The 57,270-nt window shown below is 66.9% G+C and carries 55 protein-coding genes and 3 pseudogenes (2 of these 58 only partly in view); 29 read left to right on the plus strand and 29 right to left on the minus strand.

Translation table 11 applies throughout. The features are described from left to right. The 8 genes from ACIQWR_RS18765 to ACIQWR_RS18800 form a co-directional block, all read left to right on the plus strand. On the plus strand, positions 1-1,442 hold the 3' portion of the coding sequence (locus tag ACIQWR_RS18765; RefSeq protein ID WP_404010485.1) for a xanthine dehydrogenase family protein molybdopterin-binding subunit. 970 nt of this gene lie to the left of the window's left edge; 1,442 of the gene's 2,412 nt are visible here — the last part of the coding sequence; its start codon lies off the left edge, out of view; the stop codon is at positions 1,440-1,442. After that, entirely contained in the window at positions 1,439-2,290 is an 852-nt protein-coding gene (locus tag ACIQWR_RS18770) for an FAD binding domain-containing protein (RefSeq protein ID WP_404010488.1), read from the plus strand. Before ACIQWR_RS18765 ends, ACIQWR_RS18770 begins: the two co-directional genes overlap by 4 nt. Before the next feature lie 31 nt (positions 2,291-2,321). After that, positions 2,322-3,596: an MFS transporter gene (locus tag ACIQWR_RS18775; RefSeq protein WP_404010491.1), complete on the plus strand. Its 1,275-nt coding sequence runs from the start codon at positions 2,322-2,324 to the stop codon at positions 3,594-3,596. After that, positions 3,593-5,068: an ATP-binding protein gene (locus ACIQWR_RS18780; protein ID WP_404010494.1), complete on the plus strand. Its 1,476-nt coding sequence runs from the start codon at positions 3,593-3,595 to the stop codon at positions 5,066-5,068. The genes ACIQWR_RS18775 and ACIQWR_RS18780 overlap by 4 nt, the downstream gene beginning before the upstream one ends. 69 nt (positions 5,069-5,137) lie before the next feature. Then, positions 5,138-5,479, plus strand: a complete 342-nt coding sequence (locus ACIQWR_RS18785; RefSeq protein ID WP_399262357.1) for a nuclear transport factor 2 family protein — start codon at positions 5,138-5,140, stop codon at positions 5,477-5,479. A gap of 84 nt (positions 5,480-5,563) precedes the next feature. Continuing rightward, positions 5,564-6,208, plus strand: a complete 645-nt coding sequence (locus ACIQWR_RS18790) for a TMEM175 family protein (RefSeq protein WP_404010498.1) — start codon at positions 5,564-5,566, stop codon at positions 6,206-6,208. Positions 6,209-6,328: 120 nt separating this feature from the next. Beyond that, entirely contained in the window at positions 6,329-7,561 is a 1,233-nt protein-coding gene (locus tag ACIQWR_RS18795) for an IS701 family transposase (protein ID WP_404010500.1), read from the plus strand. Between the two features lie 238 nt (positions 7,562-7,799). After that, positions 7,800-9,263, plus strand: a complete 1,464-nt coding sequence (locus ACIQWR_RS18800) for a GuaB1 family IMP dehydrogenase-related protein (RefSeq protein WP_404010856.1) — start codon at positions 7,800-7,802, stop codon at positions 9,261-9,263. A 91-nt stretch (positions 9,264-9,354) separates the two neighbouring features. Here ACIQWR_RS18800 and ACIQWR_RS18805 read toward each other — a convergent pair whose 3' ends face one another. The 5 genes from ACIQWR_RS18805 to ACIQWR_RS18825 all read right to left on the minus strand — a co-directional run bounded on the left by ACIQWR_RS18805 (position 9,355) and on the right by ACIQWR_RS18825 (position 14,239). After that, complete coding sequence (locus tag ACIQWR_RS18805; protein WP_404010503.1) at positions 9,355-10,563, minus strand: sensor histidine kinase; 1,209 nt, start codon at positions 10,561-10,563, stop codon at positions 9,355-9,357. After that, entirely contained in the window at positions 10,560-12,377 is a 1,818-nt protein-coding gene (locus tag ACIQWR_RS18810; RefSeq protein ID WP_404010505.1) for a cation acetate symporter, read from the minus strand. Before ACIQWR_RS18810 ends, ACIQWR_RS18805 begins: the two co-directional genes overlap by 4 nt. A 114-nt stretch (positions 12,378-12,491) precedes the next feature. After that, positions 12,492-12,791: a hypothetical protein gene (locus ACIQWR_RS18815; RefSeq protein ID WP_354381543.1), complete on the minus strand. Its 300-nt coding sequence runs from the start codon at positions 12,789-12,791 to the stop codon at positions 12,492-12,494. Between the two features lie 171 nt (positions 12,792-12,962). After that, positions 12,963-13,151, minus strand: a complete 189-nt coding sequence (locus tag ACIQWR_RS18820) for a hypothetical protein (RefSeq protein WP_404010508.1) — start codon at positions 13,149-13,151, stop codon at positions 12,963-12,965. A 35-nt stretch (positions 13,152-13,186) separates the two neighbouring features. Then, on the minus strand, positions 13,187-14,239 hold the full coding sequence (locus tag ACIQWR_RS18825) for an NAD-dependent epimerase/dehydratase family protein (RefSeq protein WP_404010511.1): 1,053 nt from the start codon (positions 14,237-14,239) through the stop codon (positions 13,187-13,189). Positions 14,240-14,486: 247 nt separating this feature from the next. On the opposite strand from ACIQWR_RS18825, the gene ACIQWR_RS18830 reads away from it, so the two are divergent. From ACIQWR_RS18830 to ACIQWR_RS18840, 3 genes are all read left to right on the plus strand, one after another. After that, on the plus strand, positions 14,487-15,845 hold the full coding sequence (locus ACIQWR_RS18830; RefSeq protein ID WP_404010514.1) for a tetratricopeptide repeat protein: 1,359 nt from the start codon (positions 14,487-14,489) through the stop codon (positions 15,843-15,845). Then, on the plus strand, positions 15,842-16,732 hold the full coding sequence (locus tag ACIQWR_RS18835; RefSeq protein ID WP_404010517.1) for a glycosyltransferase family 2 protein: 891 nt from the start codon (positions 15,842-15,844) through the stop codon (positions 16,730-16,732). The genes ACIQWR_RS18830 and ACIQWR_RS18835 overlap by 4 nt, the downstream gene beginning before the upstream one ends. Positions 16,733-16,854: 122 nt before the next feature. Then, a complete protein-coding gene (locus ACIQWR_RS18840; RefSeq protein WP_404010520.1) occupies positions 16,855-17,286 on the plus strand; it encodes a VOC family protein in 432 nt (143 codons plus the stop codon). A 9-nt stretch (positions 17,287-17,295) separates the two neighbouring features. On the opposite strand, the gene ACIQWR_RS18845 is transcribed toward ACIQWR_RS18840, so the two are convergent. Together ACIQWR_RS18845 and ACIQWR_RS18850 are read right to left on the minus strand one after the other, a co-directional pair. Next, complete coding sequence (locus tag ACIQWR_RS18845) at positions 17,296-18,120, minus strand: LytR/AlgR family response regulator transcription factor (protein ID WP_404010523.1); 825 nt, start codon at positions 18,118-18,120, stop codon at positions 17,296-17,298. A 9-nt stretch (positions 18,121-18,129) separates the two neighbouring features. Then, the gene (locus ACIQWR_RS18850) at positions 18,130-19,224 is read right to left on the minus strand and encodes a GDSL-type esterase/lipase family protein (RefSeq protein ID WP_404010526.1); all 1,095 of its coding nucleotides are present in this window, start codon (positions 19,222-19,224) and stop codon (positions 18,130-18,132) included. A gap of 318 nt (positions 19,225-19,542) precedes the next feature. Here ACIQWR_RS18850 and ACIQWR_RS18855 point away from each other — a divergent pair, with 318 nt between their 5' ends. The 4 genes from ACIQWR_RS18855 to ACIQWR_RS18870 all read left to right on the plus strand — a co-directional run bounded on the left by ACIQWR_RS18855 (position 19,543) and on the right by ACIQWR_RS18870 (position 24,232). Next, positions 19,543-21,000 (plus strand): amino acid transporter, encoded by a 1,458-nt coding sequence (locus ACIQWR_RS18855; protein WP_404010529.1) that lies wholly within the window; start codon positions 19,543-19,545, stop codon positions 20,998-21,000. 10 nt (positions 21,001-21,010) lie between these two features. Continuing rightward, positions 21,011-21,466 (plus strand): Lrp/AsnC family transcriptional regulator, encoded by a 456-nt coding sequence (locus ACIQWR_RS18860; RefSeq protein WP_030027017.1) that lies wholly within the window; start codon positions 21,011-21,013, stop codon positions 21,464-21,466. A 215-nt stretch (positions 21,467-21,681) separates the two neighbouring features. Then, positions 21,682-22,482 (plus strand): carbon-nitrogen hydrolase family protein, encoded by an 801-nt coding sequence (locus ACIQWR_RS18865; protein WP_404010532.1) that lies wholly within the window; start codon positions 21,682-21,684, stop codon positions 22,480-22,482. Between the two features lie 37 nt (positions 22,483-22,519). Beyond that, positions 22,520-24,232 (plus strand): flavin monoamine oxidase family protein, encoded by a 1,713-nt coding sequence (locus ACIQWR_RS18870; protein ID WP_404010535.1) that lies wholly within the window; start codon positions 22,520-22,522, stop codon positions 24,230-24,232. Positions 24,233-24,315: 83 nt separating this feature from the next. Here the strand turns inward: ACIQWR_RS18870 and ACIQWR_RS18875 are convergent, their stop codons facing one another. Together ACIQWR_RS18875 and ACIQWR_RS18880 are read right to left on the minus strand one after the other, a co-directional pair. Further along, the gene (locus ACIQWR_RS18875; RefSeq protein WP_404010537.1) at positions 24,316-24,999 is read right to left on the minus strand and encodes a DUF5995 family protein; all 684 of its coding nucleotides are present in this window, start codon (positions 24,997-24,999) and stop codon (positions 24,316-24,318) included. 87 nt (positions 25,000-25,086) lie between these two features. Continuing rightward, positions 25,087-26,400 (minus strand): annotated as a pseudogene (locus ACIQWR_RS18880) (uracil-xanthine permease family protein); the annotation flags it as partial. Between the two features lie 524 nt (positions 26,401-26,924). Here ACIQWR_RS18880 and ACIQWR_RS18885 point away from each other — a divergent pair. The 14 genes from ACIQWR_RS18885 to ACIQWR_RS18950 all read left to right on the plus strand — a co-directional run bounded on the left by ACIQWR_RS18885 (position 26,925) and on the right by ACIQWR_RS18950 (position 37,342). Next, a complete protein-coding gene (locus tag ACIQWR_RS18885) occupies positions 26,925-28,310 on the plus strand; it encodes a uracil-xanthine permease family protein (protein ID WP_404010539.1) in 1,386 nt (461 codons plus the stop codon). 243 nt (positions 28,311-28,553) lie between these two features. Continuing rightward, positions 28,554-28,763, plus strand: coding sequence for a hypothetical protein (locus tag ACIQWR_RS18890; protein WP_404010542.1), 210 nt, complete (start codon positions 28,554-28,556; stop codon positions 28,761-28,763). Positions 28,764-30,281: 1,518 nt separating this feature from the next. Then, positions 30,282-31,085, plus strand: a complete 804-nt coding sequence (locus ACIQWR_RS18895) for a hypothetical protein (protein WP_404010545.1) — start codon at positions 30,282-30,284, stop codon at positions 31,083-31,085. Between the two features lie 94 nt (positions 31,086-31,179). Continuing rightward, positions 31,180-31,518, plus strand: a complete 339-nt coding sequence (locus tag ACIQWR_RS18900) for a hypothetical protein (protein WP_404010547.1) — start codon at positions 31,180-31,182, stop codon at positions 31,516-31,518. Positions 31,519-31,593: 75 nt separating this feature from the next. After that, a complete protein-coding gene (locus ACIQWR_RS18905; protein WP_404010549.1) occupies positions 31,594-31,926 on the plus strand; it encodes a hypothetical protein in 333 nt (110 codons plus the stop codon). A 239-nt stretch (positions 31,927-32,165) separates the two neighbouring features. After that, complete coding sequence (locus tag ACIQWR_RS18910) at positions 32,166-32,699, plus strand: antirestriction protein ArdA (protein ID WP_404010552.1); 534 nt, start codon at positions 32,166-32,168, stop codon at positions 32,697-32,699. 96 nt (positions 32,700-32,795) lie between these two features. Next, positions 32,796-33,038: a hypothetical protein gene (locus ACIQWR_RS18915; RefSeq protein WP_404010554.1), complete on the plus strand. Its 243-nt coding sequence runs from the start codon at positions 32,796-32,798 to the stop codon at positions 33,036-33,038. After that, positions 33,035-33,181, plus strand: coding sequence for a hypothetical protein (locus tag ACIQWR_RS18920; RefSeq protein ID WP_404010557.1), 147 nt, complete (start codon positions 33,035-33,037; stop codon positions 33,179-33,181). The genes ACIQWR_RS18915 and ACIQWR_RS18920 overlap by 4 nt, the downstream gene beginning before the upstream one ends. 441 nt (positions 33,182-33,622) lie before the next feature. Next, the gene (locus ACIQWR_RS18925; protein WP_404010560.1) at positions 33,623-33,913 is read left to right on the plus strand and encodes a hypothetical protein; all 291 of its coding nucleotides are present in this window, start codon (positions 33,623-33,625) and stop codon (positions 33,911-33,913) included. Between the two features lie 8 nt (positions 33,914-33,921). Further along, positions 33,922-34,161, plus strand: coding sequence for a hypothetical protein (locus ACIQWR_RS18930; protein ID WP_404010562.1), 240 nt, complete (start codon positions 33,922-33,924; stop codon positions 34,159-34,161). Beyond that, positions 34,161-34,502, plus strand: a complete 342-nt coding sequence (locus ACIQWR_RS18935) for a hypothetical protein (RefSeq protein WP_404010565.1) — start codon at positions 34,161-34,163, stop codon at positions 34,500-34,502. Before ACIQWR_RS18930 ends, ACIQWR_RS18935 begins: the two co-directional genes overlap by 1 nt. Before the next feature lie 55 nt (positions 34,503-34,557). Further along, the gene (locus ACIQWR_RS18940; RefSeq protein WP_404010567.1) at positions 34,558-34,764 is read left to right on the plus strand and encodes a hypothetical protein; all 207 of its coding nucleotides are present in this window, start codon (positions 34,558-34,560) and stop codon (positions 34,762-34,764) included. A 91-nt stretch (positions 34,765-34,855) separates the two neighbouring features. Continuing rightward, positions 34,856-35,617, plus strand: coding sequence for an Lsr2 family protein (locus ACIQWR_RS18945; protein WP_404010569.1), 762 nt, complete (start codon positions 34,856-34,858; stop codon positions 35,615-35,617). Between the two features lie 276 nt (positions 35,618-35,893). Then, positions 35,894-37,342 carry a hypothetical protein gene (locus ACIQWR_RS18950; RefSeq protein WP_404010571.1) on the plus strand — a complete coding sequence of 483 codons (1,449 nt, stop codon included), beginning with the start codon at positions 35,894-35,896 and terminating at the stop codon, positions 37,340-37,342. Between the two features lie 194 nt (positions 37,343-37,536). Here the strand turns inward: ACIQWR_RS18950 and ACIQWR_RS18955 are convergent, their stop codons facing one another. The 20 genes and pseudogenes from ACIQWR_RS18955 to ACIQWR_RS19050 form a co-directional block, all read right to left on the minus strand. Beyond that, positions 37,537-37,827, minus strand: coding sequence for a hypothetical protein (locus ACIQWR_RS18955; protein ID WP_404010574.1), 291 nt, complete (start codon positions 37,825-37,827; stop codon positions 37,537-37,539). Beyond that, the gene (locus tag ACIQWR_RS18960) at positions 37,817-39,127 is read right to left on the minus strand and encodes a LysM peptidoglycan-binding domain-containing protein (RefSeq protein WP_404010576.1); all 1,311 of its coding nucleotides are present in this window, start codon (positions 39,125-39,127) and stop codon (positions 37,817-37,819) included. Before ACIQWR_RS18960 ends, ACIQWR_RS18955 begins: the two co-directional genes overlap by 11 nt. An 82-nt stretch (positions 39,128-39,209) precedes the next feature. After that, positions 39,210-39,491, minus strand: coding sequence for a hypothetical protein (locus tag ACIQWR_RS18965; RefSeq protein WP_404010578.1), 282 nt, complete (start codon positions 39,489-39,491; stop codon positions 39,210-39,212). Further along, positions 39,488-40,057: a hypothetical protein gene (locus ACIQWR_RS18970; RefSeq protein ID WP_404010580.1), complete on the minus strand. Its 570-nt coding sequence runs from the start codon at positions 40,055-40,057 to the stop codon at positions 39,488-39,490. The genes ACIQWR_RS18965 and ACIQWR_RS18970 overlap by 4 nt, the downstream gene beginning before the upstream one ends. Beyond that, positions 40,058-41,167 carry a hypothetical protein gene (locus tag ACIQWR_RS18975; protein WP_404010581.1) on the minus strand — a complete coding sequence of 370 codons (1,110 nt, stop codon included), beginning with the start codon at positions 41,165-41,167 and terminating at the stop codon, positions 40,058-40,060. Positions 41,168-41,232: 65 nt separating this feature from the next. Continuing rightward, entirely contained in the window at positions 41,233-42,693 is a 1,461-nt protein-coding gene (locus tag ACIQWR_RS18980; RefSeq protein WP_404010584.1) for a poly-gamma-glutamate hydrolase family protein, read from the minus strand. Next, entirely contained in the window at positions 42,683-43,450 is a 768-nt protein-coding gene (locus ACIQWR_RS18985) for a hypothetical protein (protein WP_404010586.1), read from the minus strand. Before ACIQWR_RS18985 ends, ACIQWR_RS18980 begins: the two co-directional genes overlap by 11 nt. 9 nt (positions 43,451-43,459) lie before the next feature. Then, positions 43,460-44,530, minus strand: coding sequence for a hypothetical protein (locus ACIQWR_RS18990; protein ID WP_404010589.1), 1,071 nt, complete (start codon positions 44,528-44,530; stop codon positions 43,460-43,462). After that, on the minus strand, positions 44,531-45,904 hold the full coding sequence (locus tag ACIQWR_RS18995; protein WP_404010592.1) for a hypothetical protein: 1,374 nt from the start codon (positions 45,902-45,904) through the stop codon (positions 44,531-44,533). Positions 45,905-45,906: 2 nt separating this feature from the next. Next, positions 45,907-46,905 (minus strand): phage tail family protein, encoded by a 999-nt coding sequence (locus ACIQWR_RS19000; RefSeq protein WP_404010595.1) that lies wholly within the window; start codon positions 46,903-46,905, stop codon positions 45,907-45,909. Positions 46,906-47,229: 324 nt separating this feature from the next. Further along, positions 47,230-47,475: pseudogene (locus tag ACIQWR_RS19005) on the minus strand (transglycosylase SLT domain-containing protein); the annotation flags it as partial. A gap of 3,777 nt (positions 47,476-51,252) precedes the next feature. After that, positions 51,253-52,779, minus strand: a pseudogene (locus ACIQWR_RS19010) (tape measure protein); the annotation flags it as partial. 412 nt (positions 52,780-53,191) lie between these two features. Beyond that, positions 53,192-53,482, minus strand: coding sequence for a hypothetical protein (locus ACIQWR_RS19015; RefSeq protein WP_404010598.1), 291 nt, complete (start codon positions 53,480-53,482; stop codon positions 53,192-53,194). An 80-nt stretch (positions 53,483-53,562) separates the two neighbouring features. After that, positions 53,563-54,474 (minus strand): hypothetical protein, encoded by a 912-nt coding sequence (locus tag ACIQWR_RS19020; protein WP_404010601.1) that lies wholly within the window; start codon positions 54,472-54,474, stop codon positions 53,563-53,565. Positions 54,475-54,585: 111 nt separating this feature from the next. Then, on the minus strand, positions 54,586-54,969 hold the full coding sequence (locus tag ACIQWR_RS19025) for a hypothetical protein (protein WP_404010604.1): 384 nt from the start codon (positions 54,967-54,969) through the stop codon (positions 54,586-54,588). Continuing rightward, positions 54,969-55,298, minus strand: coding sequence for a hypothetical protein (locus ACIQWR_RS19030; protein WP_404010607.1), 330 nt, complete (start codon positions 55,296-55,298; stop codon positions 54,969-54,971). Before ACIQWR_RS19030 ends, ACIQWR_RS19025 begins: the two co-directional genes overlap by 1 nt. Further along, on the minus strand, positions 55,298-55,627 hold the full coding sequence (locus ACIQWR_RS19035) for a hypothetical protein (RefSeq protein ID WP_404010610.1): 330 nt from the start codon (positions 55,625-55,627) through the stop codon (positions 55,298-55,300). The genes ACIQWR_RS19030 and ACIQWR_RS19035 overlap by 1 nt, the downstream gene beginning before the upstream one ends. Beyond that, the gene (locus ACIQWR_RS19040) at positions 55,624-55,965 is read right to left on the minus strand and encodes a hypothetical protein (protein WP_404010613.1); all 342 of its coding nucleotides are present in this window, start codon (positions 55,963-55,965) and stop codon (positions 55,624-55,626) included. The genes ACIQWR_RS19035 and ACIQWR_RS19040 overlap by 4 nt, the downstream gene beginning before the upstream one ends. Positions 55,966-56,001: 36 nt before the next feature. Then, positions 56,002-57,111, minus strand: coding sequence for a hypothetical protein (locus ACIQWR_RS19045; RefSeq protein WP_404010616.1), 1,110 nt, complete (start codon positions 57,109-57,111; stop codon positions 56,002-56,004). A gap of 70 nt (positions 57,112-57,181) precedes the next feature. Next, on the minus strand, positions 57,182-57,270 hold the final stretch of the coding sequence (locus ACIQWR_RS19050) for a hypothetical protein (protein ID WP_404010619.1). 460 nt of this gene lie beyond the right edge of the window; 89 of the gene's 549 nt are visible here — the last part of the coding sequence; its start codon lies off the right edge, out of view; its stop codon occupies positions 57,182-57,184.

Genomic DNA, 57,270 nt, shown 5'->3' on the forward strand with positions numbered 1-57,270 from the left:
GTCGGATCACGGCGGTGCGCTGCACCAGTTACGCCAACCTCGGCGCGTACCCCTCCACCATCGGACCCGGGGTGGCCACCGCGCTGATGGGGCGCTCGATCACCGGCATGTACGCCATCGACGCCGCGTTCTGCGAGGTGTACGCCGCCTTCACCAACACCGTCCCGCTCGGCGCCCAGCGCGGGAGCGGCCGCGCCGAGGCCGCCTTCCTGATGGAACGCCTGGTGGACCGGTACGCGGGGGAGATCGGCATGGACCCGGCCGCCGTCCGGCGCCGCAACCTGGTCCCGGCCGACCGCTTCCCGTACGACAACGGCCTCGGCTGGACCTACGACTCGGGGAACTACCGGGAGAACTTCGACCGGGCCCTGGAGCTCTCCGGATACGCCGACGTGCCCGCCCGCAAGGCCGAGGCCCGCGCCCGCGGCAAGCGCCTGGGCGTCGGCCTCGCCACCTACGTCGCGATCTGCGGGGTCGGCCCCTCCACCCGGATGTCCCAGGAGGGCATGCTCGGCGGGACCTGGGAGAGCGCCAACATCCGGGTCCACCCGACCGGCGAGGTCAGCGTCACCGTCGGCTCCGCCTCCACCGGCCAGAGCCACGCCACGGTCTTCGCCCAGGTCGCCGCGGACGAGCTGGGCATCGACGTGGACACCGTCGACGTCCACGAGGGCGACACCCTCAAGGCCCCCTACGGGCAGGGCACGTACGGCAGCCGCTCCTACAGCATGGCCGCCCCCGCCATCGCCCTCACCGCCCGCAAGATCAAGCGGAAGCTGGTCAGGGCCGGAGCCGTCTTCCTGGGCATCCCCGAGGACCGGGCCGTCTACGCGAACGGCAAGGTCTTCGAAGCGGGCAACGAGGAGAACGCGAAGACCTTCGCCGAGCTCGCCATGGGCCTGTGGTACGGCTGGGGACTGCCCGCCGACATCGAACCCGCCCTCGACGAGACCACCCACTTCGACCCGCCGGACTTCAACTACCCCTTCGGCAGCCACGTCGCCGTCGTCGAGGTGGACGAACTCACCGGCGAGACCGAGGTGGTGGCCTACACCGCCGTCGACGACGCCGGCAACATCGGCAACCCTAAGGTGGTCCTCGGCCAGATCGAGGGCAGCATCGTGCACGGCCTCGGCCAGGCCCTGATGGAAGCCGCCGAATACGACGACCAGGGCGTCCTGATCACCGCCGACCTGCGCGACTACGCCCTGCCCCGCGCGGCCGACGTCCCCTTCTTCGCCCTCGACAAGACCTGCACCCCCAGTCCCCACAACCCGCTGGGAGCCAAGGGGGCCGGCGAGATCGCCACCGTGCCGCCCGCGGCCGCCGTGGTCAACGCGGTCGTCGACGCGCTCGCGGACCTCGGCGTCCGGCACATCGACATGCCCCTCACGCCGGAGAAGGTCTGGCGCCGCCTGCGCGGAGAAGGAGCGGAGCAGTGATCCCCACCGCATTCGACTACGTCCGGCCCGGCGACGTCGAGGAGGCCCTGGCCCTCCTCGCGGACACCCCGGGAGCGCGCGTCCTGGCCGGCGGCCAGAGCCTGCTGCCGGGACTGCGCACAGGGGAGGCCGTCCCCGGCGGCGGGCCGGTCCGCCTGCTGGTCGACGTACGCGCTCTCCCCGGGCTGCGCGGCGCCGTCCGCACCTCCGCGGGGGTGCGGATCGGCGCCCTCACCACCCTCGCCGAACTGGCCGCCGACCCGCTCGTGCTCAGCGAGGCCCCCGAGCTGGCCGCCGCCGCCCGCGCCAACGGGGACCCGCAGGTCCGCAACCTCGGCACCGTCGGCGGCAACCTCGCGGCGCCCGGCCGGGCCACCGACCTCCCGGTGGCCGCCCTCGCCGCCGACGCGCTGGTCGAGCTCGCCGCACCCGGCGGCCGGTCCACCCGCACCGCCGAGGAGTTCACGGCCACCGGCGCGCCACCCGGCGCGCTGATCACCGCGCTGCTGGTGCCCGCCGCGGGAGCGGCCGGCGCCTTCGAGAAGACCGCCGACCGGGCCACCCGCTACCCGGTCTGCGCGGTCGCCGTACGGATCACCCGCCACGGCCCGCGGATCGCGGTCACCGGGGCCACCGCCCGGGCGGTGCGGCTGCACGGGGTCGAGGAGCTCCTGCGCGACCGCCACGCCTACCCGACCCAGGAGGTGCTGGCGGCCTTCCGGGCCCAACCGCGGGACCTGTTCGTCCCCGGGCGCGGCACCTCGGCCGAGTACCTCGGCCACCTCGCGGGAGTACTGACGGCCCGGGCCCTGACCAGGGCACTGTCCGCATGGACCGCACTCGGCTGAGCGCGGCCGCGCAGCGACGCACCACGGGGGAGTGAGAGCAGTGGCCCACCTGCCCAAGACGACGACGGGAGTGACGGTGCACCCTGCCGGCGGGGCGGCCGCGCCCTCCAGAGGCTCCGGCTTCTGGGTGATCGGCGCGGTCCTCGTGCTCCTGATGCTCTCCTCCTCCGTGCCCTCCGCCCTCTACGTGCTCTACCAGCGGAAGTGGGACCTCTCCGCCGGCATGATCACGGTGGTCTTCGCCCTGTACGCCGTCACCGTGCTCGGCGGCCTGCTGCTCTTCGGCTCCCTCTCCGACACGCTCGGGCGCCGTCCCGTGCTCGGCGCGGGACTCGTCCTCGCGATCGTCTCCATGGCCCTCTTCGCCGGGGCGCAGGGACTGGGCTGGCTGCTCGCCGCCCGCGCCGTGCAGGGGCTCGCCGTCGGACTGGCCACCGGGGCCATGGGCGCCGGGCTCCTCGAACTGGCCCCCCGCTCCCGGCCCGCGCTCGGCGCCCAGGTCAACAGCGCCGGACCGACGGTCGGGATCGGGCTCGGCGGGCTCGGGGCCGGACTCCTCGTGCAGTACGGGCCCGCGCCCACCGCGCTCAGCTACCTGCTGCTCATCGGCGCCTTCGCGCTCGCCCTGATCGGGGTGGTGCGGATGGGGGAGAGCGCCCCCGGCGCCGCCCGGCCGGGTCGCGGCTTCTCCCTGAGCCCGCACCGGATCGGCGTACCGGCCCCGGTCCGGCGCCGCTTCGCCGTCCTCGTCCTGACCATCGTCGCCGTCTGGTCGGTCGGCGGCTTCTACCTCTCGCTCGGACCGCACCTGGCGCTCTCGCTCCTCCAGAGCACCAACTACCTCGTCGGCGGCGCCACCGTGGCCCTCCTCGCGGGCGCCGCCACCACCGCCCAGCTCTTCCTCGGTCGGACCGAGGCCCTGCGGACCGCCGTGCTCGGCCTGTGCGGACTGCTCGCCGGACTGGCGTTGGTCCTGCTCGCGCTGGGAGTGCGCTCGGCCGCCGTGTTCCTGATCGGCACCGCGGTCCTCGGGGCCGGCTGGGGCGCCGCCTTCCTCGGCTCCTTCCGCGCCCTGAGCGCCCTCGCGGAGCCGGCCCACCGGGGCGAACTGACCGCCGCGGTCTACGTGTTCGCGTACCTCGCCATGAGCGTCCCGGCCGTGCTCGCCGGGCTGCTCACCAACATCCACGGGCTGCACCGCACCTCGGTCGGCTTCATGACCGCCGTCGCCGCCGTCTGCGCGGTGGCCCTGTGGGTGACCCTGCGACTGGCCGCCCGCACCCGGGCAGAGGGGAGCACGCCGTGAACCCGTCCGAGCTGCGCACGGCGCTGGGCGCACTGGAGATCTTCGCCGCGCTCACCGAGGACCAACTCGACTGGCTGGTCTCGGTCTCCGAGCCGCGGGCGCTCGCCGACGGCGAGGTGATCTTCCGCGACGGCGAGGAGGCCACCGGCTTCCACGTGCTGCTCTCGGGCGGCCTGGTCGTGACGAAGGTCGTCGACGGCCGCGAGGAGGTGCTCACCCGGCACTCCACCGAAGAGGAGGGCGCCGCGGCCGAGGACCACGACGGCAAGCCCGCCGCCGCCCACCGGTTCACCGGCGAACTGCCCCTGCTCACCGAGGGGACGTACGTGGCCACCGCGGCGGCCAGCGGCCCCGCCACCACCGTCGTCGCCTACCCCAGGACGGTCTTCTTCGACATGCTGACCCGCTGCCACGGGGTGGCCGCGGTCCTGCTGCCCGTGCTGGCCTGGCGGATCAAGTCCTCCGAGATCCAGGCCCGCAAGCGGGCCACCGTGGAGGCGCTGGGCACCCTCGCGGCGGGCCTGGCGCACGAGCTGAACAACCCGGCGGCGGCCGTGGCCCGCGCCGCCCAGGAGCTGGCCCCCGCCCTGGACCGGCTCACCCGCACCGCGCAGTCCTGGGGAGCGGCCGCCACCGGCGCCGAGCGGGCCGTCCTGGACCGGATCGAGGACGAGCTGGACAAGCTCCCGCCACCGGCCACCACCGACCCACTGGCCCAGGCGGACGCGGAGGAGGCGATCGGCGACTGGGCCGAGGAGGCGGGGGTGGAGCGGCCGGGGCTGCTCGGCGCCGGGCTCTCGGACCTCGGGCTGGAGCTGGGCTGGCTGTTGGAACGGTTGGAGGGGATCGGCGAACCGGCGCTGCCCGCGGCCCTCGACCACCTGGCGGCCCTGCTGGAGGTCCGCGCGCTGGCGGCCGAGCTGCGCGCCGCCGGACCGCGGATCTCCCACCTGGTATCGGCCACCCGTGATTACGCCAATCTCGACCGCGCCCCCGAGCAGCGCTTCGCGGTGACGGACGGGCTGGAGAACACGCTGGTCGTGCTCAGGTCCAAGCTCCCCGGGATCAGCATCGTGCGTGCGTACGACCCCGATCTGCCCGAACTGACGGGCTATCCGAGCGAGTTGAACCAGGTGTGGACGAATCTCGTCGACAACGCGGCCGAGGCCATGGAGGGCTCCGGAGTGCTCACGCTGCGTGCCCGCGCCGAGGGCGGGTGCATGGTCGTGGAGGTCTGCGACACGGGCCGCGGCATCCCCGAGAGCTCCCTGCCCCGGATCTTCGAGCCGTTCTACACCACCAAGGACGTCGGGAAGGGCACCGGGCTCGGGCTGCACCTGAGCTACCGCATCGTCACCCAGCGCCACCGCGGCTCCATCGCGGCGCGGTCCCGGCCGGGTGAGACGCGGATGGTGGTCCGCCTCCCGCTGGCCCCGGCCCCGCACCCGCCCGCCGCCCCCGACGCGTCCTGACCGACCAGCCCCGACCTTCGAGCCCTGACCACGCGCCGCACCACCCAACCCAGTTGAAAGGGAGTCGACATGGCCACCTACGACATCGCGAAGCTGCACCCGGTCTTCGTCCGCCAGATGGACGCGTTGGCCGCGCTGGACATCGAGGCGGTGATGAGGAACTACACCGACGACGCCGTGCTCCTTCGATTCGAAGGCGCATCGGTGGGGATCGACGCGGTACGGGAGACCTTCACCGGCTACCTCTCGGTGAAGCCCACGCTGGTCGAGCTCCAGGAGTACGTCGAGACGGAGGACACGATCTTCTACCGGGCGATCATGAACCTCAACGGCGAACCGGAGCACGCGTTCGGGACGCTCGTCGTCCGCGATGGCCGGATCTGGCGCCAGACCGCCGGGTTCGGCGGCTGACTCCCGATATCTGGGTAGCGTGTGCGGGGAGGGCGGGGGCAGCGCTCTCCCCGGCACGCGGAACAGTGGGGTAAAGGGGAGGTCATGGAATCGGAAACCGGACGCGTCGAGGCGTTCAGTGACGGCGTGTTCGCCATTGTCATCACGATTCTCGTACTGGAGATCAAGGTCCCGGAGGAAACCGGATCCGCACTCTGGCACGGTTTGTGGGAACAGTGGCCGCATTACGCGGCATACGTGGTGAGTTTCCTCATCATCGGCGTCATGTGGGTCAACCACCACACCATCTTCATTCACCTCAAGAAGGTGGACAGGCCGCTCCTGTTCCTCAATCTCCTGGTGTTGATGGTGGTTTCGGTGATCCCGTGGACCACTTCTGTGCTCGCAGAGCACCTGGACGACGGGGATTCGGCCAACGCGGCCGCCATCCTCTACAGCGCGTGGACCGTCGTCTACGCCCTCGCCTATCTCAGTTTCTGGTGGTACGTCACGCGAGTGGGCCACCTCTTCCACGAACACGTCGACCGGGAGGGCGCCCGCGCCACCCGGATGCGCTTCGGGCTGGGAGCCATCGCCTACCCCTGCACCGTGGTCCTGTCCTTCTTCTCCGCACCCCTCACTCTCGTCGCACACTTCCTGATCGCGCTCTACTATGCGGCGAACCAGATCCCCATCCCCCTCGTGATAGAAGAAGAGCGGCTCGAAAACGCCAGCGACCTCATGAAGTAGCCGCAGGGCCCTACGGGCGGTTCCGCCGGTCAAGTAGGGTATTGGATCTAGCTGGTCGCGGGGGAGGCCCGGATGGCTCGCGTAGTCCTGCCGGAGGAATCCGCCAAGGATATCTCCGAATTGATCGACGTTCTGATCTCTCTGTTCTTCGAGTCCTTACCCCGGCGGGACCAGCGAAACTGGGCCCGCGTATATCTGAACGGCCTCGTGCGGACCAGCGGAAAGAAGACCATACGGAATATCGCCGGAACCGGCGCGAGTTCCGTCGAGCAGAGCCTCCAGCAGTTCATCAGCAAGTCTCCCTGGGACTGGACGCCCGTACGCCGCTCCCTCGCCCAGCACCTCGAACGCACCGCCCAGCGCCCGCTGGCCTGGGTGGTGCAGCCCATGGTCATCGAGAAGGCCGGCGACCGCTCGGTCGGAGTGGGCCGCCAGTTCGTCCCCCAGCTCGGCCGCACCGCCAACTGCCAGCAGGCCGGCGGCATTTGGCTCGCGTCCAGCGAGGCCAGCTTCCCCGTCGAATGGACCCTCACCCTCCCCGGGCCCTGGACCAGCGAACTCCTCCACCGCCGCCGCGCCGGCATCCCGGACACGGCCCGCTCGCTCACCCCCGCGCAGGACGCCGTGCAGGCCGTCCAACGGATGGCCGCCACCTGGCAGTTGCAGCGCAGGCCGGTGGTGATGGAGGTCGCCAACACCGACATCGCGCACACCATCGAATCCTTCTCCCTCCAGGACATCCCCTTCGTTCTGAAGGTCGACGGATCGCTGCCGGTGTCCTTCGGGGGCGCCGGGCGCCACAAGCCCGGACCGCACATCGCACCCGCCCGCGAGCTCATCGACTCCCTGCGCTCGCAACGCCGGGTCGTCGAATGGACCCGGCACGGCCGCGGCGAGGGCGCGGTCACCCTGCTGACCGCGGCGGCCGTCCTCGGCACGCCCCTGGAGGAGCGGGTCGCACCGGCGCCGACCCCGCTGCTGCTGGTCGGGGCCTGGACCGAGGCCGCCCTGCTGCCCTCGGAATTCTGGATCACCAACATCGGCGACCGGCCGCTCGCCCAGCTCTTCCTGCTGGCCAAGCTCACCGACCGGGTCTCCCTCGACTTCGCCGGGATCTGCGAGCCCGTCGGCATCCGGGACTTCGAGGGTCGTTCCTTCCGGGGCTGGCACCACCACGCCACCCTCGCCAGCGTCGCCCACGCCGCGACCCTGCTGGGCGCGCGCGGCCGGGCCGCCGCCGATCCGTACCCCGGACCGGTCAGGCCCCCCGGTCAGCCCCGCACCACTCCCGCGGTGCTGCCGCCCCGGCCCCTGATACCCGGCCAGGCGACCCGCCGGGAGTTCATCCGCTGACCGGCGGCCACCGCGGGGCCGCGCTCTACGCGCGTGGGTCCTTCGCCTGGGTCCTTCGCGTGGCTCCTTCGCGTGGGTCCTTTTCGTACTTCCCCGCCGGGACTAAGGTCCCGTAGGAAAGGACCAACCGTCCCACCACGTCCTGGACGATCGCCCCGGGCTGCACCAACGCCAGGACATGGGAGAATGAAGTACGTGCGTTTCCTCGGCTGCCCCGTCAGGGCAGGCGGCCCCTCCGATCGACTGGGATGTTCAGCACGTGCGTTTCCTCAATGACCTGAAGCCGCCGTACGACCTGACGTACGACGATGTGTTCATGGTGCCCAGCCGTTCCTCGGTGGGCTCCCGGCAGGCCGTCGACCTCTCGTCGCCCGACGGGACCGGCACCACCATTCCCCTCGTGGTCGCCAACATGACCGCGATCGCGGGCCGCCGGATGGCCGAGACCGTCGCCCGCCGCGGCGGCATCGTCGTCATCCCGCAGGACATCCCGATCGAGGTCGTCACCGACGTCATCTCGTGGGTGAAGACCCGCCACCACGTGCTCGACACCCCGATCACGCTGGCCCCCACGCAGACCGTCGCCGACGCGCTGTCCCTGCTGCCCAAGCGGGCGCACGGCGCCGGCGTCGTCGTCGACGCCGACAACCGCCCGATCGGCGTCGTCACCGAGCACGACCTGTCCGGTGTGGACCGCTTCACCCAGATCTCCGAGGTCATGTCGAAGGAGCTGCTGCTCATCGACGCCGACATCGACCCGCGCGAGGCCTTCAACCAGCTCGACGCCGGCCACCGCAAGCTGGCCCCCGCCGTGGACAAGGACGGCCGCCTCGTCGGCATCCTGACCCGCAAGGGCGCGCTGCGCGCGACCCTCTACACCCCCGCCACCGACGCCAACGGGAAGCTGCGCATCGCGGCCGCCGTCGGCATCAACGGCGACTTCGCCGTCAAGGCCAAGCAGCTGCTGGACGCGGGCGTGGACACCATCGTCATCGACACGGCCCACGGCCACCAGGAGTCGATGATCAACGCGATCAGGACCGTGCGCGCGCTCGACCCGCAGGTCCCGATCGTCGCGGGCAACATCGTCGCCGCCGAGGGCGTCAAGGACCTGATCGAGGCCGGCGCGGACATCATCAAGGTCGGTGTGGGCCCCGGCGCCATGTGCACCACCCGCATGATGACCGGCGTGGGCCGCCCGCAGTTCTCCGCGGTCATGGAGTGCGCGGCCGAGGCCAAGAAGCACGGCAAGCACGTCTGGGCCGACGGCGGCGTCCGTCACCCGCGCGACGTGGCCATGGCGCTGGCCGCCGGCGCGTCCAACGTGATGATCGGCTCCTGGTTCGCCGGTACGTACGAGTCCCCGGGCGACCTCCAGCAGGCGGCCGACGGCCGGCTGTACAAGGAGTCCTTCGGCATGGCCTCCGCGCGCGCCGTGCGCAACCGCACCTCCGAGGAGTCCGCCTACGACCGCGCCCGCAAGGCGCTCTTCGAAGAGGGCATCTCCACCTCCCGCATGTTCCTCGACCCGGCCCGCCCGGGCGTCGAGGACCTGATCGACTCGATCATCGCGGGCGTCCGCTCCTCCTGTACCTACGCCGGTGCCGGCTCGCTCGCCGAGTTCGAGGAGAAGGCCGTCGTCGGCATCCAGTCCGCCGCCGGCTACGCCGAGGGCAAGCCGCTGCACGCCAGCTGGAGCTAGTCCCGCATCAGGCAACGCCCGCACCACCCCGTGGCCCCCGGCCCGTCCGTTCCAGGACGGGCCGGGGGCCACGGTCGTTGCTGCCCGGGCCTCAGCGCTGCGAGCTGTGCACCCCGGCGCGGTACTTGGGGATCCGCACGGTGATCTTCATGCCCTCGCCGACCGCCGTCTCGAAGACCAGCCCGTAGTCGTCCCCGAACACCTGGCGCATCCGCTGGTCGACGTTCGGCAGGCCGATGCCCGTGCCGCAGCCGGTCGCTTCCCCGGCCAGGATCCGACGCAGCAGCGCGGGGTCCATCCCCACCCCGTTGTCCTCGATGGTCAGCACCGCCTCCGGGCCCGCGTCCCGGGCCGTGATGGTGATCCGGCACTCCCCGGAGGAGTCCTCCAGCCCGTGCTTGACCGCGTTCTCGACCAGCGGTTGCAGACACAGGAACGGCAGCGCCACCGGCAGGACTTCGGGGGCGACGCGCAGGGTCACCTTCAGCCGGTCCCCGAACCGGGCCCCGGCCAGCGCCAGGTACTGCTCGATGGACCGCAACTCGTCCGCCAGCGTGGTGAAGTCGCCGTGCCGCCGGAAGGAGTAACGGGTGAAGTCCGCGAACTCCAGGAGCAGTTCGCGCGCCCGCTCCGGATCGGTGCGGACGAAGGAGGCGATCGCCGCCAGCGAGTTGAAGATGAAGTGCGGCGAGATCTGCGCGCGCAGCGCCCGGATCTCGGCCTCCATCAACCGGGTGCGCGAACGGTCCAGTTCGGAGAGCTCCAGCTGTACGGAGACCCACCGGGCCACCTCGGTGGCGGCCCGCACCAGCACCGCCGACTCCTCGGCCCCGTACGCCACCAGCGCCCCCAGCACCCCGTCCTCCCCGGTGAGCGGGGCGACGACCTCCCACTTCAGGACGCAGCCCGGCTCGCGGCAGTCCGTGTACCCGCTGCTGCCGCGCCCCGACTCCAGCAGCCGCGCCGCCCGCTCCATCGCCCGCCGCTCGTGGTGTCCGGCCCCCGGACCGTCCCAGGCCAGCACCTTCTCCCGGTCGGTCAGGCACAGTGCCTCGGTGCCGAGCAGCGAGCGCAGCCGCCGGGCGGCCTTGCGGGCGGTGTCCTCGGTGAGCCCGGCGCGCAGCGGGGGAGCGGCCAGCGAAGCGGTGTGCAGGGTGTGGAAGGTGGCCCGCTCCACCGGTGTGCCGAGACCCGAGGCGCCGCGACCGGCCCGGCGCGCGTGCAGCCGGCCCAGCGCGTACCCCACGGCCAGGACCGCGCAGGCCACGGCCGTCGGCGCCAGGAGCGCCGCGCCCGTCACCGGGCGTCCCCGGGGCCGGCTGCGCCGTCGGGGCCGTGGGGGCGGTGGCCCTCCGGCCGGCGCACCAGCTGTTCGGGCAGGTGCAGCCGGGCCAGGGTGGCCGCCGTCCCCTTCGGTATCCGCCCCGGGGTGGCCAGCGACACCAGCACCATCGTCAGGAAGCCGAGCGGCACCGACCAGGCGGCCGGCCAGGCCAGCAGGGTGGTCGGCCAGCCCGCCGGGGCCAGCCCCGCCCGCGTCGCCAGCACCGCGCCGAGCGCCGCCCCGCCCCCGACCACCAACCCGGTCACCGCACCGGGCGGGGTCAGCCGGGGCCACCAGATCCCCAGCACCAGCAGCGGACAGAAGGAGGAGGCCGACACCGCGAAGGCGAGCCCCACGGCGTCGGCCACCGGTACGTGCGAGGCCAGCACCCCGCCGACCAGCGGCACCGCCATCGCCACCAGCACCGACAGCCGGAAGGCCGCCGCCCCGCGGAAGCCGCCCGGTGCGGTGGGCCCCCCGCGCCCCCGCCCCCGCCCCCGAGCCGGCAGCACGTCCTGGTGCAGCACCCCCGCCACCGCCATCGTCAGCCCGGAGGCGGTGGACAGGAACGCGGCGAAGGCGCCCGCGGCGAGCAGCGCGCCCAGCAGTTCGCCGAGCAAGCCGCCGACCATCCGCGCGGGCAGCACCAGCACCGCCGCGTCGGTGTCGCCGGTGAAGGCGAGCTCGGGAGCGTAGATCCGGCCCAGCGCCCCGTAGACCGGCGGCAGCAGGTAGAAGGTGCCGACCAGCCCGAGCACGACCAGGGTGGTGCGCCGCGCGGCCCGCCCGTCGGGGCTGGTGTAGAAGCGCACCGCGACGTGCGGCAGGCCCATGGTGCCGAGGAAGGTGGCGAGGATGAGCCCGTACGTCGCGTAGAGCCGGTACTCCTCGCGCTTGCCCGAGAGCGGCTGGGACCAGGACGCGGCGGCCGGCCGATCGGCCGCGCGGGCCGCGGGCAGCGCGCTGCCGGGCGCGAACTCCAGCCGGGTGCGGGCCGCCACGGTGTGCTCGCCGGCGCTCAGCGCGGTGGTGTCCCCGGTGTAGGTCCGGCCGTCGATCCGGCCGGTGACGCTCAAGGCGAGCGGCGCGTCCAGGGTCATGCGCACCTCCTGGCCCAGGGTGACCGAGGCGTGCTCCCGGAGCACCGCGGGTGCGTCGAAGGTCGCGCGCGGGGCGCCGTCCCCGGCCCAGGCGGCGATCAGGAAGAAGGCCGGGACCAGCAGCGCGGTGAGCTTGAGCCAGTACTGGAAGGCCTGCACGAAGGTGATGCTGCGCATCCCGCCCGCGCCCACGGCCACCGTGACCACGACGGCCACCACGAGCCCGCCCGCCCAGCGCGGGGCGCCGGTCAGGATCTGCAGGGTCAGGCCCGCGCCCTGGAGTTGGGGCAGCAGGTACAGCCAGCCGACGCCGAGGACGAAGACCACCGCGATCCGGCGCACCGCCCGCGACTCCAGCCGCGCCTCGGCGAAGTCGGGCAGCGTGTACGCCCCCGAGCGGCGCAGCGGCGCGGCCACGAGCACCAGCAGCACCAGGTAGCCGGCCGTGTACCCGACCGGGTACCAGAGCATCTCCGGCCCCTGGAGCAGCACCAGTCCGGCGATCCCGAGGAAGGAGGCGGCGGAGAGGTACTCCCCGCTGATGGCCGCCGCGTTGAGCCGGGGACCGACGGTGCGCGAGGCGACGTAGAAGTCGGAGGTGGTGCGCGATATCCGCAGCCCGAGCCCGCCGAGCAGCACCGTGGCCAGGACGACGACGGCGACCGCGCTCAGCGCGTACGTCTGGTTCACCGTGCGGCCTCGGAGGGGAAGGGGGGCGGGTTGCGGTCACCGGATTCTAGGCGCGTGCGTGCGGTGGGCGACAGGCCGGATCCGGCGCCGCCGCGGGGCCGGACGCGGACCGGATCAGCGCATCCGGTCGTGCGCGTGCGGGTGTTCGCAGTCGCGGTGCTCGGCGCAGTCGCGGCGGGCGATCTCCAGCTCCACGTAGGACTCCTCGGCCCGCCGGAAGGCCAGGGTCAGGGCCGCTTCCGCGCGCGGCGGCAGGTGCTGGCGGCAGCTCTCGTCGGCCTCGTAGAGGACGTCGGCCCAGCGTGCGGCCGCGCTGCGCAGCCGGGCCAGCAGGGCCTCGGCCTCGGCCGGACCGGTCGGCCGGGTGCGGGGCAGCCCCTGCAGGGCGTCGAGCAGCGCCTGGATCTCGGACATCTCGCTCCTCCCGCCCGGAAGATCCACGATAGGGGCGGGCGGACCGGGCGCGGGCCGAAAGGGCGCGCCCTGCGGCCGACGGCCCCGCCGGGTCGCCGTACGCGCCGTGCCGCGCGACGAACGGCGTCCGCACAGCGCCGGGCGGTCGGGGACATTCGCCGGTCACAGCCGTCAGACGCGGCGGGGTCCGATGACTGCTTCGGGTGCGGCGGATCGCACGACGCTGGCGGCAGGGACGATGGTGCTGCCCATGCAGACGCCGGCCGCGATGATCGAGTGCCGGCCCACGGCGATGCCGGGGCCGAGGGTGATCATGCTGCCGGTCTGGACGTGGTCGCGGATACGGATGGACTCGGGCACCTGGCTTGCTCCTGGTCGTCGTCGGGGCGGGAGGTTCAGGCGGCTTCGGTGGCCTCACGGCGCAGGAAGTCGGGAAGGGCGGTGGGGGTGTTGTCGAGCCAGGCGATGTAGCGGGTCACGCCCTCGGCCACCGTGATCCGGGGTTCCCACTCCAGGGCCGCGGTCATGCGGGCCGTGCCGGCCGTCCCGCCCAGCGGGTCGCCCTCGGGCAGCGGCCGGTCCTGGAACTCGGCGTCGGGGTAGTGGTTGCGGATGAGGTGGGCCACGTCGGCGATGGAGGTGGCCTGGCCGGTGCCGATGTTGAGGGTCTGCCGGTCGGCGGCGGGGGCGAGCATGGCCCTGATGGTGGCTTCGGCGATGTCTTCGACGTGGACGAAGTCGCGGACCTGTCGGCCGCCGCCGTTCAGGTGCAGGGGAAGGCCGAGCTTCGCGCGCATCGCCATCCAGGCGACCACCCACGAGTGCGAGCCTTCCTTGACGGTCTGGGGCTCGCCGTAGACGGAGAAGTACCGGACCGAGGTGTGGGAGACGTTGGCCTTGCCCAGCACCAGCGCCGTCTGTGCCTCCCCCCACGCCTTCGTGTTGGCGTACACCGAAAGCGGGGCCAGGCGCCGGTCCTCGTGCCAGGTCTGGACATCGTGGCGTTTGGGGTCGCCGTTGCCGTAGACGGCCGCGGAGGAGACGAACACGAACCGGCGGACGCGGGCGTTGCAGCGGTGGACAGCGTCCAGGAGCACCTGTGTGCCGGTGACGTTGGTCTGCACAGCGGCCATGGGATTGCGGGTGCAGGCGGCCACGTCGGCGACGGCCGCGGCATGGATCACGTAGTCGGCTTCCCGGACGACGTGGTCCATCAGGGTCGCGTCGGCGATATCGCCCACGATGGTGTCCCGGTCGGTGGTGTGCACGCCGAACAGGTCGGCGTAGACGGTGGCGGGGTAGGCATCGAGCTTGCCCACGGCGATCACACGGGCTCCGGCCGCGCGAAGGCGGGCGGTGATGCGGGAGCCGACCAGGCCCCCGCCCCCGGTGACCACCACGGTCGATCCTGCGAGGGCGGCAGACAGGTCGGCGTCGGTCAGCGGCACGGCGGTTCTCCTCGGACTCGGCGGAAGGGGGAAGGGGGCGGGGAGGTCACGACCGGGCAGGCTTGGGACCGCCTCCCCGCCACCCGGCAGGCACCGCCCGGGGCAGGGGTGGGCTCCCTCGGAAGGAGCGGTGGAACGGCCCCGAGCGGCCTGATGAACAGTGAACTCGCCTGGGCCAAAGCTGAGTACGGTGGGGACGGTAGGAACCCGTTCAACCCGTTCAAGATCGCTTGCAAGGGGGCCGACGTTGGCAGCGGACCGGACGCCGAACAGCGCATTGGCAGACGTGATCGCCGAGTCCGGGGCCACGTACTACGCGCTGGCCAGGGAGATCCGCTCGGTGGCGGCCGAGGCCGGCCAGCGATTGAGTACCGGGCCGTCGGCCGTCGCCTACTGGGTCGCCGGGGGTACACCGTCCGGCCAGACGCCGTTCTACATCGCCGAGGCCCTCACGAGACGGACCAAGCGGCGGGTGACGGTCACCGAGATCGGTCTAGGCTGCGAAAGCGGCGGGGCCGTGGAAACCGATCCACTGGCCGTCATCGCCGAGCTCGGGAGATCCGTCATGCAACGTCGCCGCGACTTTCTCGGCGCCGCGTTCACCGCTGCTGCCGTCGGCCTACCGCTGGCCTACGACCACGAAGCGGTCGCCGCGACGCTCCGAGCGGCCGAGAGCGGCGGCAGCGTCGGCCCGACCGAGGTGGCGATCGTCAGGCAGTCGACCGAGATGTTCCGCAGCGCGGACGAGCGGTTGGGCGGCGGCCATGGCCTGACCACCGTCACCGCCTACCTCACCGATACCGTCGCACCGATGCTGACCGCCCGGTTCCCGTCCGCCACGGTCCGCGCCGAAGCGTTCGGGGCGGCGGCCCAGCTGGCTTGCCTGGTCGGCTGGAAACACCACGACCTCGGCCGGGAGGGCGCCGCCCAGCGGTACTACCTGCTGGGCTACCAGCTCGCCTGTGAGGCCGACCCGAGTGGCCATGCCGCGTGGATGATGCGGGCCCTCACCCATCAAGCCCTTGATCTCGGCCATCCCGGTTCATGTCCCGAGCTTGCCGAAGCGGCCCTGGGCAGGGCGGCCGGGAAGGTCGACCGGCAGACCGAGGCGCTGCTGTTGGTGACGTGCGCCAGGGCATACGGGGCCGGCGGGCAGAGGGCCAAGGCGGCACGGGCACTTCTGGCCGCCGAGGACGCCGTGACGGATACGCGGGATCCGGTACCCGCCTATGCCGCGGCCTCGGGGCCGGTGGCGGCCACGGTCGCCTCGCACATGGGCAAGACCCTGACCGCGATGAAGGACCACACGGCGTCCGAACGGCACTACCGGCGGGCCCTGGCGGGCCGCACACCGGGCACGTACCAGCTCAAGCACGGGCTGACCATGGCCGACCTGGGGCGGTCGGTGGCCGGACAGCGCCGGCACGAGGAAGCCGTGGGCCTGTGGGCCCGGTCCCTGGACTTCATGGGCGGTGTGGTCTCCGACCGCAACCGGCAGGCGGTACGAGAGATCCAGGCCGCGGCGGCCCGGTACCGCCGCCGCGGCCTGGCCGGTGCGGCAGACCTGAACCAGCGCGCCACCGACCTGCTCAACAACCAGGCATGAAAGGAACAGGCAACGGAATGCCGAAGATCGGGGTTGTGGTCCTGACGATGGGCGACCGGCCCGCGGAACTGGGGGCCCTGCTGGCCTCGGTGGCCGCTCAGGAAGGCGATCCGGTGAGCGTCGTGGTCCTCGGTCAGGGAGTGAAGCTCCCGGGCCTCCCGGACGCCGTGGAAGGGGTGGAACTGCCGGAGAACCTGGGGATCCCCGGTGGCCGGAACGCAGGCGTGGCCCGGCTCCGCGAGCAGGGCGGCGTCGATGTCGTCGTGGTCCTGGACGACGACGGCCTGCTGCCCCGCACCGACACGTTCCAGCTGATCCGGGAAGCGTTCGCCAGCAGGCCTCACTTGGGCATTGCCGGCTTCCGCATCGCGGACGAGACCGGGGCAAGTCAGCGCAGGCACGTCCCCCGTCCGGGTGGCAGGAACCCGCTGGTGTCCGGGCCGGTGACGACGTTCCTCGGCGGCGGCCACGCCATCCGCATGGCCGTGATCGACCAAGTGGGCGACTTCCCCGCTGAGTTCTTCTACGCCCACGAGGAAACAGACTTCGCCTGGCGGGCGCTGGACGCCGGCTGGGAGATCGACTACCGGGCGGACATGGTCCTGCAACATCCCCGCACCGCGGCGTCCCGGCACGCGGTCTACTACCGCAACACCGGCCGGAACCGGGTCTGGCTGGCCAAGCGCCACCTGCCCGCAGTCCTGGTCCCGGTCTACCTCGGGACCTGGGCGGCGTACACGCTCGCCCAGCGGCCCCCACTGTCCGGCCTGGCCGCCTGGTGGGCCGGCTTCTTCGAAGGCGTACGGGTGCCCTGCCCGCCAAGGCGGCCCATGCGGTGGCGGACCGTATGGCAGATGACCAGGCTGGGCCGCCCCCCGGTCATCTGAAGCCCATCTCGGTTCCCCCTGTGACCGCACGACACAGCAGCGGATGGCGGGGGCCGTCGTCCCGGCGACCTGTGGGTCCACCCGCTCGGGGAGATGATCGGGGCCCCTGTTATCGTGCGCCGATGTCCATGATCAAGCAGTTCCAAGTGACCTTCGACTGCGCGGAACCTACGCGCCTCGCCGAATTCTGGTGCGAGGTGCTGGGGTACGTCGTACCGGCAGTCCCGGAGGGCTTTGCCACGTGGGAGGAGTACTACCACTCGCTGCCGCCCGAGGACGCGGTCTACTTCGCGTGCACCGATCCCTCGGGTGTGGGCCCGCGCCTGCTCTTCCAGCGAGTTCCCGAAGGCAAGGTCGTCAAGAACCGGCTGCACCTCGATGTACGGGTCGGCACGGGGCTCGTGGGTGACGAGCGCCTGGCCACGCTGGAGGCCGAATGCGCACGACTGACGGCGCTCGGCGCGAAGCACGTGCTGACGCAACGCGCCGATGGCTTCAATGAGTCGTGCATCACGATGCAGGACATCGAGGGCAACGAGTTCTGCCTCGCCTGATAGGCCCCCTCAGCCCGTGGCCTTGCGCATCAGGAGGTCGCGCAGTTCGCGGGCGTGACGACGGCTCACCTGGAGTTCCGCGGCGCCGACCCGGACGCTGGTGGTGCCCGCGTCCAGGCGCAGTTCGTCGATCCGGTCGAGCGCCACCAGGTGGCGCCGGTGTATCCGTACGAAGCCCCGCGCGGCCCAGCGCTCCTCCAGCGTGGACAGCGGGATCCGCACCAGATGGCTGCCCTCGCCGGTGTGCAGCCGGGCGTAGTCCCCCTGGGCCTCGACGTAGGCGATGTCCGCTATGGCCACGAACCGGGTCACCCCGCCCAACTCGACCGCGATCTGCTCGGCGGCCCGCTCCGCACCGGTGGCCGGCGCCACGCCCGCAGTCGCAGTCGCGGCGACCGGAGCGCCGGACGGCGCGGTGGGCGCCGCGGCCGGTTCCCGGTCGTGGCCCAGCAGTGCGCAGACCCGGCGCACGGCTTCGGCCAGCCGCTCCGGCCGGACCGGCTTGAGGACGTAGTCCACCGCCTTGAGGTCGAAGGCCTGGACGGCGAAGCCCTCGTGCGCGGTGACGAAGACGATCAGCGGCGGCGAGCTGAACCCGGCGAGCAGCCGGGCGATGTCCAGCCCGGTCAGCCCCGCCATGTGGATGTCCAGGAAGACCACGTCGAGCCCGTCGGCCCCCTCCGGGCCCGACTCCACGGCCAGGGTGATGCGGCGCAGGGCCTCGGTGGCGTCGGACGCCCCGACCGCCGCGCCCACGCGCGGGTCGGAGCGCAAGAGGTAGAGCAGCTCCTCCAGGAGCGGTTTCTCGTCGTCGACGGCCAGTACGCGCAGCATGGGGGCAGTCTAGAGAGGGCCCCCGAGGGGCGGAACGGGGTGTGCGTCACCGTCGCGGCCCCGCGGGATCCCGGGGCCCGGTCGGCCGGCGGCGCCGGCGAACCCGGCCCGGCGCAGGGCCGCGGCCACGGCCAGCCCCAACACCCGGTGCCCCTCGTCGTTGGGGTGCAGCCCGTCGGCCAGGTGGCCCGGGTCCAGCAGATCGCGCCCCGGGAGCAGCACGAGCCGCCCGTCCCCGGCCGCGACCCGCTCCCGCACGGCGCGCTCCATCGCGTCGCGCAGCGCGCCCAGGGTGGCGCCGAGCCGGTTCGGGGTGCGCTCGGCGTCGGGGCGCAGCACGGGGGACAGGAGCAGCAGCGGGGTCCGCGGGTGCCCTTGGCGCACGAGCTCGACGAAGGCGCGCGTGGTCTCGTACATGAGGGGGGCGGAGAAGGGCACCCGCGACCAGCAGTTGGTGCCGAAGGCCAGGGTCAGGGCGTCGGCGGGCAGGGCGGCGAGCTGCTCGGCGGTGGCGAGCTCGCCGCGGGCGGCCCCCGCGTAGCCGAGGTTGACGGCGTCCCAGCCCAGCGCCCGGCCGGCCACGGCGGTCCAGCCGTGGGCGGGGCGGGTGGACCACCAGCCCTCGGTGATGGAGTCCCCGTGCACCACCCAGCGCGGTGCCCGCGGCGCCGGGGCGAGCGGCCCGCCGACCCCGCGCAGGCCCAGCACCAGCGGGGCCTGGGCCTCGGGCGGGTGGAGGGTGAAGGGGCCGCCGCCGGGCGGCAGCCCTATGCGCACGACGGCCTCCGCGGCCGGTTCGGTGAAGACCTCGCCCAGCCGCCCGGTCCGGTCCCACAGGGCGAAGCCGTGCGCGAGGTCGCGCAGCGCGTCGGTGGGTCCGGGCACGGTGGCCCGGTAGCGGATCTCCACCGCGTGCGCCGCGGGCCCGGCGGTGAACTCCAGGCGCACCCCGATCGGCAGGGTGGCCCGTTCGCCGGTGTCCCAGGGCAGCCGCGCCGTGTCGGCGGGATCCGCGCGCACGGGCCGCCCCTTCTCCAGCCAGGCCACTCCGCGCAGGAAGGGGCCGGGGTCCAGCCAGCGCTGGTCGTGCAGGTCCTGATCCATGCGGGCACGCTGCGCGAAATCTGACGAGGTGTCAATGAAAGGGGTCGAAAGGGGCCCGCGCACTGATCGATCATCTGCGCGCAACAAAGGACCATTGTGGCCAGATCCGCGCAATGATAATGCGGCAATGTGCAAGGATGGTGCATTACGGGCGGTATCACTCAGCTCGTAGGCTCACTCGCTGTACGTGGAGTGGCGTGGACCGCCTGCTCGGCGGTCCCCCCATGCCCAGGCACGCTTCGCCCTGCCTGTTCCTGCTCCGGACCGCTGCGGTCGAACGCCTGACAACCCCACCCGCAGTGACAAAGGAGTTCCCTCGTGCTCGATCACGGCCAGGCGCCACCGCTCACGTCCCCGCCCCGCAGGCCCGTCCACCCGCTGCTGCGCCGCAAGCCGGTCGACCAGCTGGTCGCCGAGGGCGGTCAGGGCGAGGGCGGCACCCTGCGCCGCTCGCTCACGATGTGGCAGCTGACCATGATCAGCATCGGTGCGACGCTGGGCACCGGCATCTTCGTCGTCCTCGGCCAGGCCGCCCCCAAGGCCGGACCCGCCGTCACGATCTCCTTCGTCATCGCGGGCCTGACCGCGCTCTTCTCCGCCCTGTCCTACGCGGAGCTGGCCGGATCGGTCCCGGTCTCCGGGTCCTCGTACTCGTACTCCTACGCGACCATGGGCGAGTTCATCGCCTGGATCTGCGGCTGGTGCCTGGTCCTGGAGTACGCGGTGTCGGTCTCGGCCGTGGCCGTCGGCTGGGGCGAGTACCTCAACGAGCTGCTCGACGGGACGATAGGCATCACCATCCCCGAGAAGTTCTCCACCGCCCCGATGGGCGACGGGGGCTGGATCAACCTGCCGTCGCTGGTCGTGGTCCTGCTGGCCATGGTCTTCCTGCTGCGCGGTGCCAAGGAGAGCGCCCGGATCAACACGATCATGGTCATCGTGAAGATCGTCACGCTGTTCCTCTTCATCGGCATCGGCGTCATCGGCATCAAGTCCGGCAACTACACCCCGCTCGCCCCGCTGGGCGTCACCGGGATCAGCGCCGCCGCCTCCACGCTCTTCTTCTCGTACATCGGCTTCGACGCCGCCTCCACCGCCGGTGAGGAGGCGAAGAACCCCAAGCGCGACCTGCCGCGCGCGATCATGCTCTCGCTGGGCATCGTGACCGTCCTCTACATCCTGGTCGCCTTCGTCGCCGTCGGCGCCATGCCGTGGAAGGACTTCGGCGCCACCGAGGCCGTGCTCGCGAAGATCATGACCGACGTCACCGGCCACAGCTTCTGGGGCGTCGTCCTCGCCGCCGGCGCCGTCGTCGCCATCGCCTCCGTGGTCTTCGCCGTGCTCTACGGCCAGACCCGCATCCTCTTCGCGATGTCCCGCGACGGCCTCGTCCCCAAGGTCTTCGCCAAGGTCGACGCCAAGACCGGCGCCCCCCGCGCCAACGTGCTGATCGTCTCCCTCTTCTGCGGCGCCCTCGCCGCGTTCATCCCCCTGGGTGAGCTGGCGAACGCCACCAGCATCGGCACGCTCTTCGCCTTCGCGCTGGTCAACATCGCCGTCGTGATCCTGCGCCGGACCAAGCCCGACATGCCCCGCACCTTCAAGGTCGCTCTCTTCCCGGTCACGCCGATCCTCGGCTTCCTCGCCTGCGCGTACTTGATGTACACCCTGCCGTCCGCCACGTGGGTCGCCTTCGGTGGCTGGATGGCCGTCGGCCTCGTGGTGTACTTCCTGTACGGCATCCGCCGCTCCCGACTGGCCACGGCAGAGAAGTGATCCACCCGCAGTGCGACTGAACGATCTCGACGAACGCATCGTGCACGCCCTCGCCGAGGACGCCCGCCGCTCCTACGCGGACATCGGCTCCGAGGTCGGCCTCTCCGCCCCGGCGGTCAAGCGGCGCGTGGACCGGCTGCGCGCCGAAGGGGCCATCACCGGCTTCACCGTCCGTGTCGACCCGGCCGCGATGGGCTGGGAGACCGAGGGCTTCATCGAGATCTACTGCCGCCACAACACCTCGCCGGACGACATCCGGCGGGGCCTGGAGCGGTATCCCGAGGTGGTGTCCGCGTCGACCGTGACGGGCGACGCGGACGCGCTGGTCCAGATCTTCGCCTCGGACATGCGCCACTTCGAGCGGGTGCTGGAGCGGATCGCGGGCGAGCCGTTCGTGGAGCGGACGAAGTCCGTCCTGGTCCTCTCCCCGCTGCTGCGCCGCTTCACCTCGGGCGCCCCGGCGTAACACTTCCCGCGTACGGCCCGGGGTGGGCCCGGGCGGGCCCGGCGTAGGCACCGGGGAAAGCTGCGTAGACCCGAAGGGTGACGCAACGAATCGCCGTTACGGGCCTGAAAGACGCAACGAATCGCTCGGCTGGACGCAACGGACACGCCTTGTCGACCGTCGGCGGCATCCGTACCGTCTATAGGAACCCGCCCCTCCTGCCCCAGAGGTCGTCCATGCCTGCCCTGCGCACCGCTCTCCTCCAGAGTTCCGGACGGCCCGGCGATGTCGCCGCGAACCTGACGGCCCTCGACGAGGCCGTCGGACGCGCGGCGGGCAGCGGGGCCGGGCTCCTGGTCACCTCGGAGATGTTCCTGACCGGGTACGCCCTGGAGGTCCAGGAGATCGCCGGGCTCGCCGAGACCAGCGACGGCCCGTCCGCCGTCGCCGTCGGCGAGATCGCCCGCCGCCACGGGGTGGCCGTGCTGTACGCCTACCCCGAGCGGGACGGCGCGGCCGTCTTCAACTCCGCCCAGCTGGTCGGCCCCGACGGCACGCGCCTGGCGAACTACCGCAAGACCCACCTCTTCGGCTGCTTCGAACAGGACGCCTTCACCCCCGGCGACGCCCCCGTCGTCCAGGCGGACCTGAACGGCCTCCGCGTCGGCATCATGATCTGCTACGACGTCGAGTTCCCGGAGAACGTCCGCTCCCACGCGCTGGCCGGCACCGACCTGCTCCTCGTGCCGACGGCGCAGATGCACCCGTTCCAGTTCGTCGCCGAGCAGCTGGTACCGGTCCGGGCCTTCGAGAACCAGATGTACATCGCGTACGTCAACCGCACGGGCCCCGAGGGCGAGTTCGAGTTCGTCGGACTCAGCTCCCTGGCCGGCCCCGACGGCACCACCCGCACCCGCGCCGGTCGCGGCGAGGAGCTGGTGTTCGGCGAGGTCGACCCCGAGCTGCTCCAGGCGTCGCGCGCCGACAACCCGTACCTGCGCGACCGCCGCCCCGGGCTCTACGCCTCCCTGATCTGACCCCTTCCCCAGCCCTGCCGCAAGGAGACGTGCCCCCATGACGTCCACGGTCCCCACCACCGCCGTTCCGCACAGCGACGGACAGCCGCCGATCACCATGTTCGGTCCGGACTTCCCGTACGCCTACGACGACTTCCTCGCCCACCCGGCGGGCCTGGGTCAGATACCGGCGACCGAGCACGGCACCGAGGTCGCCGTGATCGGCGGCGGGCTGTCCGGGATCATCTCCGCGTACGAGCTGATGAAGATGGGCCTCAAGCCCGTCGTCTACGAGGCCGACCAGATCGGCGGCCGGCTGCGCACCGTGGGCTTCGAGGGCGCCGGCACGGAGGGGCTGACCGCGGAGATGGGCGCCATGCGCTTCCCGCCGTCCTCCACCGCGCTCCAGCACTACATCGACCTCGTCGGCCTGGTGACCGAGTCCTTCCCGAACCCGCTCGCCGAGGCCACCCCCTCCACGGTCGTCGACCTCAAGGGCGAGACGCACTACGCCGAGACCATCGCCGACCTCCCGCAGGTCTACCGCGACGTGGCCGCCGCGTGGAACGCGTGCCTCGACGAGGGCGCGGACTTCTCCGACATGAACACCGCGATGCGCGAGCGGGACGTCCCGCGCATCCGCGAGATCTGGGCGAAGCTCGTCGCGAAGCTCGACGACGAGACCTTCTACGGGTTCCTCTGCAAGTCCGAGGCCTTCCAGTCCTTCCGCAAGCGCGAGATCTTCGGCCAGGTCGGCTTCGGCACCGGCGGCTGGGACACCGACTTCCCGAACTCCATCCTGGAGATCCTCCGCGTCGTCTACACCGAGGCGGACGACCACCACCGCGGCATCGTCGGCGGCTCGCAGCAGCTGCCGCTGCGCATGTGGGACCGCGCGCCCGAGAAGATCCTCCACTGGGCCCAGGGCACCTCGCTGTCCACCCTGCACGACGGCGCCCCGCGGCCGGCGGTCACCCGTCTGCACCGCACGGCCGGCAACCACATCACGGTCACGGACGCCTCCGGCGACATCCGCACCTTCCGCGCCGCGATCTTCACGGCGCAGTCCTGGATGCTGCTGTCCAAGATCGAGTGCGACGACACGCTCTTCCCGATCGACCACTGGACGGCGATCGAGCGCACCCACTACATGGAGTCGTCCAAGCTCTTCGTCCCCGTCGACCGGCCGTTCTGGCTCGACAAGGCCGTCGACGACGAGGGGAACCCGACGGGCCGCGACGTCATGTCGATGACGCTCACCGACCGGATGACGCGCGGGACCTACCTGCTGGACAACGGCCCGGACAAGCCGGCCGTCATCTGCCTCTCCTACACCTGGTGCGACGACAGCCTGAAGTGGCTGCCGCTGTCCGCGAACGAGCGGATGGAGGTCATGCTGAAGTCCCTCGGCGAGATCTACCCCAAGGTCGACATCCGCCGTCACGTCATCGGCAACCCGGTCACCGTCTCCTGGGAGAACGAGCCCTACTTCATGGGCGCCTTCAAGGCGAACCTGCCGGGCCACTACCGCTACCAGCGGCGCCTGTTCACCCACTTCATGCAGGACCGCCTCCCCGAGGACAAGCGCGGCATCTTCCTCGCGGGCGACGACATCTCCTGGACGGCGGGCTGGGCCGAGGGCGCCGTGCAGACCGCGCTGAACGCGGTGTGGGGCGTCATGCACCACCTCGGTGGCGCGACCGACTCGACCAACCCGGGCCCCGGCGACCTCTACGACGCCATCGCCCCGGTGGAGCTGCCCGAGGACTGACCGTCCCTCCGCTGAACCACGGGCCGCCCCCGCGCCACGAGCGCGGCGGCGGCCCGTTCCCATGTCGGGGTCCGGGGGCGGGGCTACCCCACCGCCCAGGCGGAGCCGGTCTTCTGCCGGACCGGTGTCAGCAGGCAGCGGCCGACCAGGCCGACGCCCGCGTCCAGGGATTCCTCGAACTCCTCGGCCAGGTCGGGGGAGCGGCGCAGGGTCCACAGCAGCCGGGCCGAGGCCCAGGCGCCGTCCCGGGCGCGCTGCAGGCTCCACGAGCCGACCAGGTGCGTGAGCGGATCGGCGATCTGGAGCAGGTCGGGCCCCGGCATCAGCTCCTCCCGGATGCGTTCCTCCAGGGCGACCAGCGTGTCGCCGACCCGGTCGAAGTCGGCTTCCAGCGCCGCCGGTTCGCAGTCCAGGGTGCGGCAGGTGGTGACCACCGCGAGGGCCAGGTCGTGCCCGATGTGCGCGTTGATCCCGGCGAGGGCGTGCTGGAGGGGCCGCACGCCCGGGTGGCGCCGGTACTGGAAGAGCGGCCGCCAGCAGGCGGGCGTCCGGTCCCCCTCGGCGGCCGCGTCGACGGCCATCAGGTACCGCTCGGCGAACCGCACGCCCAGCACCGCCGCCCGGCGCGGCCCGGGGAAGCCCCCGTGCTCGATGCGGCGGTGCAGGGTCTCGGTCACCGTCAGGTACACCCGGTTGAAGACGGCGACGCCGTCGTGTTCGGGCAGTCGCTCGTCCAGGGCGCGCATCCGCGCGAGCACCGCTTCCATGCAGGCAGGTTCGCAGCTGGCGCGGGATCCCGGGAGACTTGGCCCGGTACTTCGCCGGTTCGGGCGAACCTGCCCGTGGCGGGAGGGTCAGGACCGCCCGGTGGGGGTGCCCGGGGCGCCGGGGACGTCCGGGGTGCCCGCCGCTGCCGCGGGGTCCTCGCCGCTCGGGGCGTCGTAGGTCGAGGTGCCCGAATCGAGCAGCGGCTCGTGCTCCTTCATGTGCGCCGGGGCGAAGTAGCGCAGCACGTGGTAGCCGGTGATGACCACGAGGGTGCCGAGCGCGATGCCGCCGAGCTCGAAGTTGTCGCTGATCTTCAGGCTGACCCCGCCGACGCCGATGATGATGCCCGCCGCGGCCGGCACCAGGTTCAGCGGATTGCGCAGGTCCACCCGGCCGTTGATCCAGATCTGGGCGCCGAGCAGGCCGATCATGCCGTACAGGATGACCGTGATCCCGCCGAGCACCCCGCCGGGGATGGCCGCGACGACCGCGCCGAACTTGGGGCACAGGCCGAAGAGCAGCGCGAAGCCGGCGGCCGCCCAGTAGGCGGCGGTGGAGTAGACCCGGGTGGCGGCCATGACGCCGATGTTCTCGGAGTACGTGGTGTTCGGCGGACCGCCGAGCGCGGTGGAGAGCATCGACGCGGCGCCGTCGGCGGCGATCGCGGTGCCGAGCTGGTCGTCGAGCTTGTCGCCGGTCATCTCGCCGACGGCCTTGATGTGCCCGGCGTTCTCCGCGATCAGCGCGATGACCACGGGCAGCGCGATCAGGATCGCCGACCACTCGAACTGCGGGGCGTGGAAGGACGGCAGCCCGATCCAGTCGGCCTCGGCCACGCCCGACAGGTCCAGGCGCCAGTGGTCCACGGCCGCGCCGCCGCCCACCGTCGAGTGGATCTTGCCGAAGAGCAGGTCGAAGAGGGCCGAGATGCCGTACCCGAAGAGCAGCCCGAGGAAGATCGCGATCCGGGACCAGAACCCGCGCAGGCACACCACGGCGAGCCCGGTGAAGGCCATCACCAGCAGGGCCGTCCACTGGTCCTGGGGCCAGTAGGTCGAGGCGGTGACCGGCGCGAGGTTGAAGCCGATCAGCATCACGACCGCGCCCGTGACCACCGGCGGCATCGCCGCGTGGATGATCCGCGCGCCGAAGTGCCGCACCGCCAGGCCGGCGAGGAAGAGGGCCGCGCCGACGACGAGCACGGCGCCGGTGACGGTCGCGCTGCTCCCGCCGCCCGCCCGGATCGCGGCGGCGACGCCGACGAAGGAGAGGGAGCAGCCCAGGTAGGACGGGATCCGGCCGCGGGTCGCGAGCAGGAAGATCACCGTCGCGATGCCGGACATCATGATGGCCAGGTTCGGATCCAGGCCCATCAGCACCGGCGCGACGAATGTGGCTCCGACAGTACATCACTAGCGATCATGGGGCCAAGAGACACCCACTCACCTGCGGAAACGTCTCCCAGACGCTCCTGAGTAGGGTCGGAGAGGGCATCCAGAAGCTCTACAGAGCGGCGTGAACCATCCGCAGCGAGTAGCCGGGCTATGTGCTCGAACTCCTGGGGAGTTAGGCGGACCGCTACCTCATCTTGGGCATCCTCGACGGGCCTGGACGCCCCTTCGGTGGCTCTCCAGGTGGCGATGTTGGCCAGAGTGTTGCTTAGGAAGGTCTCAGCCGAAGAAGGCTCCGGACACTCCGCTGGCCTCTGTCTGCCACCAACTGTCATCGACTCACCAAGATCCATGGGGGGATTCTAATGATCATGGATCGAGTCGTGAAGACCTCGTTGGAACCCCGAGCAGCTAGACAGTTAGTTCATTCATTCACCCGCCGCGACGCGCCCGGTTTGATCCCAGGTAGATGACCGACCTTTAATCACCATGGTCCTGCGACGCGCAGGGCATCGCGGAACTGGAGAGTGAACATGGCGGGCTTCGGCTGGAAACTGCATGGCGACGGCAAAAATCTGGCGCCCGGAGAGGTAGTTAAGCCCGACGAACGCCTTAGCTGGGGACGGACAGCCGGCCTCGGTGCTCAGCACGTCGTCTCCATGATCGGCGCGTGCTTCATCGCCCCCGTACTAATGGGGCTCGATCCAAACCTCGCCCTCATGGCATCCGGCGTTGCCACCATGCTGTTCCTTGTCATGACGCGCGGCCGAATCCCGAGCTATCTCGGTTCTTCGCTCTCCTTCGTAGGAGTGGCAGCGGTCATTACAAGCCAGGGTGGAGACGCTGGAACGCTGACAGGAGCTTTGCTCGTAGTTGGGGCAGCCCTGGCGCTCTGTGGCGTCGTCATTCAGATCCTCGGTGGAAAGGTCATCCACGCCGTATTGCCACCCGCGGTGACTGGTGCGGTCGTCATGCTCATCGGGTTCAACCTTGCCCCGGTAACCGCTGGAACGTACTGGCCTCAAGACCAGTGGGTTGCCCTCGCGACGATGGCCTTCACGGGACTTGCCCTAGTGGTGCTCCGAGGCTTCTGGGCTCGCGTATCCATCTTCCTGGGTCTGGTCTTTGGATACGTGCTGTCCTGGGTGCTCGACCTAACCCTTGGAAAGATTCACTCCGAGGACGGTTCAGGGAAGGTAACGGACCACTGGCGCATCGACTTCGGTGGCGTCGCCAACGCCGACTGGATCGGACTGCCCAACTTCCACGCGCCGACCTTCTCTACCTCAGCCATTCTCGTGGCCCTGCCCGTTCTCGTTGCCCTGATTGCGGAAAACGCCGGACACGTGAAGGCCGTGGGCGAAATGACCGGCGATGACCTCGATGACCGAATGGGCACAGCTATCGTTGCGGACGGTACTGCCACCATGCTCTCCACGGCGGTTGGAGGTCCGGCAACGACCACCTACGCCGAGAACATCGGAGTAATGGCGGCGACCCGGATCTACTCGACGGCGGCCTACTGGGCCGCAGCCTGCTTCGCCCTCCTCTTCGGCCTCTGCCCGAAGATTGGTGCTCTTGTCGCAGCCATCCCGGGCGGTGTCCTCGGGGGGATCACCGTCATCCTCTACGGCATGATCGGCCTGCTCGGTGCCCAGATCTGGATTCGAAACAAGGTCGACTTCACTCAGCCGCTCAACCTCGTGCCGGCTGCTGCGGGCATCATCATCGGCATCGGAGGTGTCACGTTGAAGTTCACCAGCAACTTCGAGTTGAGCGGGATCGCACTTGGCACCCTGATCGTCCTCACGGGCTACCACGCTCTCCGTTGGCTGTCGTCGGCAGCCGACGCACGCACGTCATCGCTCCTTGACGGCGGAACCACGGGGTACGACGAGACGCCAAGGAAGTCGACGTGACTGTTTGTAGCAGCTAATGTACTGCGGTTAGTTCATTCATTCATCAGTGATGCTTCAACCCGCCTCCCGCCCTCTTGGGGGGCGGGAGGGGTGCGCTTCAAGCAACCCTGGGGCCGGCCTCGCTGCTCAGGTCTTCCGTTCGGGGGCATATAACCCCCTCACAAGAAATGTCGGTGTCTTCTGCGTGCCGGCCGGACACGAAACGACGTACTGAGACCCACATCACGCCGGTAGGCTGCTGATATGGACGAGCGAATCAAGATCGATGACGACGGAAAAGCCTGGGTGAACCTCGGAAGTGTCCATCAGGACACCTTCGGCAGGTGGCAAGCGACCATGAACATCGGGGGAGTTGAGAAATCACGCCCCTGCGCGTCGAAGGAGGAGGGGGAGACCTTGATTCACGATCTACTCGCCACGGCCATCCTGGGGTTCGGGCTGCGGAAGCAGTAAAAGGGGTCGGAAAGAGTGAGATGGGCGCCGGCGGGCGCCTTTCTTGCTTCCGCGGTTAGTTAGTTCATACCCGTACACGATGGAAGGAAGGCACCCCTGGTGGGTCCTTTGAATGAATGCATAGGCATTACCCCCGTATGTATGTGTGTGGGTTAGTTCATTCATCAGACAGTGAGCGAATATGCAATATCTCTGGCGACGTTCAAGCTAGCGCCAATATCTCCTAGAATGAATGAATTAACTGTAATCGGAGGGTATTCGAGCCACGTCGGAGCGTCACATATCTGAGTGCTCCGCATGGGGGATGCGCCGTATCGATACAAGGTGTCACACCTCACGCCAGAATGGTGCGCTAGCACACACTCGAATGCGCTAGAGGTTTCTTGTGGTGTGTATTGCGTCACTTCGGGATGCATAGCCTACGAAGCGCCAATATGTAGATAATCGATAACAGGTGCGTCCATTTCTTGTGAGATACCCACATGGACAGGCCGTATCTCCTGTGCGTGCATCGCCTTATCCATGTGACGCTGATCATTCATTTCGCTATTGACATTCGACGACCCATGTGGTTTCGCGTGCGTCTCCTTTGATATCAAGGGCTCGCAGCCTATTGATACAAACAGTGATACATAATGCTGACGCGTACATGGGTGGACAGTCAGGTTGGAGTGTGACAGTCTTCTACTTGTCAGCGAGACACCGACCGGAAAGGCCAACCGAAACCCACCCGCTAAGCGGGGATGTGGATACGGGGCCTGAATCTGAATCCGGGCGTCAGGGCCGCGATAGGAGCGCTAGGAACGGCTCCCAAAGGCAGTACGGACCACAACCTAGGTACTAGGACTAGGTCCCTGTGTAAGAGCCCCTAGGGCTTACAGGGAAACCGACTAGGAACATCACATAGGCCACACCCGGCGAAGCGAATAACCGGGGATGAACCTAGAGCGCCCGATCCTATATCTGCATGTGATGCAGCATGGTTCGGAGTACGTCATAGGAGAGTGAGCGGATAGCGGGATGTGATCGCCCCGGCATGGATAGATCAATGCACTACTGGGATTGACTCTCACACACCCAATCGATACGACGTATCCAGCGCACAGGACCAAAGCCATGAGCAACGGTCCGCAGTGCGTCTCTAAGCGTCTGAGAGTGGCTGTGTGGGGGTGAGTGACAGTAAGGCACTCGAAGCCAGCGAGAGAGGCATACAAGTTGCGTGACAGGGCTGTACTCATGCTGTGCGTGTTCGTGTTCTCCTCCCTCACCTTCGTGGGGGGATATCTGTATGGGGAGGCTACGGCGGGGGTTGATGTGGTAGCGACCTATAACGAGGGATTCACGGATGCGCTGTGTCAATCGGAAGGTGATCACTTTGAAGATGGGCAAGGTAGCGTCTGCCTAACCGATAGCAAGTGATCTAGATAGCTTTAGGCGGGTTCACGAGTTGGAATGTGAGCTTGTCCATGGCTCGCTAGCTCGTAGCGGGAAACATTGGGAGAGATTATGAGTAGGGAAATGATCGCGAACGATTCGGCCCGTAAGGGTTTCCGTATCAGTCGCTTCGCTCGTGAGTACGCGGAGAAATCTTTGCACTCTTACGGAGGTGGTGAGCATGGCATGTATGGCATGTGGGACATGCGAGAAAGCGCGAAAGGTCTCACCGTAGCCAAAGGGTTTGGACTCATCGAAGACTCGGATGGCTCACCCTTGTCTGATTGGGATTCGCGGGATTACTACAACTGCGACTGTCAGGAGATCCCTATCAGGGTCAACGCAGAGGCCGCGCATGCGGCCTTTGAAGCGGCGGGTGTAGAACACTGGGAGTGGCGGGGCCTCGTTGCCTTCGATGCTGGTGACATTCGAGGGCTCAAGATTGCCCGCCAGATATCCAATCGATTGGCCGGGTACCCCATTCTCGATGATGACCGCCTGTCTGACCTCGAATGGGATAACGCATGCGAGATGATTGCAAATTTGTACACCCTGCCCGAAGGTGTAGAGCCGGGGGACGTTATCAATGAAATGCCTGAGATCCCGCACTGCTCAAACTGTTCTTCCTGTGATGTGGAAGATGCAGTGGAATCGCTGGGGTATCGCAAGTGTGGGGACTGTGACGAGTGGCTGAGCACGGAGAAGTCTGGCGTTCTTTGCTGGGATTGCACAGAGGACTACGCGGAAGGTGGCTGCGAATGCCTGAGTGTCTACGTCGATACGCTCAAGCATTGCGGATCGTACGGAAGCGTTGCGGAAGTCAAGTTCATGGTGCGCGCCTGTAATACGTGCTCTAGGGCTCGCTACCCCTACCGAATGGCTGCATAGCTGATGGCCCTTAGTCGGGTCCGCAAGTTGGAATGTGACATGCGGGCTTGGCTATGGACTCTCAGACATCGAGAGTGTGAACGAAAGGTATGCAATGCCGGACAACGAAGAACGCGCTTCCTGGGCTGCGGTTGCCTGTCGAGCGATGGGGGCCCAGACAGGACAGGGTGGTTACTTCGACGGGGTTACCGCCATTCAGCCTGAACTTCTCAGGGAGGTTGGTGGAGACCTCATTGGGAACCTTCTCCATCTCGCCATCCTGAACGGTTGTGATCCTCGCGAAATGCTGATGAGCGGCGTAGAGCACTTCATGTACGAACTCCGAGAGGAGAACGAAGAAGCAGAAGAGGAAGGGCGGCTGATCGGCGAGTTCCAAGAGAACTTCCGGGAGCTGGAAACCTTCCTTGAGTTGGAAGCCGGGGTTGGCAAGTGACGCTGCGAGAACACATCGCAATCATGCATGGCCATGCACCGCTCGTACGAGATGGAGAGTAAGACAGTGACACTGATGAACCAGGAGCCCCAGGCCGGCCGTGGGACAGCTCTCGAAGCACTTGCGCCTTCAGTCCTGAAGGTGGGCAAGCATGCGGGAACGTTTCGGGCTGGAGTCCACAGGGAGGTCTACGTCTGGACTCGGGAAGATATCGCAACGGCGGTCAACGCTGGTGCTGATCTCGTTACGGCAGAGCTCGGCTCGGAACGTGATCAAGACCTGATGAACATGGTCGTCAATGCGGTACTACACATCCTTGAGAACCCGAATGCATCGCTGGATGAAGTGATCCGCGAGAACTATGAGGAGGAGCCCGAAGAGGTTCGCTCGTGGTGGTCCGGATGGTAACCCCGGCAGCAGTGCAGATGAACATGTGGGTCATCTTCACTACCGCTCACGGATACAGGCTCACTGGCCAAGTGGTTGGCTGCGTGTACGGCAACGACGGAAAGATGAAGCGCGCCAACATCACGCATCTCGTTATCCAGAGTCGTTACGACATAGAACGCGAACTTCCCATCGATGACACGCTATCGCAACCCGACGTGGTTCCTCTGAACCGCATACGCAAGTACAAGAGGTAGACCATGCACCAGATTTACGCCGCCTGCTTGGCGTCCTACAACAACGGCATTCTTCACGGCGAGTGGATCGATGCCACCCAAGATCCTGACTCGATCGGTCATGAGATTCAGCTCATGCTGGACGCCTCGCCGATACCGGGGGCGGAAGAGTTCGCGATACATGGCTATGACGATTTCGGGGGCCTGGAACTCGGCGAGTACGAGTCTCTGGAAGACTTGCACTTGATCGCGCTCGCTCTGGATGATTTCCCGGCCGTTATCGTCCGTCACTTCCATGGGGACGTCGATGTCGCCGACCTCTACGAGGCGTGCCAAGGCCGGTTCATCGGAACAGTCAAGGAAGAGATCGGGCCGGAGGAGAACGCATACGCCGCGTACATCCTGGGAGAGGAAGGCCACTTCTGGGATGAACTTCCGAAGCAGTACCACAGCCACATGCGGGCTATCGCAGTAAGTGAGGCTGCGGAGCGGCTGATCTGCGGTGAGACGGCGATCTATGAGGGTGGAGGAACCTGGCACTTCGTACGCGACAACTGACGCTTAGCGGCTGGAAGTCAGGGGCTCAAGTTGGAATGTGAGTCCCTGGTTTCGAGTCTCTAATGACTCACTTAAAAATGAGGAAGGACCTACGCAGTGGGACGTATGAAGGCGTACGAGAGTGATCGTGCCGCAGTGCGCGAGGAAGCAGAGGAGGCCGCACACCAGCCGACGCACGAGGAGCGCATGAGTCACATGGAACGAGTCTGGGAGATGTGCGGCACGGCCGCGAACGGCTATCACTGCCCGCCTGCGGTGGCGGAAATGCTGGTGGAGGAAGCAGTGTCCGCCTTCCTCGACTCCCGAACCGAACTGGTTCTGGATGCGGTCGCCGCATGACCAGTGAGCGACTTCCCCGCCTGTGTCTGAGCGCTGAAGAGATTGTGGAGATCGAAATAGAACTGAACGCAGGGCACGAGCTTACCTATGTGCTCGACAACGGACAGCAGATCATCCTTACCCCGGTAGAGGGTGACGCGTGATGTTGTTTGAACCGATGATGTGTGACACCTGCTGCACTCCGTTGAACCCCCGGGTCGATGTATTCGGTAGTCGATACACGCACCCGGCCTGGATCGGGAAGGAGTGGGACCACGAGTCCAAGCCCGTGCCCCTGAACACCGAACGGGTGCGGGGTATCTGTGACTTCTGCTCGTCCGACCACCCGGTAACTGCCTTCCACACCCGTAAGGCAATCGTAAAGATTGAGGGAGGTGTCACAACGGTGTATTCGGATGGGTGGGCCGCCTGTGAAAGGTGTGCGGTGCATATTCGCAACCGATCTCCCCACTTGCTCCTAGATCGGGCGGTGGCCGTTCTGCCAGGGACGCTGAACCGGCCTGAGAGGCGAGCGCGCAGGGCGGCGCTCAAGCCGGTACATATGAAGTTCTTCGCGGCTGAGCCGACCGAAGTGGGGCTCTGACGTGCATCCGACTGAACAGACCGTGATCCGCAACGCCGCAGACTCCTGGCGAGCTTCCGCACCCGGATCTAAGAAGTGGGTCTACGACCCCAACGGCCGTGCCTACCTGGTCGAGGCTGACTTGTCGGAACGACTCGACTCGCTCTGCTGGGCCATGCGGTTCGTGGACGACTGGCGGGTGTACTACCCACAGAGTCACGCGGCTTGGGCGAAAGCCAGCACCAAGGCCGGCGGTTCCCTCGACCCCGAGCACTGGCACCACGAGTGGACGAAGGCAGGTAAGCCCGAATGATTACGCCCATGGTTCTCGTGCAGTGGTACGGGATTCTCGTCCACGGCCCCGACGTCTACACAGGCGAGACGGTGTGTGGACACGTCATAGGCGGAACGGTCCGCCACATGAAAGACGAACATCAAGCTCGGATCATGACGCTTGCCATACGGACGCCGCGCACCTATCACGATGACGGAACCATTTTGACCGGCGGTCATGAGCACTCCATCTCCATGCGGGAAGTGCGCAAGGGGAGGCCGCAGTGATGGAGACCGCAGCCGAAAACGTGGTCTTGGTCGAGTCGCTGCGGGCGGCGGTCCCGCTGCACATGATGCAGCTCGGGTCCCACTCGCCGGAGGAGTTGGTCCGAATCGCGGGGGAGTCCGCCACGGTCGTCGGCTCGCAGGGCGACGTGTTGCAGTTCCGCTCGACCAAGCGCGGCCAGACGGCGAAGGCGTTCAACGCGCTCGCCCGAGGACTGGCCGCTGGCGCCCTGCTTGCCCGGGGCGGCGCCACCTTCGCGGGCCTGCACTGGTGCACCGTCCCCCACTGCCCCGGCCCCGATGCCGAACATCCCGAACCCACACACGGAGAAACGCATGCGTGAGATCGAACTGACCCGCTACCCCTGCCCCATCGCTGGGTGTGACTCCTTCCTGGCAATGACAGTCCCCCTGTACCTGGACGTCTGGACCGACGAGACCGGAGCCGCGCACTTCACCCTTGCCGGGAACGATGCGCCCACCCGCTTCTACTGCGGGGCAGAGGAGCCCCACGGGTCGGCAGGCTTCCCCACCATCCTCGTTGACCAGGTCAACGCCCGCCTGAACGAGGCGGAGACCGCGATGTACGAAGAGAACTACGGCTAACCGGTTCGGTGGCTTTGATGAGGGCCCGGCTTCGGCCGGGCCCTTCGTCATGGCTGATCGAAACGCGATCGGACGAACAGAGGGACACACCATGGCTACGAAGCAGATCACGACCTACATAGACGACCTCGACGGGACCAACTCCACCGACCCGTACGAGATTCGTACGGTCGAGTTCGGGATCGACGGAACGCTGTACGAGATCGACCTGACCGACGCGAACGCGGGCACGCTCCGGGAACTGCTGGCCCCGTACAAGGGGGCTGCACGGCGCGTGGGGCACCACCAGGTCCAGGCCGGCGACAGTCCCGCGGGACGGCCTACCGCTCGTGCAGGTGACGCCCTGGACGCGAAGGCCGTGAGGGCCTGGGCCCTGACACAGGGGTACACGCTGTCCAATCGGGGTCGCATCCCTCTGGACGTACAGCAGGCGTACCGAACGACCCTGGCCGGTGGTCAGTCGTCGCGGCCGAACGTCATTGAGCGTGAAGTAGCGGCATCCAGTGATGCCGAGCTGATCGTGAGCGAGGAGGAGGCTGCCAACCACTACAAGGAGCTTCCCGTTCCCGAGGGGCGCGAGAAGAACTGGGCGAAGCGCGAGGGCTCCGGCTGCGAGCGGACCCACAAGATCGCGGACATGACGTTCATGGAGCGAATCGACGCTCTGACGTCCTTCAACCTCAACGTGCTTGGCCAGCTCACCGGAGACATCCCGGTCAAGAACGGAAAGATCAAGGGGCTCGGTACCTCCGGCGCCAGGCTTCTGAACTTCGAGTTCATCGACGGTGATGAGTTCATAACGCCCTTCGGCCGGTACGCGTATGGCGTTCGTGCACAGAGGGACAACGTATAGCCAACCGATGGATTTTGGTCAAAGGCCGTCCGAAAAGGGGGGCTTTTGGCCATGGTCTATCGGTCATAGGAGGACGCATGGCACGGAAAGTGGTTGAAGCAGTCGTTTGTGATGCCTGCTCAGTTAAAGGGAGAGAGCAAATGGGTGTGATCGAGCTTGTTATAGGCTCCGTGAGCTACGACCTGTGCCAGGGGCACGGCGATAAGTTCGCGGCCTACTTCGAAGATTTGTTCGGTTCCGTCGCGGCCGTCGCGGCTTAAGGGGAGAAACGCAAAAGTGACCACGTTCAAGGCGATGCAGTACGGCCCCCTGGGCAAGGCAGTTGCAGCAGCCATGCCGCACTCGGAGGCGGACCCGATCGGTGTGTACGCCGCCACGCTGTCCCTCTGGTCCTCTGCGGTGGCTGGCAAGGTGTTCCAGCCCTCCGGCAGGCCAACGGTGTTCTGGTCGGCGCTCGTAGGGCGCACGAGGGTGGGAAGGAAGGGTTTCGCGCTGGCCACGGCGCGAGCGGTCCTGGACCCTTCGATCGGTAGCTTCCTCGCGACCCGGATGCGCAAGGGCATCAGTAGCGGTCCGTCCCTCGTGACAGCCCTGTTCGAGGTCGAGCAGGAGTCCCTTACCTCGGAAGAGGGCCGGGACGGGCGGGTGATGATCGCGGAAGGCGAATGGGCCTCCGTGCTCAAGAGGGCCAACCGTGACGCGACCTACCACGACCAGTTGATCAACGCCTGGGATGGTGAAGCGGTCGTCAACACGACCAAGGGCAAGGGCGGCAAGCGCGAGGAGCAGCGGATCGACGTTCCTCTCCTCGGCTACCACGTACACATCCAGCCGGGCCGCTGGGCGCCCCTGGTCAAGCCCGAATTTGCTCTCGGCGGAGCTTTCAACCGCATCCCACACTTCGTGGTGTCCCAGTCGAAGTCCCTGCCTTCAAGCGTCAAGAGGCCGCTCGACGCGGTGAAGGAAACGCCGGCCCTCACCCGGGCCTACCGGTGGGCGCGCGAGAAGGCGCGCGAGATGGAGCTGTCCCCGGAAGCGGCGGATCGGCATGACGCATATCGGAAGGCGTTCGATGCGCGTATGGCCTCTCTACCCGAGGCGGTCTCGTGCTTCTTCGAGCGCGGCGACGAGAACCTTCTGCGGATCGCCTGCCTCCTGGTGGCCGCCGAGCGCAAGACGGTGATCTCGGTCAAGGCGTGGGAGGCGGCGGAGGCCATGGTCGAGTATTCGATGGCGTGCACGGAGCAGCTTGTCAACGAATCCCAGCAGGGCACGGGACGGCAGATGAAGTCCGTGGAGCAGATCATCCGAGAGTCCCTGACCCGCTACGGGGGTGAGGCGACGCGGACCCTGATCCTGCGGTCCCTCGGTACGCGAGGCAATGCCGATTCGATGGAGGCCGCCATCGAGGCGATGCCCGATGTCGTCATGGAGAAGCGAGCGGGTTCCGCGAAGGGCGGGCCGAAGCCCGTGGTGGTGAGGTTCGTGGACGCGAAGCGCGAGCACGAGCGGCCGGGCGTCCAGGAGGCCCAGGAGCACGAGGAGCCGGAGGAGCGACCCAAACTGACGGTCGTGCCCCCCCAGCGGAAGACCGCTGCTACACGGCCGCCCGCCAAGAAGGCGGGCGAGCCGGCCCGGAAGGCGGCCCCGCGGAAGGCACCCGCGAAGAAGGCGGTCGAGCCTCCGAAGGAGGAGAGCGCCAACCCGCTTGCCGGGCTCCTGTGAGTCCGGACCAGATGCCACAGAGGCGGCCCGCACGCATCGTGCAGGGCCGCTTTTCCGTGTTGGCCAAGAAGTGGTCCGATGGAAAGTGGAAGGACTGACCATCCGACCGACTGAAAATGGCCGGGACCCCTCACGGGGTCCCGGCCTTTTTTGCTATCCAGTTTGTACCAACCTATGTGTCACAGTTAGTTAGTTCATTCTCGACCGAGGAGGGGTGCCTTCGACGTGTTGGGCGAGGCCGCAAGACCCGCCTCGTAGAGAGCGAGCCGAAGGTGTGCGGCGGAGGCGGAATCCTCGGGGGAGGGTTCGAAGAGTGCGGTCTCCGTCTTTCGGTCCTCGACGCGCTGTACGACCTCGGCGCCACCGAGCAGTGCGAGCGAGAACGGGATCAGGGCCTCCCAGGGGATGTCCGGGAACTGGATGACCAGCCAGGGCGTGAGGGCGGCCAGGGCGCCGAGCAGGCGCACGACGTGCTTACGGAACATGGGTGACCTCCGGGGCCGGGATGACGAGCTGGGGAACAAGGGGGACGTCTGTGGGCTTGGAGACCTCCGGGTGCACCGGGGTCGGTACGTCCGGCTTCGGCTTCTCGGGCTTGGCCTCGATGTCCGGCTTCGGCTTCTCGGTGGGCTGCGGATCGGGCTTGGGCGTCAGCTTGTCGAGCTTTCCGGAGACCTCGCCAAGCTTGTCCTTGACCTCTCGCAGCTCCTTCTCGATTCGTGCCAGGCGGTCATCCTGTGAGGGCTTCTGAACCGCAGTCGGAGAAGGCTTAGAGGGACGGGACTGCTCACGGGACTTCGACTCCTTCGCCACGGTCGATGCGACGGCGTGTCGGCCGGCCTGGACCTTGACCTTCTGTCCGGGGTAGATCAGATGCGGGTTGGTGGCCAGGCCCTCGTTCCAGCTCGTGAGCTGGGCCAGGCTTACGCCGAACCGTGCAGCGATCGAGGAAAGCGAGTCGCCCTTGGCGACCGTGTACGTGCCCCCACTGGCCGGAGGCGTGGAAGGCTCCGGCTTCTGCGGGGGCGCGGTCGGCTTCTCGGTCGGGGTGGAAGGACCGGGCTTCGCCGGAACGTTGATCTCCTGGTCCGGGTACACCACGTCAGGGTTCTTGATGTCCGGGTTGGCTGTGAGGAGGGCCGCCAGGGAGACACCGAGCAGGGCTGCCACGGTCCCGAGGGTCTGTCCCTTGCTCACCTTGTACTTGCCGCTCGGGGTGCCCGTGGAGCCGCCCGAGCCGGAGGCGGGCGTCGAGGCGGTAGCCGCGTACGTGAAGCCGGGCTTCCCCTTCTTCGAGGGGTCCGCGGTGACGATTCCCCCGCTGTACTCGGGCAGGCCGTAGCCGTGGACGTAGGCGTCTCGGCGAAGCCGCTTGCGGGCCATCACCTTGTTGCCGTTGGCGCTGTTCTCAAGGCTGGTGTTGCCCTCGTAGGTGTAGATGTAGGTGCCGTCGTAGCCGTAGCAGAGGCCGGTATGGGTGCTGCCCGAGCTGCCGTAGATGACCTGGGCTCCGATGGCGGGGTACTCACTCCAGCGCGAACGCTGCTTGAACCACTCCATCGCGGTCCAGACGCTTGCGGTGCGCGGGAAGAGGGTGGCGACCCCGGCCTTCATGGCCACCCAACTCGTCCAGGTCGCGCACCAGGGCTGATAGTTGGACCATTCCAGGCCCGGAACCTCCGGGCTGTACTTCTGGTGGCCGCTCGGACGCTCTCCCGGAGCGCGCTGGGCCTGATAGCCGACCTCGCCCTTAGCGATGGTAAGGACCGTAGAAACCTGACTCATGTTTCCGCCTTTCGGGCATGAAAAAAGGGCTCGCCCTGGTGGGCAGCCCTGTGCGTGAACTAACCTGTATCGGTCGGTTAGTTCATTCGTTTCGGCGCAGAACGAGCAGTCGTTCGGGATCGATCGCGGTGAGGATCTGGATGAGCCGGGCGTTCTCCTGCTCGATCCGCTTGAGGCGTTCCTTGATCTCGGTCAGGTCCAGCTCCAACCGGTCTCCGCGGGCCTTCTGTGCTTCTGCCTCGGCCTTCCAGACTTCGGCGGTCTTGGCTTCCTTCGTGGCTCGCACGACAACGAAGCCGCCGACGATCGTGGCGATGATGCCGCACAGGCCGAAGGTGTTGAGGATGAGTGCGGTGGTGTTCAACCTGCCAACCCCTTTGCGTCGGGCGCGATTTGGATTGCGGCGAAAGAGTTCATGGACGAGCTCTTGTTCTCGGACGTCGCCTTGGTCCACTCGCCACCCCAGCCGGCCACGCGGACTGAGATGAAGGAGCCTTCGATGAGGTGGACCAATCCGGAGCAGTTGATACTCAGGTAAGAGCCGATGATTTTGGTGCTGTTCAGGGTTTTGAGTACGTCATTGGTGCTGTCGTCCTGCGGGGCTTGGACGCTTACCACCCCGTCGAGCATCGCGGACTTCTTGCCGTCCATATCGCTCGGAGGGCGGAAAGTGAGGTTGGCCGCGATGAAATAGGTGCCAGTCGACGGGCAACGGAACTTGGACATGTTCGGGGACGTCCAACCCTGCCTCTGGAAATCCCACGTGTCCCACTTGGCTTCGGTTCTGGCGGAGAAGCTGACCAGGGATTCCAGGCCCTTCACGCGGAAGGCGCTGGGGCTGATCAGTTGCTGATTGTTGTCGTACAGGTACGGATTGAGGTCCGCTGCCGACAAGAGTTGCCGGGAGGACCAGGACGGGTAAGTGAGCATTCAGGCCCCCATATAGACGGCTCCCAAGGTGTTGATTCGGCCGTCGCCGTCCCCATTTACCCAGCGAGTATTGGCACCCCAGCCGTAGAAGCGGACGCTTAGGGTCTCTCCGGCCGCGAGGTAGGCAAGGTCGTCAACGGCGATGGAACAGTCCTGGTTGAGTCGGGTCGTACTATTCTGGGAGACGATTCGTGCGTCCCCGCTATTGCCGTGAATTTTGAACTGAAATCCGTAGGAAGCGGCATCTGTGCCATCGCCGTGCCTCACCGCACAGAAGAAATTGATCAGATACATTCCCGTGTACGGGATTGTGATCGCGGTCTGGTCTGCATATCCATCGGCCAGCCGCCGAAGCGTGAAGCCGGAATCGTTGGCATACATTCCAGACCAGGCGAGGGCAACCTTTTCCTGGCTGGAGGCAACGTTGAACGACGTACCCCGAGCCGTGAAGCGGGGACGATTCTCAAGATGTCCGAAGACATCGAGGCTCGACCCGTTCATGTCGGAGACGCTGACAACCCTGTCGTCCTTCCACCCGGCCAGCGAGGGCGGCTTGAGGGCCGGCTGAGCCCAGCCGTTTTCACTCGGGCTGACCATGAAGGCGTTGAAGTCTGCGTCGTAGTCGTTGGCGGCGATTCCCCACCTGCCGGTGGCTCCGGAGTCGAGATAGACCTGCGCTCGAACCGAGCTGCCCTTGGTGAAGTACTCAGTCACACTGACACGGATGGTGGTGTAGCCGTTGGCCTGCTGGTGCTGATACGTCGTGTGCGCGATGGAGCCGGAAGCACCCTGCCCGCTCGAACCTTCCGCGGTGATATATGCATTCAGATTCTCGCCTGCGGCGCGGACAGTATTTCCCCACACCGAGGCGTTGAAGGTGACGTGGTAGACGCCGTCCTCGGGTATCCGGTATCGGATGTTGTCACCACTGGTGAAGCCGTTCAGGTTATGCCGGCCTCCGTCCCAGGTGACATCCCTTCGCTGGCCCGCAGGGAGAGGCTGATTCGGAGGGACACCCCCGGGAAACGCGGTGCCCACGCTGACGCCTCGGGCCGAGAAGTACGGCATCTTCGCGTAGTACTTCTGCGGCGACGTCACCCGCTCGTTCAAGAGGGAGGGATTTGGGATCTCTCGGGACTGCCACCTCGTCAGAGTCGGTTTGGGCATTCTTCACCTCACTGGAGATAGGTAGTCTTGCCAAGGACAGAAGCCGCGGAATCACCCAGAATCCAGGTCGGCAATCCGTCATCGGCTCCGGGAATCTTGATGGTGACCACCGCTGCGGCCGGCACGGTCGTATCGAGCTTTGCCGTACCGACGCTGGCACCGGACCCAGGCGTGTCGGCCATGTGTACGCGTATCTGGTTCTCGCCGAACTTCCCGCCGGTCGAATGGCGTGAGATCAGGCCCTCGGGAAACTGGACCGTGGATAGGTTCTTTGACTCGGAAACGATCGCGAACAGAGACGTGTTGCCACGTGGGGAGTTCATCGGAACTTCGAAAACGTTCTTGTATTCTTTGATCTCTTGCAGCGGAGTGACAGGGAGATTCATTGTGTCGGCGAACCGGTACACATAGTTTGCGACAGTCGAATCTCCGCCCGCGGGGACGTACCACCTGACGGAGTCACCGTCGCGGAGGCCCCATGACCCGTCATATTGGAAGACAACGCAGGCGATCCACGAACCAGTTGTCAGCCGTTTCGTTTGCGGCATGGACAAGGTGGGGTTCAGCAACTGCGGCATGTCATTCCTGGCAACGCATACGGACACCACGAAGTCACCCAGGCGGACACCCGAGGGAAGTTTGTAGGTCCGGTACTCACTGTTTTCCTTAGGGGCCCCGTTCGCTGCCTGGAAGGACGGATACTGGACTGGATCGGGGTAGTGGAACATCCACCCTTGCCCATCCCAGACCCTCACAGTGGGCTTTGTGTTCCATCGGGCCCCATCCCAGATCTTCTTGGTGCCCTCGACCCACTTGGAGCCATTCCACATCTTCACCCGGTTGTATGAAGAAGTGGGCTTCGGTAGAGCAGAGATCACAGCTCCCACGTATCGGTGGAACACCTCTGTGCGCGCGGAAGGATCATCGCGGTTCGCAGCTCCCGAGTTGCCGTTGGGAAAGAATGCCTTGCGCTGACCGGCCGAAAGCTCAAGTTGTACCCCTGCTCCCGACTTGTTTCGATTCGCAATATTGGACTCCTTGGCCCCGGCTATATCCTCACCGGGGTTGTAGTCCACCGTGAATCCAGCCGCCTCCAACTTTCTCCCTACCATCTGGGCGAGCGAATCATCGAGGCCACCAATGTGGGTTACCTGCTCATCTCCGGAATAGCCGTGATAGGAGATCGTCTTGGTTGCCGTGCGCTGGATTTGCACGCAAGTCGGCTCATCAAAGTTGGTGCTCGTGATGTGCAGAGTTCCGTTGTCTTTGGATTTGATTCCCTCCATGCAGTACAAGGAGTGTCCGGTCTGGGTGGCAACGGCTTTTGCCACTTCCCCGGAACCGGCCTCGATTCCACCGGCGTGAATGGCGATGTGTGAAGTATCGGAGTCGGTAATGCTGTACGTGATCCTGAATGCATCAGGTTCCGCCGCTGCAAGTTCCTGCCAGTTTTTATACTCATCCGCCATAGGTCACCCAAACGTCGCCGGGTCGCAGGGTGATGCCCTGCATAGCGGGGTCGGTTGGCCCGGAGAATACGCGGGCGTCACCCACGTTCGGAGCCTGAACCGGTGAATTGGTAATCAGGGCACCGTTGGTTCGGATGTCGCCGTTCTTCATTACCCGGAACGTCGAAGGCGTGCTTCCGTTCACGGTAATCAGCGGCTTGGTATCAGTCACGTTGGCACTATTGATGACCAGGGCAGTGTTATCGGTGAACGGATCAAGGTAGAGCGCACCGCTCGACTTGAGATTGGTGCCCGTCTTCGCGTCACGATTCATGCGGATAACGTCGTTGGTGCCGACCGGTGCGTCAACATTGAACAGTGCGTCGGACGGGATTGTTCGGCAGTCATTTCGTCCGGTCTTTAGTACGGCCTGTTCCAGTAGCTCACGTGAATAGGCGCGGTCGCCATGAGGGTCGGCGTTCGACAAAAGGTGTGAACGGAAGCGCACCCCCACGTTGTTGGCCGTCAGCATGGTGCGGCCCTTGCCGAAGTCGACCCAGAGCTGTTCGTTCCCGTCCGGGCCCTGGAACTGGGGGATCATGCCTCGCTCGTCGGCGAGCAGGCCGTCCAGGGGCTCGTCGTTGGGTCCCAGGACATCCTTGACGGGGTCCGGGTCGGTGGCGGTCAGGTAGACGCGGCCGGGGAGGTTGGGGAGACGAGAGCCGGCCTCGTCCTCTGCGACGTCAGCCGAGGTACCGCCGAAGTAGTTTCGTGCCATCGGATCTCCTTAGGCGAGCCCCTGCGTTTCATAGACGCCGGAGAAGAGAATGTAAGAATTTCGGGGGAAGACCCGCAGGTAATCAAGTCCCTCGTGGAGGTACTTCGGGTTCTGGTAGAGCATTCGTGCGACGTTGGTTCGGTTGCCACCCCAGGTGTAGCCGCGGAGGTCAACGAAGTTGGGCATCCCCGCGTCATATCCGCCGTTCGTCATCTGTCCCGACAGGACCTGGCCGATGTCTCCGTGAAACGGCATGGGCAGCGTGAACGATATGCAGTCGTCCTGGGCGTTGTTCCAGAAATCGATGGCCGTGCTGTTGGCGATGTCGACGGAGTACCAGATCATGTTGGGGGCGATCCACCGCCACCGCCCTCGTGCCTGGAGCTTGCCGTCCGTGCTGACGCGGGTGTTGAGGATCTTGGGAGTGTAGGTCTTCGTCGCTCCCAGGTCTCGGGTCATCGTGTAGCCGTCTGAGCCGTTGAATGCCTCGTACTGGTTCTTCGGGTCGAGGCATCGGATGAAGGTGCCCTGCGGCTGGTGGTAGGCGACGGACTGAGCGGGAGCGACCGAGGCGGCGTCGTCGCCGGTCATGTAGGGGTGGACGGGCTCCGCGACAGGGTTGCCACCTCCGCCCTTCGGGACGCGGATGACGTACAGGGGGAGTTCCCATTCGCCGCCCGGCTGTCGGGCCGGCTTCGGGATCTTCGGGGAGGTGGACTCGGCACCGCGCCGGACAGCGAGGTTCACCGATCCCTTCGCGAGGTCGGCGCGGATGACGAGGAGGTCGACGCGGGCCTTGTCCTTGGACAGGTTGCTGTCGATACGGATGGCGGCCGGAGCGTCGAGCTTGTAGTAGAAACCGCCCACGAATGCCTCGCCGGGCTGCACGGTGATCGTGTTCACGTCGGTTACGCGGGCGTAGAAAGGCATGGCTTCCGGCACGAGGTTGGTCGAGGTCAGCAGCATGTTGATTCGGTCGGCAGACCACATCGAGGCCATGCTCTGCCAGTCGTTCTGTGTGACGGCGGTACGGCCGCCGGCCGCGGCATCCTTTTCGAAGGGGTAACTGGTTTCCGTCATTTACAGTCTCGCTTCCAGCTTGCGCAGCTTTTCTCGTAGCTCGCTCACATGCTTGTAGAGGTTGAGCGGTTCACCCGTTCCCTGTTCGCCGATCTTCGGTGTCACGGTCGAGACTCGACCGCCGTCCTCGACGGTGATGGTCACCTCTCGAACCACATCGACATAGGTTTCTCCGTCGATATCGACGCTCACCTTGTCTCCCAGGTAGTAGTCCCGCCCGAACCTGCATTGCGGGGTTTCGATCGGGTATACCTGGAAGTTGCCATTTTTCTGGTTTTCCTTGAACACGCCGTCCGCTGCGGACTTGATGGAGTCCAGGTAATGCTTGATTGCTGTGGGCTTGTCCTTCCACGGCTTCCCGTCCGGGTCGGTGCCGAGGTCTTCCTTGCCGTCCGTGACTTTCGTGACAAGCTCGGGGGCGCCGTCCTTGCCGGTCTTCAATGGCACGTCGCGGCGGTCTGTGAACTGCTCGATGACGAAGCCCCACTCGCGTTCATCCGCGGTGAGGTCGTTCACCCACAGGGGCTGGCCGTCGTCGTCCAGCGCGGCCTTCTCCGGGAACTGCTTGATGAAGCGCTCCTGGCCCTCGCCCTGGCAGGCGACGACCACCCGCGTGACGCGGGGCGCCGTCAGCGTCGCGATGTACTCGCGCAGGTTCCCCAGCTCGGGCGAGAAGCGGACGTCCATCGACTTGTCGGCAGGCGCGAAGACGGTTAGTTCGATCTTTCGCGTGTCGGGGTTCCAGAGGAACTGGTAGGCGATGTCGCCTTCCTTGGTCCAGTTCTCCGCGAGGGTGCCGATCGAGTCGTAGCGGAGCGTCCCACCGATCGGCTTGCCGACCTTTGGGGGAGTGCCGGGCGTGGTGGGTTTCGGCCCCATGTCCACTCCGGGGACCCTGCGGCCGGGCAGGCCGCGGTTGCCGAAGGCGAAGTCGTACTCGACCCACAGTGCTTGGCCGGCCTCGAACCCGTAGGTCCGGCGGTCCTCGCCCTTCCACTGCTCATCGACGGGAAGGACCCGGCGGGCTTCGCCCTCGCCGGTCGTGCCGGGGAGGGCAAGGTACCCGTAGGGAATCTTGTTGTCGCACTTCCCTCCGACGTAGACGGACCCAACTCCGGTGTGCTGTTCGGTCGTCCAGTACTTCTGGAAGGTGTCGATCTGACCGGAGAAGATCGGCTTGTCGGGGCGTTCGTCCATCCAGACGGCGATGCCCCCGCCCTTCTCCAGGAGCTTCGTCTGCGGGGTCTCATCACGTACGAGGAGCTGCCAGGAGCCTGCCCGGTTGAGGCGGATGACCAGGTCCATTTTCATCCACGTGTCCAGCTCGCCTATTCGGTTCAGATTCCTGTCGCGGACCTCAATGCGGTATCCCATGGTCAGTAGCTTTCGTATCGAGGGAGCATCCGGAGGCGGAGTGCCGCACTGGATGCCCCCGGGTTCATCTTCACGCTGACCTTGGATTCACCGGACGGAATCGAGAACAGAGACGGGCTTTTGTCGAGATCGGGCCAGAAGTTCTTACCTGTGCTACTGCGGACCGTCTTGTATCCGGGACGAGTGTCGACGGTCAGGGTCTCGCCTCCGGCGATGATGTCCTTGGTACCGTCACCCTTGTTGATGCCGAACTTCTGCCCGGCCTCGTTGGAGATGGTGAAGGACCGGATGGGGCCTACGAGTTCCCACACAGGCCAGCATTCGACATCGCCCGGATTGCTGACCGGTACGCCGGAGGAGGTGATCGTGCCCCGGCTTATCTCCATGGGTAGGAAGGGCTTGCCCGGTCCCTTGAGGAAGACCTTCCCCGCTCCGGTCTTCCACTCGGCCATGACCTCGTTGGTTCCGTAGAACCACGGGTCGAAGGCCGTCAGTTGGACGCCGTACCGGCACCAGGTGAACCCGGCGTCATCGGGCCCTTCCTTGCCCTCCATGCCGCCCTTGTAGTAGGCGGTGATGTAGCGGGACGTGCCGTCGCCCTCGGTAAAGCGGAGTACGCAGTGCCCGTTCTTTGGGTTCAAGGTCCGGGTGAGGTTCCGCTTCAACCGGAGGAGGGTCCTGCGGTCCACGCCGTACAGGTAGAGCGGAAGCATGATCTCTCTGGCTGCGGCCTTCGTGGACCGGAAGGACCCGCCGTCGAGGTTGGGGCTCGTGTCGGAGAAGACTTCCATGGGCGGCATGTCGAGCCCCTGCGCGCCGTCTTGGAGGAAGATGGCCGGCCAGGCCCGGCCGGAGAAGCCGGTCAGGGAGATGGTCTCTCCCGTACCGCTGTGCCCGGTGATCGTGACGTTGGTGTGCCCCCAGACATCCGGGGACGGGGGCTTCCCGACAACGGGTATGTTCTCTTCCCATTTGGGTTGCCTGTATCCCGGAATTGGCATAGCGCACCTCATTTGTTTCAGGGCAAGCGAAAACCCCGGCCACACCGGCCGGGGCTTTCGTTCCCGCTATATTCCGTACATGGTCTCCACGTATTGAAGTCCGCGAATCACTGCCTGAGTGGTGTCCTCGGCCTTGGCTTCGTGGATGTGGATTTCGTATCGGTTACCGAGAAGGTCTCGGGTATCGCCGTTGTTGTAGACCCTCTCTCCGCCACGGAAATTGACCAGCTCGGGACCTCGTTCACCCACCAGGGCGAGGCCCGGAGACGCGTACGGTGTACCGGTCCAGTAGCCCTTGGGAGGCTTGCTGGGGTCGGCCTGCTGGACCCGTGAGATATCGCCGTACCGGGACTTGATGTAGTTGATCGCGGCGGAGATGTTCGCGACCGGATCGAAGATGTCCCACGAGGTGCCGGCCTGGTGATAGGCGCGGAACGTCGGATCGATCACCTGAGCAAGGCCCTTGGAAGGGGTACCGGCCTTGGCGTTGGAGTCCGAGTTGTTCACGGCCCGGACGTTGCCGCCGGACTCTCGGCGGATGATCGTCGCAAGGCCGTCCGACCACTTCGGCCCGCTAACGCTGGTCAGCCCCATCGCCTGTGCGATGTACTGGCCGATCGCGGAGTCCACGCCGCCCCCAAGGGTGCCGGTGAACTTCGGGATCGAGCCCGGCCAAGCGTTCAGCACGGGGCCGTCAGCCGAGGCGACTCCACCCGTGGGGCGCAGGGCCGCTGTCGCATTGCGCCAGTAGCCCCGACTGCGCTTCAACGAGTTCGATTCGTTGCCGCCGACCGTCTCGTCCAGCCCCGTCTTGATGTTGATGTGTCCGTCGCCCTGGTAGGTCATCAGGTCGCCGGGCTGGGAATGGGAAACGGGTACTCGGCGCATGGCGCCGTTCCAGGTGGCCACAGCCGGCCACCGATTCCGTGGTGCCCCGTGGGGGCTGTTTCCGTATGCGGCGTTGGCCCCGGCCTTGTCGACCACGTAGGAGATGAAGTCGGCGCACCATGCCTCGGTGGCTCCGGCGGTGTACTTGGAGCCGCCCACCATCGGGGCCTCGGTGCGGTACTCGTCCAGGGCGACCTTGACGGCCGCACCGCCACCCCCGGAGGTGTGGTCATCGACCCACTTGGTCCAGGTCTGTGCCCACGGCTGTGCCTTCTCGAAGCCCTTGGAGTTGAGGTCCCCAGGGACACCGAAGGTGCGGGTCACGGTGTCGAGCATCGGCTTGACGACCGACGACCATCCGGCCTTGAGGGCGGAGGTGTAACCGTCGAAGTCGTCGTCCTTGTGCTTGCCCACCCAGTCCGCACCGGTCGGGCCGGTGAACGCGGTCTGGCCGACAATCCCGCCCTTCGCGTAGACGTGGCCGCCCTTTCGGGCCTGCTCGTTCCAGCGGAGGATGGTGTCCGGTCCGAGGGAGCGAACGACCTCGGGGCGGAGGATTCCCTCGCCCTTCGACAGGATGGCCGGAACGGTGTCGACGCCAGGCTGGTAGCCCGGCACGATGCCGCCGGTCGAGAACTGCACCGGGGACAGGGGAGCCCCTGTACCGGCGAGCTTGGCCATGGCCGACATCATCGGCACGGTGCCCCGGTTGTAGGGACCGCTGACTGTGCTCCTGGTGGACGAGTCCACGTACGACATGGCCTGACCCCACGCGGTCCGAATCTGAGACCCGGAGGTCTCGAAGAACCGCTTGGTCGCGTCTACGTTGCCGCGGAGCCGTGTCAGGGAGCCGGACACGTCGGAGACCGACGAGGAGACCTGGGCGGCGACGCTGCCCCAGACACCCTGGTTCGTGGACTGGAAGACCCGCTCCGTCTGGGCCAGGGGCCCGGACATGTGCTGGGCCCATCGGGCCTGAGCCGGAGTGATGGTGCCATCGACGGCCGTGCGGACCTTGTCCGCCACCTGGTCCCACTCGGAGACCGACGCTGAACGATGAGCCGTCACGGCCTTCGTGAGGTCTTCCAGGGACGCGACGATCGCGGCTACAGCCTCCTCGTACGCCTTCGCGTCGGGAAGGAGCGTGACGGCCTGGCCCCCGCCCTGCTGGACCTGACCGCCGAGCGAGCCGGACTTGGCACCCGCATTGAGTCGCTGAATGGCTGCGTGGCCGAGGAATCGGGCCGCCTCCGGCCGCAGTACGGCTTCGCCGGGCGAGAGCATCGCGTGAACGCGGTCGTTGCCCGGCGAGTAGCCAGGGACGATCCCGCCGTCCGCGAACTGGAAGAGGCCCTTCGTGTTGGGCATCAGTTCCTGGACCCGTACGACGAAGTTGTCGAAGACCTCTTCCGCGTACTCGGACGGATTTGACCAGATCTCTTGGAGCAGGCGAACCATTTCCTTGACCTGATCAACCATGCCTTGGAACATCGACTTCACGGACGACAGGGCATCTTCGAAGAAACCAACCGGATCGCTGATGGCATCCTTCAAGGCTCCCAGGATTTCGGCGCCGGAATCCCAAACGTTCGATACAAGATCCTTGAGGATTTGCGGGATGGCCTTCACCATGTCGGTCATGAAGTTACCGCCGCGCTGGAGGACGTTTCCGTCGCCTTTCCAAACGTCGTCCCAGAAAAGCTGACCGGCAGTCGGCGCGATACCGCCTGCGGCGATACCGATAAGGTTTCCGATACCGGTAGGCGCCTTCGTCAGGAACGAGGGAACCCGTTCAAGGACGAAGTCCTTCATCTTGTCGAAGCGGTCGTTCACCAACCGGCCGGCGCCGTCGCCGCCTGCCTGGGCACCCCAGCGGCGGACGTTCGAACCTGTCTCGCCACCGATCGACTGTCCGGCGCCGGCCATGCCGATACCGCCAGCGAAAGCCCCGATTCCGGGGCCAACGTTCACGATGTCGTACAGCTCTTCCAGGATGCTGAGCGGCCATGTCCCGGACTTCGAGGAGTCCTTACCGGCCTTGCCCTTCGCGTGCCGCGTGATGCGGCCTCGGGCGGCGGCCGAGTTCCATCCGTTGATGGTGTCGGAGCCGAGGGCGTTGGCGACCTCGGGGCGAAGCACTGCCTCACCCGGGGAGAGGATCGCGTGGTAGTTGTCCACCCCCGGCGCGTAGCCGGGGATGATGCCACCGAGAGCGTGCCCCTTGCCCTTGTTCTTGCCGTTGCCGCCTCCGCCGAAGCCAGTGAGCTCGTTGACGGAGCCGAGCTTGCCGCCGAGGCCACCGGCCTTGTTCTCGGCCTGGTCGAGCGCGTCACGAAGGGTGCGGACCTTGCCGGTGATCTGCCCCAGCGCGCGGCCGTTGATGTCCTTGATCCTGTCGTTGAGGCCCTTGGCCTCCGACTGGGACTCCCTGATCGCGGGGGTGAGGTTCGAGGAGAACTTCGCGCGGAGACTGTCCAGGGAACGGCCGTTGAGGTCTTGTACGGCGGAAGCCACCTGCGCGATGTACCGCTTCGCGGTCTCGGCCTTCTCCTTCAAGAATTCGACCTGCTGACGGACCATGCCGAGCTTGCCGTCATTGAGGTCGCTCACGGCCTGGCGGACCTGCTTGATGCCGGACTGTGCCGTCTCGGCCTTCTCCTTGACGGAGAGGAGTCGCTGACCCAGTTCGGCCAGCGGGGCCTGGTTCAGTTCCCGTACCGACAGGCGGGCCTGATCGATCTCACGGTCAGCGCCCTGAGCGCCACCGCGGACACTCGTGCCGGCCTCGCCGCCCAGCTCGTTGGCGAGCGAGTTCAGCCGTTCCCGGTTGAGGTTGTAGATCCGGCTCTGGATCTGCTGGATTCGCTGATCCACCTGCCGAAGCGCGTTCTCGGCGTCGCTCGTCTCCACCGTCAGGCGGGTGGAACGACTGTCCTGCCCCCGCATGCGGTCCACACCGCGCCGAGCAAGGGAGCGGTCGTCTCCGTCGTGGTTCTCGGCACGTCGAGCCTGGTACGCCTCGCGGAAGTTGCCCCTCCCGGCTGCGACGCCGGAGAGGAACTGGTTCGCGGTGCGGTAGCCGCCGCGTACCCCCTTCGCCAGACCACCGGTCAGCTTCATCAGCGGGAGGAACGATTTTCCCACCTTGCCGAGAACCTTGGTGGCCAGGCCGATGGCGATGGCCAGCGGCCCCAGCACCGCGACGACCTTGACGCCCTTGGCCACGAGATCCTTGAGCCAGGGATGGTCGTTCAGGAACTCCTGTGTCTTCTCGACACCGCCCAAGAGGAGGTTCAGGGCCTTGATCAGGTTGCCGGACAGGCCACCTGCGAGCTTCTGGAAGTCCGGGTCCTCAACGAGGTCCTGGAGCCTGTCTGCGAGCTTGTGCGTGTTCTTTCCAAGCTCGGTCCACTCGAACTTTCCGGTCTCCTCAGAGAAGCCACCGAAGAGCTTGCCGAGGGTCAGTTGCATCTGCTCCTTGACGGACGTGAAGTGTCCGCCGATGGAGCCGGTACCGAGAGCTTCCGCGGAACCCTTGACGCCGGGAGCCGTCTGATATGCCTTGATGAACTTGTCGAAGAACTCCTTGGAGTTCACACCGCCCTTGGGGTCCTGGACCTCCTTGAGGAAGTCGGGACCACCCTTGTACCCGGCGATCTTGCCGAGTTCGTTCATCGGGATACCGGTGCCTCGGACGAACTGACGAAGGTACCGGGTGGACAGCTTGCCCTGGTCCATCATCATGTCGGCGGCCATCATGCCGCCCTTGACCTTCTCCGGACTGGTGACACCGAAGGAGGCCGCGTAGTCCGCGATGCCCTTGATCAGCAGTCCGGACTTCTTGAGGGAATCCGAAGTCGAGTTGCCGTAGGACTCGAAGTTGCGGGCAACCTGGGAGAACTTGTCGGTCATGTCCTCCAGGGAGAACGGGGTGTGAACCGCGAAGTCCTGGATGGCCTGGAGGCCCTTGGCTACTTCCTTCTGATCGAAGCCGGCCCGGTTCAGGCCCTCCGAGGAGTAGAACTGCATGTCGGCGCTCGTGGCACCGATCTTGGTGACGTACCCGGCAGCGATGGCCAGAGGCGCCACGAGGTTCTGCGTGATGCTCCGGCCGACCTGCTCAAGGTTCTGACCGTAGGTCTCCGTGGACTGCGAGAGGGACTTCCACTGCTCTCCTGCGGACCGCGTGGACGCGCGGTGCTCCCGGTCCCAGGTGGCAATTTGTCGGCGGTTGCTGGTGATCGTGTCGGCGTACGCCGAGCGGGTCTGCTGGAGGCCCCGCAGCTCGTCACGCAGGAATCCCATCCGGGCCTGGTTGGCTGCGCGCTCTTCGGCGAGCCTGCGGCGCACGGCGGCGGCCAGCTCCTGTTGGGCGGCCCTCTGCTCAGCAGCGGCCTGCCGAGCCGCAGCGGCCAGCTCGCGCTTGACCTGGATAATGTCGCGGGCCAAGGCCCGTTCCTCGGTCCGCTCCGCCTGGATGCGTCGGCGGGTCTCCGCCAAAGCTTCGCGCTGGAGACGTGCCTTCTGTTCCTGCTCTTCACGGGCCTGGCGGATCGTGTCCTGCGTGACCTGACGGTTCGCACGGACGGTATCGGAAATCGCCTGCCGGGTTACCCGCGACGTTCCCTCTTCGAGCTGCTCGCGCTGCCTTGCCAGATTCCGGTAGGTACGGAACTGGCTTCCGGCCTCCTCGCCGTGGAAACGGGTCAGGGACCGCTCGATCTGCCGAAGCTTGTTCGAGGTGTCGAGGGCTTCCTTCTCGGTCGCCTTCCCGGCCTGCTTCGCCGCCTTTGAGGTGGCCGTTGCGATCCCTTGGAAGCCGCCCGTCAGGCCCTTGGAGAACGCGGCGGCGCCGGCCTTCCCCATCGCGGTCAACTGGGTGGTGACGTCCGTGCGCAGCCGGGACATCGCAGTCTTCGACAGCTCCGGGTATATCTCGATGTAACCGGCGCCGACCTTGACCGGCGCCCTTCCTCGCGTAGCCATGCAGCCTCCTAGGGGTTGCCGAAGGTGTCGAAGAACGAAGCCACGTCATCGCCGGAGGCGAACTCGCGAGGCTTCGGCTTCTCTGCAACCCGCCCTGGGCGGGGAAGTGGCTCCGGGGGCGCGAGGTCGTCGTCCTCGCCTGAGTTGGCCTTGATGAAGAGATAGTTCGAAAGTTCGAGACCATCGGAGATCCGGGCAAGAATGTGATTGGTCTCGGTCCAGGACGTTGCGTCATCGATCTCGATGAGAAGCAGTGACTCTCCGGGTCTCTTGAAGAGAGCCTGGATCAGGACATGGACACGGCGTAGAGACAGCCGCCCGGACCACAGGTCGAGCAGGTCAACCCCGAAGTGCGACAGAAGGTCGGCTTCAAGGGGATCGCTGTACTCATGCAGGATGCGGGCGGTCTGTATCAGTTTCCCGGCTCACCGAAGCCCGCGGCCTCGGTGACCTTCTCCAGGAACTCGTTGAACTCGCCGATGGTGCAGCGCAGGGCCCGGTACGTGGCCCACTGCTCCGGGCCGACGATGGCTCGCGTGATGGCACGCTCACCGGCGCCCTCCTCGATCACGTCCAGGACCTCGTCCGGAAGATTCATGGGGGACTTGATGAGGAACTGCTCGCCCTTGAACTCGAAGGCGGTGTCCTCGTCCTTCGCCTCGGCGGACTTGGCGGCGGTCGTGGTCTTCTTGGCAGTGGCCATGGGAACTCCTGGGATTACGTGTGGGGATGATGAGAAGGGGGCGGGGATTTATCCCTCCCCGCCACGGGGAAACGTTTCCGCTACTTGCCGGGCTCCGCCTGCTTGGCATTCACGGTCAGCCTGCCGATGGCCTCCACGTTGACGACCGATCCGGCGCTGGCCTTGACGGTGTACTGACCGATCGGGGTATCCGTCGCGACGGTGACCGGTACGACGAAGGCGCCGTTCTCCTCGATTACCTTGGCCGTCCGGGTGAACTTGCCGGTCTCGGAGGAGAACGTCAGGGTGACGGCCTCGCCCTTGGGGAAGCCCTGGCCGACCACATCGAAGTGGCCGCTCTGCTCAACGATCCCCGGCTGGAGGGTGACCTTGGTCGCCACCTCGACGGGGCCGTCGATGACCTGGTCGTCGGTGAGGACGTAGCCGAGGTTTCCGGAACGGTCCAGGGCGTCAATGGTCAACTCGAACTTGCCGTTCTCGGCGCGCTGGAGCTGAATCGCACCACGGTCCGAAATCATGGCGCGGCCGATGACGCAGCGGTATCGGACCGGCAGACCGCCCACGGTCTGCGACCAGTCCACGACGAGTGCGAGTTCGGAAAGCTCGGGAGTGGACTTGAGGTCGAGGCGGTAGGTGCCCGCGATGACCTTGCCCTCCTTGTCGGTGGCCGGTACCCACTTGGCTCCGAAGAACAGCTCGGTGGTGAGCTGGTTCGTTTCCATCAGGGTTGCCTTGACCTGGAAGGACGCGCTCTTCACGTTGTAGAGGACGGGTACCGCGGACTGCCAGACGTTGACCGGGTCGGTCTCGATGGACGGGGTGATGGTCACGCCGCCCTCGTCCACGTAGCCCAGGGCACGGAAGTCGCCGTCCGCAGTGAAGGGGACGGTGTCCCGGGGCAGGATGCTCGCGACCCGTTCGGCCGGCGCGACGTAGATCTCACCCGAGGGCGCGAAGCGGATCTTCTTGGAATTGCCGGAGTTCTCAGCCATGGGGCCTCCTGTGAGTGGGCATGAAAAAAGCCCCCGGGCAGGGGGCTGGGAAGCTGGCGTAAATGTCACGTTCCAACTTCGAGGACAAAAAAAGAGAGGCCGTACGCAGACTTACGCGTCGGTAAGGAAGAGGATCACTTCGCCCTGATAGGTGTGTTCCCGGGACGTCGCGTCGGGGAAGTAGCGCGGGCTGATCGCCTCGTCCACGTCGAGCACCAGGGCGTCACCCACCACGCGGGCCGGCAGATCCTCAAGTAGCTGCTCGCGGACCCGGTAGGCGACGGCCGCGGCCTCGGCCCGGTCCTTCGCGTACACCTGGTACGTAATGTCGGCCCGGTCCATGCGGGCCCGGACCACCCGGTGCCCTCCGGCGTGCTCCAGGTAGATCGTCGTGTCTCCCGGCTCGCGGCCCACCAGGTCGCCGGTCACGAAGTTGGTTAGTTCATTCAGGCCCTTGAGGTAGTCGAAGACCACCGACACGGGGTCGAGGCACATCAGCTCTCACGCTCCTTCATAAGGGCGTCCTTCAAGGTGTGGCTACCGGGATGGCGTCGACCGCTCTTGTCCCGCCAGCCGTACTCGATGAGGAGGGCGTGTCTGTCTGCCTGAACCGCTGAATGAATTATCCCCTCGACCTCGTACGCGGTGACGGAGAGGGAGAGGGCGTACATGTTCCACGAGCCCCTGCGGTTCTTCGGAGCAGATCCGCGCGCACTCGCCGCGATGGCCGAAGCCTTCTGGGCGAGCATCCGGGCCGTCTCGGTCGAGGACATGAGTCGATGCACGGCGGTCTCATCGAGGACCAGGCGGACACGGGCGGCCATCAGTGCTCCACCCGCCAGGCCCGAGCGCGTACGTGACGCAGGGAGCCGTGCCCCCACGGCGAGGGAACGCCGTCCACCTCGTACAGCTGCGATCCGAAGCGGAGCCGGTCCGCGGAACCCACGTCGGCCCCGAAGGGCAGGTACACCAAGACCCGTTCCTGAGCGGTCTCCCGTTCCGGGGAACGGACCTCGAAGGAGCGGTCGGGCTGGACGTTACCGAGCCCCTTGAACACCACGCTCGCGTGGTCCCAGTCCCGCTTCCTCCCGTAGGCCGTGTCGGTCAGGCCGGCGCGGAAAATCAGGACCTCATCACTGAACAGGTTCCTCACTCCGCCTCCCGGATCAGGGAGATCGAGGCGAGCTTTCTGCGGTACCTCTTGAGGGAAGTTCTGGCCGCAGGGGAGAGGGACTGAGTGGTCGCGGACGATCCGAACTCGACCGCGATGTCCCCGACGCGTTCCGAGACGATGCCCGGAGCGACGGCAAGCCATCGGATGACCTCGGCGCAGATCACTGCCTTGATGCCCGGGGTCTCCGCGTAACCGCTACCGCAGTGATCCCGCACGAGGGCGGAGGCATCCTCAATGAACGCCTCCACCCTCGGCTTCTCATCGTCCCCGACCGTGCGCCCCAGGCGGACAGAGATGTCGCCTACGGTGATACCCATCTGTCACATCCCAACTTTGGGCACAAAAAAGGGGGGTTACTTGGCCGCCTGCACGGCCACGGTCCGGTTCTTCTCCACGGCCACCTTGTTGTGGTCGACAATCGCCTTCTCGACCCCCGTGGCAACGAGAAGCTGCTCCGGCCGGATCACCTTGGCGTCGTAGATCACACGGCTCTTGATGGCGTCCGTGAAGGACTTCTCCGGCTTGTACGCCTCCATCTGCGCGAACGGGATGACGAGGCTGGTGGCCGAGGTGGAGCCCATGAACATGTCGATGGCGTTGAGGGCGTCGTGGCGACGGCCCTTGACGAACTTGGCCTCGCCGGGCCGCTCCTTGCCCAGGGTGTTCGAGACCTGGACGGGGATGCCGAGAATCGTGCCGATGGCACCGGACGGCATGACCGCGCCGCCACCGAAGTGGGCGGCGTCGATGAACTTCGGATCGCGCAGGAGCAGCGACCGTAGACGCGGCGAGATGAACAGGTACCGGGAGTCGGGAGCATTCTTGAGGTCCAGGTTCTCCAGCATCGCCACCACGTAGTCGTAGACACCGATGACCTCGGAGTCCAGAGCGTTCGGGGCAACCGTGTCGATCTTGCCGTGGAGGGCGGGCAGAGTGGACGCGTCGGTCGGCATCGTTTCCGCGCCGTTCAGGTCCTTGCCCACGACGGCCGCGGTGAGAGTCTGGGCCAGCATCCGGTCGATGGAGACGGCCGCCTGGCGGCCACGCTGACGGACCAGCTCCGACATGAGGTCGATGCCGCTCTTCGTCTGGAGCTGGTGAAGGGCGTCGATCTCGATGTGGAACGAGGAACCCTTGCCCACGGTCATCGGAATGTACTCAAGGGCCGCGTGGTCCTTGTCGCCGATCTCGCCGTAAGCCTTCACCAGACCCTTGTCCTCAACGGTGTCGATGAAGTGAGGGATGCGAACGCGATCACCCTCGCGTCGGAACTCACCTTCGTAGTTCCGGTTGGTGATCTCAGCGGAGCCCAGAATCAGGTTGTCCTCAAGGTCCTGGAGGAGCTGGGCAGTCCAGAGCTCCGGGACGAAGACTCCATGACCCTTAAGGGTCGGGTCCTGGCCGGCAGGGCCGCCGGTCAGAAGACCAGAAGCAGCCTGCGTGGTGAAGTCGTTACCAGCCATATAGTTTCCTTAGTGAAAAGCACGGCCCAATTGTCACACTCCAACCTTGAGCGCAAAAATAGGAACGTGCTTAGATTTCGCCTCGCATGAGGGCGTCGCACTTACCCGCCTTGCGGGCCTCGTTGATCTCCCTCGGAGACATGCGGGAAAGGTCCTCAC

It is taken from the genome of Streptomyces sp. NPDC098789, from assembly GCF_044759975.1.
GTDB lineage: Bacteria > Actinomycetota > Actinomycetes > Streptomycetales > Streptomycetaceae > Streptomyces.

Coding starts and splice junctions, on each gene's coding strand:
- ACIQWR_RS18935 (WP_404010565.1), top strand. CDS start 34,161: ATGGAGACCGCAGCCGAAAACGTGGTCTTGGTCGAGTCGCTGCGGGCG.
- ACIQWR_RS18930 (WP_404010562.1), top strand. CDS start 33,922: ATGGTTCTCGTGCAGTGGTACGGGATTCTCGTCCACGGCCCCGACGTC.
- ACIQWR_RS18840 (WP_404010520.1), top strand. CDS start 16,855: ATGTCCATGATCAAGCAGTTCCAAGTGACCTTCGACTGCGCGGAACCT.
- ACIQWR_RS18990 (WP_404010589.1), bottom strand. CDS start 44,530: ATGACGGAAACCAGTTACCCCTTCGAAAAGGATGCCGCGGCCGGCGGC.
- ACIQWR_RS19030 (WP_404010607.1), bottom strand. CDS start 55,298: ATGGCCGCCCGTGTCCGCCTGGTCCTCGATGAGACCGCCGTGCATCGA.
- ACIQWR_RS18905 (WP_404010549.1), top strand. CDS start 31,594: ATGAACCAGGAGCCCCAGGCCGGCCGTGGGACAGCTCTCGAAGCACTT.
- ACIQWR_RS18955 (WP_404010574.1), bottom strand. CDS start 37,827: ATGTTCCGTAAGCACGTCGTGCGCCTGCTCGGCGCCCTGGCCGCCCTC.
- ACIQWR_RS18850 (WP_404010526.1), bottom strand. CDS start 19,224: ATGGATCAGGACCTGCACGACCAGCGCTGGCTGGACCCCGGCCCCTTC.
- ACIQWR_RS18815 (WP_354381543.1), bottom strand. CDS start 12,791: ATGTCCGAGATCCAGGCGCTGCTCGACGCCCTGCAGGGGCTGCCCCGC.
- ACIQWR_RS19025 (WP_404010604.1), bottom strand. CDS start 54,969: ATGTGCCTCGACCCCGTGTCGGTGGTCTTCGACTACCTCAAGGGCCTG.
- ACIQWR_RS18845 (WP_404010523.1), bottom strand. CDS start 18,120: ATGCTGCGCGTACTGGCCGTCGACGACGAGAAACCGCTCCTGGAGGAG.
- ACIQWR_RS19040 (WP_404010613.1), bottom strand. CDS start 55,965: ATGGGTATCACCGTAGGCGACATCTCTGTCCGCCTGGGGCGCACGGTC.
- ACIQWR_RS18790 (WP_404010498.1), top strand. CDS start 5,564: ATGGAATCGGAAACCGGACGCGTCGAGGCGTTCAGTGACGGCGTGTTC.
- ACIQWR_RS18970 (WP_404010580.1), bottom strand. CDS start 40,057: ATGCTCACTTACCCGTCCTGGTCCTCCCGGCAACTCTTGTCGGCAGCG.
- ACIQWR_RS18960 (WP_404010576.1), bottom strand. CDS start 39,127: ATGAGTCAGGTTTCTACGGTCCTTACCATCGCTAAGGGCGAGGTCGGC.
- ACIQWR_RS18900 (WP_404010547.1), top strand. CDS start 31,180: ATGCCGGACAACGAAGAACGCGCTTCCTGGGCTGCGGTTGCCTGTCGA.
- ACIQWR_RS18895 (WP_404010545.1), top strand. CDS start 30,282: ATGATCGCGAACGATTCGGCCCGTAAGGGTTTCCGTATCAGTCGCTTC.
- ACIQWR_RS18945 (WP_404010569.1), top strand. CDS start 34,856: ATGGCTACGAAGCAGATCACGACCTACATAGACGACCTCGACGGGACC.
- ACIQWR_RS19000 (WP_404010595.1), bottom strand. CDS start 46,905: ATGCCAATTCCGGGATACAGGCAACCCAAATGGGAAGAGAACATACCC.
- ACIQWR_RS19015 (WP_404010598.1), bottom strand. CDS start 53,482: ATGGCCACTGCCAAGAAGACCACGACCGCCGCCAAGTCCGCCGAGGCG.
- ACIQWR_RS18785 (WP_399262357.1), top strand. CDS start 5,138: ATGGCCACCTACGACATCGCGAAGCTGCACCCGGTCTTCGTCCGCCAG.
- ACIQWR_RS18910 (WP_404010552.1), top strand. CDS start 32,166: ATGCACCAGATTTACGCCGCCTGCTTGGCGTCCTACAACAACGGCATT.
- ACIQWR_RS19020 (WP_404010601.1), bottom strand. CDS start 54,474: ATGGCTGAGAACTCCGGCAATTCCAAGAAGATCCGCTTCGCGCCCTCG.
- ACIQWR_RS18890 (WP_404010542.1), top strand. CDS start 28,554: ATGGACGAGCGAATCAAGATCGATGACGACGGAAAAGCCTGGGTGAAC.
- ACIQWR_RS18985 (WP_404010586.1), bottom strand. CDS start 43,450: ATGGCACGAAACTACTTCGGCGGTACCTCGGCTGACGTCGCAGAGGAC.
- ACIQWR_RS18870 (WP_404010535.1), top strand. CDS start 22,520: ATGACGTCCACGGTCCCCACCACCGCCGTTCCGCACAGCGACGGACAG.
- ACIQWR_RS18920 (WP_404010557.1), top strand. CDS start 33,035: ATGACCAGTGAGCGACTTCCCCGCCTGTGTCTGAGCGCTGAAGAGATT.
- ACIQWR_RS18995 (WP_404010592.1), bottom strand. CDS start 45,904: ATGGGATACCGCATTGAGGTCCGCGACAGGAATCTGAACCGAATAGGC.
- ACIQWR_RS18835 (WP_404010517.1), top strand. CDS start 15,842: ATGAAAGGAACAGGCAACGGAATGCCGAAGATCGGGGTTGTGGTCCTG.
- ACIQWR_RS18940 (WP_404010567.1), top strand. CDS start 34,558: ATGACAGTCCCCCTGTACCTGGACGTCTGGACCGACGAGACCGGAGCC.
- ACIQWR_RS18865 (WP_404010532.1), top strand. CDS start 21,682: ATGCCTGCCCTGCGCACCGCTCTCCTCCAGAGTTCCGGACGGCCCGGC.
- ACIQWR_RS18875 (WP_404010537.1), bottom strand. CDS start 24,999: ATGGAAGCGGTGCTCGCGCGGATGCGCGCCCTGGACGAGCGACTGCCC.
- ACIQWR_RS18885 (WP_404010539.1), top strand. CDS start 26,925: ATGGCGGGCTTCGGCTGGAAACTGCATGGCGACGGCAAAAATCTGGCG.
- ACIQWR_RS18980 (WP_404010584.1), bottom strand. CDS start 42,693: ATGGCGGATGAGTATAAAAACTGGCAGGAACTTGCAGCGGCGGAACCT.
- ACIQWR_RS19045 (WP_404010616.1), bottom strand. CDS start 57,111: ATGGCTGGTAACGACTTCACCACGCAGGCTGCTTCTGGTCTTCTGACC.